Below are 56,428 nucleotides of genomic sequence, written 5' to 3'. Positions count from 1 at the left end.
CCCAGCAGTACTGGAAAGTGCCTGCCAGAACGCAGGCACTTTTTTTGTGCCGTGGTGCTTCGCAGCTGCGTCGGGCACCGGGTGATCAGCTCGGCGACCTGGGGTCTGCGCAGTGTTGACCCTGGCCAGCAGAATCAGGAGAAACAAGGAATGGCTACCGGTAAGGTCAAGTGGTTCAACGCGGAGAAGGGCTACGGGTTCATCACCCCCGATGGCGGTGGCGCTGACGTCTTCGCCCACTATTCCGCGATCCAATCCACCGGTTTCCGCACGCTGGAAGAAGAGCAGCGGGTGGAGTTCGAGATTGCTCAGGGGCCGAAGGGTCCGCAGGCCTCGGACATCCGCGTGATCTGAACCAGGTCGTGCCGGACAGGCATGACGACGCATCGGAGAAAGCTCTGATGCCGCCTCCGATGGGCGGCAGATTCGGGCCGCCTGCGGTGCCGGTCTGCCGCCGAGGAGGACAACCTTTTTCACCCATTAAGGGGTACGCCGCCGGGGTACTCTTCCAGCCCGCTGACGTTTACCCGGTGCGAGGTTGAGGTGCCCCTGCGTGTGGTTGTCGCCGGTGCGACCGGCGTGGTCGGGAGAACACTGCTTCCGCTGCTGCGGGACCGCGGTCATCACGTGACCGCGCTCGTCCGCCACGCGGACCGGCTGGATGGCGCGGCTGCGGCCGACGACGTCGCAGTCGCCGACCTGTTGGATTCGGCCGGATTGCGCCGGGAATTGCGCCGCGCCGAGCCGGACGTGGTCATCGACCAGACGTCCGGCTTCGGAAGAGCCGGCCAGGACGAGGGCCTGCGCCGCACCGCCCAGTTGCGCGAGTGCGGGTCCCGGAACCTGGTCGCGGCCGCCGTCGAGGTGGGCGCGCGGCGCATCATCGGTCAGAGCATGACCGCTGCCTACCGTCCACACGGGCATGACGTGCTCGACGAGGAAACGCCACTGTGGACAGACGCGCCGGGCTGCTGGGGCGACGCGGTCCGAGCCCTTGCGACGATGGAAGAAGCGGTGCTGACCTGTCCGGACATCGAGGGCGTCGCGGTGCGCTATGGCGCGCTGTACGGCCCGAACACCCACTACGCGCCGGGCGGGGCGATCCACGCGCGGGTCCGCGGCAGTGAGCTGCCGCTGGTGGACGACGGCATCGGCCTGACGTCGTTCACCCACGTCGACGACGCGGCCGGGGCGGTGCTCGCGTTGGTCACCGGTGGTGAGCCCGGCACCTACAACGTCGTGGACAACGAGCCGGCCGAATCGATGGAATGGCTACCGGCATACGCTCGGATGGCGGGTGGCCCGGCCCCGGTTTCGCTGACCATGGACCAGGCCAGGGCGCAGTTGGACTGGTTGACCGTGCACCAGTTGACCGAGCAGCGCGGTGCCACCAACTTCCGATTACGCGAAACGCTGGGCTGGCGGCCGATTTGGCCGAGCTGGCGCGAGGGGTTTGCCGCATTGTTCGGCCTTTGGTCCGGCTAGTCGCGGAGAACTTCGGCGTCGCTTGACAGATCCGTGATCGTTCCGGGGCGCGAGTAAGCGCACACTGCGGTCCAAGGGGTGGGATATCCGGGGCGGCACGGGTTAGGTTCAGAAATAAGACCTTGCCCCCAAGGCCGGAGACGAGAGCAGCCGATGACCGCCACTGATGTGCAACCGCTGCGGAAGCTGTTGCCGGAAGGCAGCGTGTTCGACGATGTCGACGTGCTGGAGGCCCACCGCAGGGACCGGGCCACCTTCTGCCCGGCCGGAAAACCATCGGTGCTGGTCCGCGCACGGTCCACTGAGGACGTAGCGACGACACTGACCTGGGCGCACGAGAACCGGGTTCCGGTGGTGCCGCAGGGCGCGCGTTCCGGGCTGTCCGGCGCGGCCAACGCCATCGACGGCTGCATCCTGCTCTCGCTAGAGAAGATGGACCAGATCGTCGAGATCGACACCGACGAGCAAATCGCCGTCGTGGAGCCCGGCGTGGTCAACGGCGTGTTCGCGGCGAAGGTCGCCGAGCACGGGCTGTTCTACCCGCCCGACCCGGGTTCCCGCAACATCTCGACCATCGGCGGCAACGTGGCCACCAACGCCGGGGGCATGTGCTGCGTGAAGTACGGCGTGACCGGCGACTTCGTGCGCGGCCTGGAGGTGGTGCTCGCCGACGGCCGGGTGATGCGCACCGGCCGCCGCACCGCCAAGGGCGTCGCCGGCTACGACTTGACACGGCTGATGGTTGGCTCTGAGGGAACCCTCGGCGTGGTCACCGAGGTCACTGTCGCGTTGCGGCCAGCCGCAGCGCAGCCGCTGACCGCCGTGGCGTTCTTCCCGACGATCGCCGACGCGGCCCGCACTGTCGCCGGATACCTGGGGGAGGGCTACCCGCCGTCGGTGCTGGAGTTCATGGACGCCCCGACGGTGCGTGCGGTGCAGCGCATCGCCGATCTCGGCTTCCCGGACGGCGTGGCGGGAATGCTCCTCGTGCAGTCCGACCGCGGCGAGGCCGCGCCAGCCGACCTGGCGGCCTTCGAGCGCGTGGCTCGTTCCTTCGCCGCCACCGAGGTGGTCGTCGCCGACGACCCGGCCGAGGGCGAGCTGCTGATGCAGGCCCGGCGGCTGGTCGGGGATGCCCACGAGAAGCTTGGCCTGTCGATGCTGGTCGACGACGTGTGCGTGCCCCGGCGGCGGCTGGTGGACCTGGTCGAGGGACTGGGGAGGATCGCGGAGCAGCACCGGGTTCAGGTGCTGTGCGCCGGGCATGCCGGCGACGGCAACATGCATCCGGTCGTCACCTTCGACGCCGACGCCCCGGGCGAGGCGGTTCGCGCGCAGCGCGCGTTCGACGCGATCATGAAACTGGGGTTGGAGCTCGGCGGCACCATCACCGGTGAGCATGGCGTCGGCCACCTCAAGCGGCGCTGGCTGGGCGAGGAGCTCGACGACGCGGGCCTTTGGACGCAGCGAACGATCAAGAACGCCCTCGACCCCCACGGCATCCTCAACCCCGGCCGAGTCCTCCCCGACCAGGCGTGAGGCAATCTCAAAGAAAGTCAGCGCGCCGATTTCCATGAGCCCATCCTGGCCGATCCGAAGCCGCGATGCTGGAAGCGTCGGTACGGGGCTGTCGCAAGCGGCGTGGCAGCCTTGCCCCACCTCGCAACTGGCAACGCCGCGGATTCTCAGCGGTCTTCTCGAGAGGACAGCCGGACGAGTGGTCATACGTGTGTCCGGGCTCACGCAGCCGAGAAGGCCGCTGATATCCGTCTACCGCTACGCAAGAAAAGGTTGGAGAGCGCTCATTGGAATCGCCGATGGGCCGGTCAGTCGTGGTCGTAGGAGTCGTCCACCGGGACCGGACGGTGCTGCTCGGCAAGGTCCGCGGGGTCGGCGTCGAGGGGGACCTCGATTGGTTCCGGCTCTTCCTCGCCGGGCACTTCCTCGGCTTGGCGCGCCTGTTCGGCGGCGTCGGCTTCCGGGGTTTCGGAGTCCATCGATTCCTCCAGTCGGTTGCTGGTCGGATCAACTGCAACGGTAACGAGCCCGGCCGCGCGGCGCGCGGCTCACGGCGACAACCGCGCGAACTGGTCGCCTAAGTCGTGCAGCCGGGGGAGGCCCTCCAAGCGGCGCAGCCATGACTGCGGCCAGCCAGCGGCGCCGCGCACGGCCCCGGCGAGCGCCGCCGCCATGCTGGCGATGGTGTCGGTGTCGCCGCCAGCCCGGATGCACTGTCGCACGACGTCGGCCGGCCTTTCGGCGTGGCCGAGGAACGCCCACAGCGCCAGCGGCACCGAATGCGTGGCCCGCACGTCGTTGCCGAGCTCCTCGGCGGCGCGGTGCGGGTCCCGGTGCCCGAGATGTGCGGCGACCGCTTGCAGCCGCCGCACCCACTCCGGTTCGTAGATGACGTGGGCCAGCTTGCCCAGGAAAGATTCCGGGTCGAGCGACCCGCAGGTGTGCAGGGCCAGGTACGCGCTGCAGGCCTGCACCGCCGCGCCTTCCTGCCCGTCGGGGTGGCCATGGGTCACAGATGCCGCCCGGCGGCCCAGTTCCGCGGCGTGGTGGGCGCTTTGCGCGGCCAACGCTACCGGCGCGCAGCGCATCGCGGCGCCGTTACCGAACGAACCCTGCCCGCGGAACACCGACACGGCCGCATCCCGCCACGGCACGCCCGAGTTGAGCCGCCCGAACAGGTCCGCCGCCGAGGTGGCGAATCCGCGCCACGGTTCTCGATTCCAGGCGCAGGTAAACGCCGCAGCGAGCTCGCCCTCGTCTAGCAGGTGCCCGCCGAGGCGGGCACGCTCCAGCAGGTGTTCGGCCAGAGCGATGGTCAGCGCCGTGTCGTCGGTGTAGCGCAGCTGGTGGTTGGAGTGCTCGAACTCCCGCAAGGTCAGCTCGCTGACCGGTGGCTTGCCTTCGAACGGGGCGCCCATGGCGTCGCCGAGTCCGACTCCTGTGAACAACCCGCGGGCGCGGTCACGCGCCAGCGTGGGACCGGTCGAGTTCACCCGCGACCTCCCGAGGACACCATCGGTGGTGTCAACGGTACGCCTTTCGCCGGATAGCCTCTGCCTCGAACCCGCTTCAGCCTGGAAGAAAATGATGTCGGTCGTCCTGGGCGCCCTGATCGTCTTGCCCGCAGTGGCGTCCTTGGTCGACTGGCGATGGTCCCGACCGCACGGCGCGAGGCGCACAAAGTCGTTTCGGCATCCGGGTTTCTGGCTGCTCGTGGTCTCGGAACGCGATCTACCTGAATCAGGTGTTGTGCACGATCTAGCTGATGCGGATGTGGCGCGGCGACTCATCGCGCGCTACGTGCCCACCGGCTGGTTCGACCTGGCCGACGACAACCCGATGATCAAGTGACTGGCCGAGACGTGGCCGCGTCCGGAACTGGCTGGGGTGGGGCCTGTTGCGCGTGCAGGCATTCTCGGAGCTGCCGTTCGTGATGTTGGCCTACCTGACGATCTGCCGGCGGTTCGGCTTCGAGGTGTGGCCGGTGGCGGCTTCCCACTGGCGACCTTCTGCTTGATCGAGTGGTCACTGGCCAACTCGTGCACACTCGGCATCCTGCTCCGCGTCGCGTCCGGGCTGGTGACGCCGTGATTCGTGGCGCGGCTTTCCGCGGGCCACCGGAAGCGGGCCGGTTCGGTGGCGCGACCTGGTGATCGCCGGTGCGTTGTTCGTCGTCGTCCCAGCGGTATGCGCGGCGCTCGACCGGGTTTTTGGCGTCAGGTGAGCGGGACCCAGGGATCCTGCTCCCCCGAGGCGTTCAGCCGATGGATCGGCCCGCGTAATCCGGCGCGGGCTCGGCCAAGTTGGCGAACCGCTCCGCCACAGCCGTCGGCAACGGCGTCGTGCCGCCCTTCTGGCCGTCCACGTGCAGCGCCATGATTTCCTCAGTCGCCACCAATGCACCGTCGACCGACATCTCGTGGCAGATGCGAACCTTCTTGGCGTCGGCGCCCGCGATGCGGCTGGTCACCACCAGATCCGAACCCGGCTTGACCTCCCGCAGGTATCGCACGTGGGTCTCCACCGTGTATAGCGAGCAGCCTGTGTCGGTGCGGTGGGACGTGTCCAGCCCCACGTGGTCCATCACCGCGTCGGTGGCGAATCCGAACACCAGCACGTAGTAGGCCTCGCTGAGGTGGCCGTTGTAGTCGATCCACTCCGGAAGGACCCGCTGCCGGTACTTCCGCAGCCCGGTCACGGCTTGCCGTTGCGCACACCGTTGATCGCGCGCATGACGGCGATCACCGCGCGGTCGCGGTCGGCGACCAATTCGGCGATGCTGCGGCCGTCGGCAGCCTCCTCGCAGCCCTTGACCATGGCGTCGCGCAGCTCGTTGGTGAGCTCCGGTGCCTCCAGCCGGGTCCACGGCGACTTCAGCGACGGGCCGAAGTGGTCAAGCATGTGCGCCATGCCGCCCTCGCCACCGGCGAGGTGGAAGGTCAGGCACGGCCCGAGTAGCGGCCAGCGCAGGCCGGGCCCTTCGGTGATCGACGCGTCGATCTGCGCCGGGGTGGCCTCGCCGTTGGCGACCATGTGCAGCGCCTCGCGCCAGATCGCCTCCTGCAGCCGGTTGGCGATGAAGCCCGGGACCTCGCGGTCCATGGTGATCACCGACTTGCCGGCGACCTCGAAGAACTCCGCTGCCCACCGCACCGCCCACGGCTCAGTCCGCTCGCCGCCGACGACCTCGACCAGCGGGATGAGGTACGGCGGGTTGAACGGGTGCCCGACCACGAGCCGCTGCGGCGTCGGGCAGTCCACCTGCATCTCGGTCATGCCGTAGCCGGAGGTCGAGGACGAGATCACGACGCCCGCCGGGGTTGCCGCGTCAAGTCGGGCCAGCAGATCCCGTTTGAGCGCAAGGTTTTCCGGCGCGCTCTCCTGCACGAAGTCGGCCTTGACGACTGCTTCTTCAAGCGTCGGGGCGATGACGAGGTTGTCGCGGCAGGCGTCGTCGGCCAACCCGAGTTCGATGAGGGCGGGCCACGCGGCGTCGACCAGCCGACGCAGCTTGGTCTCGAAGTCGGGGGCTGGGTCCCACGCGGTCACCTGGTAGCCGCGCGCCAGGAAGTGCGCGGCCCAACCGCCGCCGATGACACCGGCACCGATGCACGCGACCCGCCGCACCGCCGCGGGGGAGGAGGTTTTCTCGTTCAACTTGGGAATTCCTTTTCAAGCAAGGCTTTTACCTGCGTAGCTGCGTAGCCGCTTGCGGTGTGGGACTGAGCTCGCACCGCTGCGCGAACCGAGTTCCGGTCAACGCTTCTTGAGGCCGAGCCGCGCTCGGGCCTGGCCCGGGGTGGCGACCTTCACGCCCATGCCCTCGACGATCGTCACCGCGCGTTCGACGAGCTGTCCGTTGGTGGCCTTGACACCCCGGCTCAGGTAGAGGTTGTCCTCCAGGCCGACTCGGACGTTGCCGCCCAGCGCCGCAGTCAGGCCCACCCAGCGCAGCTGGTCGCGGCCGATGGCGAAGCTCGCCCAGTTCGCGTCGGCGGGCAGCATGTTCACCATCGCCTGCAGCAAGCCCGGGTCCGGCGGGGCGCCCCACGGGATACCCGCGCACAGCTGGAACAGCGGCGGGGCGTCGATCAGCCCCTCCTCGATCAGTTTGGTGGCGAACCACAGGTTGCCGGTGTCGAAGATCTCCAGCTCCGGCTTGACGCCCAGCTCCTGGATCCGCTTAGCACCGATGCGCAGCATGTCCGGGGTGGAGATGTAGAGCTGGCTGCCCTCCCCGAAGTTCAGCGAACCGCAGTCCAGCGTGCAGATGTCCGGCAGCAGCTCCTCGACGTGCGGCAGCCGGTCCAGGCCGTTGACCAGGTCGGTGCCGTCCACTGGCTTGAGCGGGTCGTCGACGTCGATGACCAGGTCGCCGCCCATCCCGGCGGTCAGGTTGATGACCACGTCGATGCCGGTCTCCTTGATCCGCTCCAGCACTTCGCGGTAGAGCGACACGTCGCGGGAGCCCTGCCCGGTCTCGATGTTGCGGACGTGGATGTGCACCACGGCCGCGCCGGCCGCGGCAGCCTCCACGGCGGACTTGGCGATCTGCTCCGGGGTGACCGGGACGAACTCGCTCTTGCCGGTGGTGTCACCGGCGCCGGTGAGCGCGGCGGTGATGATCACTTCGTTGCCCATCGGGCTCTCCCTTCCGTGGGTGCGGCTGATCGCCCGGGCGCAACGAAATCCGCGGCCCGGGGCGGTTTTTCGGGTCTGGAGGTTCCGTTTCATAAGCGGCGGTAGCCGCTTGCGGTGTGGAACTCAGCTTGCCCCGCCGTGGGTTCACGGTGCCCACCTTCTGGGGTTCTCCCGGCGAGGACAGTCCCAACGTGGTGGAGTGGCATGTCGGGGATCCCGCGGCGAGAAGGCCCTGAGGTTCCGCTACCCGCACCCCTACGCAAACCATTTTGGAATCAGTCCTTAGCGCCGGACGATCTCGCGCTCGACGAACTCGCGCAGCACCCGGCGCATCCGCTCCACCGACCGGCCGGGCCGCCCGGCGAGCACCTGGATGCCCAGCCCGTCGACGAGCGCGGTCAGGGTCACGGTGAGTTCTTCCGCGTCGGTGTCGTTGAACACGCCCTGCTGCTGGCCCTGCCGGATGGTGCGGGCGATCGTGTCGTGCCAGCGCGTGTAGGAATCGCTGTGCAGCACCTGGAGATCTGGGTTCAGGGCGCTCTCGGTCCACACCTGTAGCCAGATCGACCACTCCGCGCGCAGCAGGCCCGGCTTGGGCAGCTGGAGCTCCACCAGCCGCAGCAGGCGTTCGTGCGCATCCTCGATGTTGTGCAGCTCGGCAACCTGCCGGTCGAAGGCCAGCCGCACCGAGTACCGCAGCGTCTCGGTGAGTAGGTAGTTGCGGCCGGGGAAGTAGTAGTGGATGGTCGCGGCGCTGGTGCCGCAGGCCTTGGCGACGTCGGCGACCCGCACCGAGTGGAAACCGCGCTCGGCGATCAGCGTCCAGGCCGCGTCGAGGATCTGCTGGTACCGGCCCGCTTCGCGGAGGTCGCCGGGTTCGCGCTCGGGCCGTGCGGTGCGCTGGGGCGCGGCGGCAACCCTCTCGACGTCGTCGCCGCCGTAGATCAGCCAGTTCACCGTGACGCCGGTGAGCTCGGCGATCCGGGTGAGCTCGACCGGGGTGAACCGGCGGGTCCCGGTCAGCGACTTGGAGAGCTTCGTCGGGTCCAGCCCGATCCGCTCGGCGAAGGCACGCTGGCTCCCCGGATACTTGCGCAACACGTCGCGCACCCGCTGGCGCAACGCAGCCGTCGTGTCATGCACGGGACGCAACGCTAACAGTTCATTGCGAAAATCGCAATGAACTGTTAGCGTTGCGATCCAATCGGGTCGTCGCGGGCTGCCTCTACTTGGAGCAATATGCCTAGCCAATCGTGTTAATACTGCCCGTGGCGACGATCGAGCATTGATGTGGGTTGTGATTGACAAGTCAGTCGGCCGCAATGCCGGAGCGATTCTCGGATGGTGCGAGCGTAGAACGAACGTGCTGAGCTGAACTCGTGAACAGCACCAGGCCGGTGGCGAAGACCGCCGAGGAGCAGGAGAGTGCGCGGCGCTGGCGGGTGCTGGCAATCTGCTTGGTCGCCGGGTTCATGACCCTTCTCGACGTCAGCATCGTCAACGTCGCGCTGCCGTCGATTCAGCAGGGGTTGGACGCGCCAGCGGCGGCGCTGTCGTGGGTGGTCTCCGGCTACGCCCTGACCTTCGGGCTGGTCTTGGTGCCGGCCGGTCGGCTCGGCGACGACCGGGGCCGTAGCCGGATGTTTCTGCTGGCGCTGGCGGCTTTCACGGTAGCCAGCGCGCTGGCCGGATTCGCGTTGACCCCGCTGTGGCTGGTCATCGCCCGCCTGCTGCAGGGGGTGGCCGGCGGGTTGCTAAACCCACAGGTGCTTGGACTTATGCAGCAGTTGTTCCACGGCCGCGAGCGAGGCAAGGCCTTCGGTCTTTTCGGCGCGGTGGTCGGCATCTCGACGGCGATCGGCCCGCTGCTGGGCGGCTTGATCATCCAGGTGGCCGGGCAGGAGCACGGCTGGCGCTGGGTGTTCTTCGTGAACCTGCCCATCGGTATCGCGGCGGTGCTCTACGGGCTGCGGGTGCTGCCGCGCGACGGCGCGCGCGGACAGTCCCGCAGCCTCGACCTGGTCGGGGTCCTGCTGCTCGGCGGTGGCCTGCTGTGCCTGTTGTTGCCGCTGGTCGAGCAGGAGGGCGGGCGGGGAGCGCCGTGGTTCCTGCTGATCGTCGCCGCGGTGCTGCTGGTTCTGTTCGTGGCGTGGGAGTACTGGTATCGGGCGAGGGGGCGCGCGCCACTGGTGAACCTGCGGCTGCTTAAGATCCGCAGCTACTCGTTCGGCGCAACGCTGGGGCTGCTGTACTTCGCCGGGTTCACCAGCATCTTCTTCGTGCTGGCGGTGTACTTCCAGCGCGGCCTCGGTTATTCGGCGCTGCAGGCCGGGCTGGCGCTGACGCCGTTCGCGGTTGGCTCGGCGGTGGCGTCGGCCCTCGGTGGCCGGATCGTGCACCGGATGGGCAGACGTCTGGTGATCATCGGCCTGGCGGCGGCGCTGCTCGGCCTGCTGGCGACGGACCTGCTGCTGGCCACGCACCCGGGAGAGGCGGCCGGACTGGTGACGGCACTGCCGCTGCTGATCGCCGGAACGGGCAGCGGCCTGGTGATCTCACCGAACCAGACGGTGACTCTGAGCGAGATCGACGCCGCCCACGGCGGGACGGCGGCGGGAGTCCAACAGACAGGCCAGCGCATCGGCTCGGCGGTGGGCACGGCGGCGGCGTCGGGCCTGTTCTTCGGCACACTTATGACGAGCGGCTTCGACGCGGCGATCTCGGACGGTCTGATCGTCTCGGTCGGCTTCGTCTCGGCAGCCCTCGTCGTAGCCCTCGCGGAAGTCCTACTGGCTAAGCGCACCGTTTCGGCTGCTGAAGACCCATGAGTCCGTTGGGTAGCTGTATAGGCTGTTTTGGATGGCGGGTGCGGGCTCGTGGCAGACCGGCTGGTGCCTTCGCCAGCGGTGACGTCGCTGCCGCCCTTGCGGTTCGAGGCAAACAGGCGCTACAGCAGCCAAAAGTACTCACGGTGCGTGATCGGCGGAAACGCTATGCTTTTACGGAGTTCAGGAACTTCGGTCAGCTAATCGTGGGCGGTGTCCTGAGTGGGGGTGGCGAGGCGGGCGTGGCGGTAGCTGTAGCCGAAGTAGATCACCAGGCCCAGCACCAGCCAGGCCGCGAAGCGCAGCCACGTGATGATGTCCAGGTTGGACATCAGGTACAGGCATGCAAGGGCCGTGATGATCGGTAGCACCGGCGACAGCGACATCTTGAACGGGCGGTGCAGGTCCGGTTTGCGGCGGCGGAGTACCGGGACCGCGATGGCAACGATGACGAAGCCGGACAGCGCGCCGATGCTGACCATATCGGCCAGCTCCGAGATCGGGATGAACCCGGCCAGCAGTGCGATCACCACCGCGCCCCCGATGGTCATCCGGTGTGGCGTGCCCCACTTCGGGTGCACCTGGGAGAGCTTCGGCGGCAGCAGGCCGTCGCGGCTCATCGCGAAGCCGATGCGGCCGATGGTGACCAGCTCGACCATCATCACCGACGTCAGCCCGGTTACCGCGCCGAGCGCGATCAGCGCCGCCACCCACGGCTGGCCGACGGTCTGGAAGGCCGCCGCCAGCGGGGCCGCCTCGTCGATCTGCCGGTAGTCCACCATCGCGGTGAGCACGACCGCGACCGCTACGTACAGCAGGGTGCACACGATCAGGCTGCCGAGCAGCCCGATGGGCAGGTCGCGCTTCGGATGCTTGGTCTCCTCGCCGAGGTTGGCCAGCGCCTCAAAACCGGTGTAGGCGAAGAACACGACCGCCGCCGCAGTGAACATGCCGCCGATGCCGTACATGGACTGCTCCATGCCCAGCGCCGCCTGCAGCAGCGGCTGTTTCAGCACGCTCGCGGTGGTCGGTGCGGGCTGGGCCGGTGGGATGAACGGCAAGAGGTTGGCGCCCCTGACGAAGAATAGCCCGGCGACGATCACCAGCACGCACACCGCGACCTTGACCACGACCAGCACGTTGGTCACCCACGACGATTCGCGGATGCCGATCACTGCGATGACGGTCAGGATCGCGATGATCAGGGTCGCACCGACGTTGACAGCGGCGTCCTCGCCGAACCACTGCGAGGGCAGGCCGAGCAGGTTCGAAACGTAGCCCGACCAGCTGCGCGAGACCACCGCGGCGCCGAGCGCGAACTCCAGCAGCAGGTCCCAGCCGATGATCCAGGCGAACAGCTCGCCCAGCGTGGCGTAGCCGTAGGTGTAGGCGCTGCCCGCGGTCGGCACCGCGGAGGCGAGCTCGGCGTAGGCGAGCGCGGCCAGCGCCGCGACGATGCCGCCGACCACGAACGACAGCACCACCGAGGGGCCGGCGTGCTCCTTGGCCTCGATCCCGGCGAGCGTGAACACGCCGGTGCCGATGATGATGCCGATGCCGAAGCCGACCAGGTCGCGCCCGCTGAGCCGGCGGATCAGGCCGCTGCGCTCGCCGCGGGTCAGCACGTCCTCGACGGGCATTGTTCGAAAGACGCTCACAAGCTGGCACGGTAGAAGACACAAGCAACGGAGCCCAATCGGCATCGCGATGCGTAACCGCATCGGTGCGAACGGTGACACTGCGTGGTCGGCTCCGGGTTGCCGTGCGATCTGGTTGAAGCGGACGGACAGTGATGATGTGTGTAGTGACGCCGCTGGTGGGTCTGACCCTCGAACGGACTGACGGCTTGCCTGTCCTTGAACGGGTCTGTCGGCCTTACCGGGCGTTGCTACGCACGCGGCCGGACGGGCGTTTGTGACCTTATAGGAGCCTTATAGGAGCTTGGCTAAGAAGCCCCGTCACTGTCTTGTCCTCCCGCCCGACCGGCGCGTGCCGCCCAGGTAACCGACGCTAGGACGGACAGGATCAGCATGACGCAAGAAAGCCCGCGGGTCATCGGCGGAGTCGATTTCCATGGTCAGACCCATCACGGTGCGGTGATCGACCAGGTGGGCCGGCACCTGGCCGACAAGGAGTTCCCCACCACCACCACCAATGGCTACCGGCGGCTACCCGTTGCCTGAGAGGGAAATCAGACCCGATCGATGCCTATGCCGCAGCCACCGCCGAAGCCCTGCATCATCCGGTAACTGCGCGGACGCGCCGTCGGACATCAGCCATATGGCCATGTGCAAGGTTTCCGGCTGCAGTCCGACGAAGTCCCGGCCACCCTCGGTGTCGGCTGAACCGTCCCAACGGGTTTCCGGTCGCCCGGGCCGGTATGTCCCGGTTACGAGCCCAGCGCGGCGGGGAGCCAGTGCAGCAGTTCCGGCGCGCCGGCGACGATCAGGAAGTGCAGCGAGCGGCCGACGAGGCTCGCGACGAGGAAGCCGATCAGCGGAATGCCGGCCGTGCCGGAGAGGAAGCACATCAGGCTGTAGGGCGGGATGCCGGGGACGGCGCTGAGGCAGAGCACGCCCACTCCCAACCACGGGCGTTCCTGCGTCCGTTGGTGGAACTTCTCGAACCAGGCGGCCCACCGGCCGCGCCGCTTGGCCTCGACGCGCTTGCGTAACCGCTCGCCGAGCGCGAAGCCGCCCCTGCCGGTCAGGTAGAACAGCGTCTTTCCGGCGACCTGGCCGACGGCCGCGGCCAGCCCGAACGCCCACCAGCTGACGCCGTCCACGGTGGAGACTACGCCGAACAGGTAGAGCTCGATGTTGACCAGCGGGAACACGCTGCCGAGCGCGGCGGTGCCCGCGGTGGCCAGCAACCACCCGATCACCGGACCACCTGGCCGACGGCACGCCCGCGCTGCGAACCCGGATGGTGGATCAAGTCGAAAGCTCCGTAGCTGCTGGAACAGGCCCGCCAGAGCCTACCGACCCATCCCCGGTCGCCACCCATCCGGGCGGGGTTTCGAGGTCAAGGCGCCCGCGGCCCGGTTACCGGGTCACGGACGCCCTCACTCGCCACCGGACCGGCCGGATTCGACGTCGGGGTCCCAGGAAAGGAGGCGGACCCGGCTGACCGTTTGGAGGTGGCGGCGCATGGCGGTGACAGCCGCGCGCGGGGTGCCCGCCCGGATCGCCTCCGCGATACGTTCGTGCTGGGCCAGCGACTTGCTCGGCCGGTTGGGTTGGCGCAGCGACTCCTGGCGGCTCTCGGCGATCTCCGCGGCGATGGTGCGCATGAAGTCGCCCAGCAGCGAGCTGTGCGCGGCGGCGGTGATCGCGGCGTGGAACCGGCGGTCGCCCTCGCTGCCGAGCTCGCCTTCGGCGATCTCGTGGCGCATGGCCGCCAGCGCCGCGTCGATCTCGGCGAGGTCGGCCTCGGTACGCCGCTGCGCGGCGAGCTCCGCGAGCTTGGTCTCCAGCGCCTCCCGGGCCTCCAGGACTTCCGGCAGGCGGCGCTTGCGCGCCACGAGGTCGGCGACCGGTTCCGCGTCCAGCGACTCGCGGCGCAGGTAGGTGCCGCCGCCGTGGCGCACCTCGACGAGTCCCTGCACCTCGAGTACCACGATCGCCTGCTTGACCGACGCCCGGCTTACGCCGAGCCGCTTCGCGAGCTCCCGCTCCGGAGGCAGCCGGTCGCCGACGCGCAGGCCCGAATCCGCCACGTGCTGCCGCAGCCGCTGCACCACCTGCTCGTACAGGCGGGGGCGGGCGAGCGGGCGCAGGGCTTCGGACACCGCGTTCCTCCAGGCAGGAAACTCGAATGGTGAGTAGGCTAACACCGGCCATATGGTCGAGTGGATGAGCCAATTTTGCCACACGTCCTTGACGCGGTGCCGAGATCGGCGCAAAAGTGGTCGAGCCAGTGGACCACTGTTGCTTCCGGCTCGCCGGGCATCGCGGGTCCGCGGGCGGGACATTGAGGAGCGTGGAGGTGGTCATGGTTGGCGCGGCGCAGGTGCTGTTCCCCAAGTTGCGGAAGCCCGACGAGAAGGAGGCGCTGCGGTTCGGACCGCGCGCGCTGAACTACCGGGAGCTGTCGGAGGTGGCCGCCGCGATCGCCGACCGGATCGGAAAGGCGAAGCGGATCGCGGTTTGGGCGACCGCCACGCCGGAGACCTGCGCCGCCGTAATCGGCGGGCTGAGCGCGGGCGTCGCGGTGGTGCCGATCAACCCCAAGGTCGGGGAGTGGGAGCTTGCGCACATCCTCGACGACAGCAAGCCGGAACTCCTGCTGGCCCCGCCCGGTTTCCAGCGCCCGGAAGGGCTCGGCGGCGTGCCGGTGCACGAAATGGACCTCAGCGTCCGCGGTGGTGAGCTGCCGCCGGAGGCCGGCGAAGACGACCCCGCGCTGATCGTCTACACCTCGGGCACCACCGGGCCGCCGAAAGGCGTGGTGCTGCCGCGCCGCGCGATCCGCGCCAACCTCGACGCGCTGGCAGAGGCCTGGGAGTGGACCGAACGCGACGTGCTGGTGCACGCCCTGCCGCTGTTCCACGTGCACGGGCTGATCCTCGGCACGCTCGGCCCGGTGCGGCTCGGCGGGACGGTCCACCACCTGGGCAAGTTCTCGTCCGCCGCCGTGGCCGAAGAGCTCGCCGGGACCGCGACGATGATGTTCGGCGTGCCGACCATGTACCACCGGCTGGCCGAGGACGCCGAGCGCGACCGGCAGATCGGGCAGTCGGTCGGCAAGGCGCGGCTGCTGGTCTCCGGTTCCGCTGCACTGCCCGCGGTCGAGCACGAGCGCATCGAGCGCCTTACCGGGCAGCGGGTCGTGGAGCGCTACGGCATGAGCGAGACGATCATGAACTGCGGCGTCCGCGCCGACGGCGACCGCCGGCCCGGCTACGTGGGACGCCCGTTCGCCGGCGTCGAGCTCAAACTCGTCGACGAGCAGGGCGAGGAGATCACCGCCAGCGACGACGAGACCGTCGGCGAGATCCTGGTGCGCGGCTCGAACCTGTTCAGCGGCTACCTCAACCGTCCGGACGCCACCGACGCGGCGTTCGTCGACGGCTGGTTCCGCACCGGTGACGTAGCCACCCGCGCGCCGGACGGCTACATCCGGATCGTCGGCCGAAAGGCCACCGACATCATCAAGAGCGGCGGCTACAAGATTGGCGCGGGTGAGATCGAGAACTGCCTGCTGGAGCATCCGGCGGTCGCCGAGGTCGCGGTCACCGGCGAGCCCGACGCCGACCTGGGCGAGCGCATCATCGCCTGGATCGTGCGCGCGCCCGGCCAGCAGGTCCCCGAGCAGGAGTTGGTCGACCACGTGGCCCGCCTGCTCACCCCGCACAAGCGGCCGCGCGAGGTGCGGTTCCTGGACGTGTTGCCGCGCAACGAGATGGGCAAGGTGCAGAAGAAAGCGCTGCAGCATGGCTGAGTACTCCGCGTCTCGCGCGCTGGTCGAATCGATCAGCCGGGGGTTCGAGGAGTTCGAGACCCCGGCCGGGCCGTCGGCAGCGGACGGCCCGCTGGGCTGGCCCGGCTACGACGACCAGCGTGCCCGTGCGACCGCGCGGACCGGCGCGCAGGAGTCGGTCCTGTGCGGGCGGGGTTGGGTCGGGTCGCGCCAGGCGGTGCTCGTCGCCTTCGACTTCGCCTTCTTCGGTGGCTCGGTCGGGGAGGCGTCCGGGTCGCGCATCGTGGCGGCTTTCGAACAGGCCCGGGAGCTCCGGCTGCCGGTGATCTCGCTGGTGGCTTCGGGCGGCAGCCGCATGCAGGAGGGGATCTGCGCCTTGCGCCAGTTGCAGGAGATCGCGCGGGCTTGCCTGCTGACCCGCAAGGACCGGATCCCGCACGTCGCGGTGCTGCGCAACCCGACGACCGGTGGCATGTGGGTGGCGCTGGCGGCGGCGGCCGACGTCGTGCTGGCCACGTCCGGCGCAGCGGTCGCCTTCGGCGGCAGCCGGGTGCGCAGCGCGGCGGAGAACGGCGAAGCGTTCCATGCCGAGGGCAAGCTCGCCGACGGCCAGGTCGACCAGGTCCTAGACGATGCCGAACTGCCCGGCGTGCTGGCGGACCTGTTGTCGCTGCTGCACCCGAAGCAGCTGGTCCGGCTGGCCGAACCCGCCCCGGTCCCGGCCGCGCTGGCCGCAGGCGACCTGCCCGCGACAGGCTGGGACGCGGTGCAATGGGCGCGCTCGGCCGACCGGCCGCACGCCCGGGCATACCTGGACGCCTACTTCGCCTGGCGCTTCGAGATCAGCGGCGACCGGGCCGGTGGCCACGATGACGGGATGATCTGCGGATTCGGCGACCACGACGGGCGCACCATCGCCTTCGCCGCGCAGACGGGAACCGCGAACACCCCGGCCGGGTTCCGCACCGCGGCCCGGCTGATCCGGCTCGCCGACCAGCTCGGCATCCCCGTGCTGACGCTGGTCGACACCCCAGGCGCGGCCAATGACGCGGCGGCCGAGCGCGGCGCCATCGGGCCGGCCATCGCGGAGGTCTTCGCTGCGGTCGCCGATGCGCGGGTGCCGGTCACCACGCTGGTCGTCGGCGAGGGCGGCTCAGGCGGTGCTCTGGCGTTGGCCGCACCGGAGCGGACCTGGATCACCTCGGATGCGTACTTCACCGTGATAGCACCGGAATCCACCGCCGCGATCCTCAAGCGCGACCCGGCAGAAGTGCCGGAACTCGCCAGACTCCTGCGCCTGCGCCCGCAGGACCTCCAGGACCTGGGCTTCGTCCAGGGCATCGCGCGCTGACCCCGCCCGAGTCGAAGGGGCCGCGATTGCGCGCGAATCGGCCCTGTGGCCACGCACGAGAACCGTGCCGTGACAAGGCGTTGCCGGTGATCAATGCCACCTCGACGGAGACCCGATCTGGGCACGTGCGTGTTCTAGGCTCAGGCTTGTGACCACCGCGCTCGCGGAGATCGGTGCCAACGTCGTGGCCGTGGGCCGAAACGGCGAGCACGCCGAGGTCGCCGCCGAACTGACCGGCAATGGCCACGAGGTTCACGCCTACCGCGCCGACGTCGCGGATGCCTCCGCCGTCAACGATGTCGTGGAACACGTCGAGAGCTTCAGGTCGGCACTGTGCAGGAGCTCACCGACGAAGACTGGCACCGCACCTTCGCGGGCAACACCACCGGGGTTTTCAACCTGTCCCGCGCGGTGTCCAAGCACATGATCCGCCGCAAGCGCGGCGCAATCGTCGCGGTGAGCTCGAACGCCGCCGGCGTGCCGGCAGGGCATGTCCGCCTACGCCGCTTCCAAGGCCGCGGCGACGCTGTTGCCAAGTCCCTCGGGTTGGGGTTGGCGGAGTACGGCATCCGGTGCAACGTCGTCGCGCCCGGTTCGACCGACACCGAGATGCAGCGCGGCATGTGGGGGGACGAACGCGTCATCGCCGGGGCCCCGGAGGCGTTCAAGGCCGCCGGTTCGCCAGTTCAGCACCGTGCTGACCACGAGGATCAGCAGGGACTCCTGGCTGGCGTTGGCCGGCATCCCGCTGCGCAAGCTCGCCACCCCGAAGACATCGCCCAGCGCAGTCGTGTTCCTGGCCGCGGAGCAGGCCGGGCACATCACGATGCACGACCTGTACGTCGACGGCGGCGCAACCATGCGCGCCTGAACCACACGCCTGCCGCCAACCCGGAAAGGTTGCCATGACCACGATGGACACCGAGATCGACCGCGTCGACGTCGTTGCGGATGACGAAGCGGCCCGGTTGCTGGCGGCGTACGAGGTCGGTTCGTCGTTCCTCCTCTCCTCTCCGCACGGTGTCCTGTTGACCTGCGGGGTTTCCGCGACCGTTTCCAAGACGCTTTGCGCGCGCGAGGAATTACCTCGGAGGGTCGAGGATTTTCTCAACCGCGCAACGGAGTTCGGCCGCCGCAACCCGCTGGTGGTGGGAGCCGTGCCGTTCGGCGAGACCCTGCCCGCGCACTTGGTTCTGCCCGAAGAGGTCGTCCGGGCCGCCCCGCTGAACGTCGTGGTGCCGCAGGCACCGCGCAGCGGCACGCTGGACTGCGCCGCCCGCCCGGTGCCCGCGCCCGCCGAGTACGAGCGCGGCGTCAGCCGGGTGCTGCGGCGGATGGCCGATGGTGAGTTGAGCAAGGTGGTCCTCGCACGATCTCTGGAGCTGACCGCCGGCGAACCGATCGATGTCCGCAACGTGCTGCGCAACCTCGCACTGGCCGACCCCGCCAGCTACACCTTCGCGGTGGACCTGCCACGGCGCGGCGAGGACGGCACCCGCGACACCTTCGGCCCGCAGCCCCCGCTTCGGCGCACGCTCCTCGGCGCCAGCCCGGAACTGCTGGTTTCCCGCCGCGGCACGCGGGTGCGGTCCAACCCGATGGCCGGTTCGCGGCCGCGCAGCGCCGACCCGGTCGAGGACCAGCGGCGCGCCGCCGAACTATCCACTTCGGACAAAGATCGCCGGGAGCACGGCGCCGTCGTCGACGCGGTCGTGCAAGCTCTGCGGCCGTACTGCCGAGACCTGGAGGTGCCTGCGCCATCAGTGATCAGCACCGCCGCCATGTGGCACTTGGCCACCGAGATCACCGGCGAACTCCTCGACCCGACGACATCCGCGCTGGAACTGGCCGACGCGCTGCACCCCACCCCCGCGGTGTGCGGCACGCCGCTGCAGCGCGCCCGCGACGTCATCTCCGAGACCGAACCGTTCGAGCGGGGCTACTACGCGGGCATGGTCGGCTGGTGCGACGCCGCCGGTGACGGCGAGTGGGTGGTCGCCATCCGCTGCGCCGACATCGAGGACGAATCGATGCGGCTGTTCGCGGGCGCGGGCATCGTCGCGGGCTCCGACCCGGCCAACGAGCTCGCCGAGACCTCCGCGAAGTTCCGCACCGCCCTGTCCGCGATGGGCCTGAACCAGGATGTCTAAAGGCATCGTCCGGTGGCTTCGCCACGGCGAAGGCGAATCCGACTTCCAGCTCGGCCGCTGAGGGGAAGAGCATGACCGCATCGCTACCCGGCTGCCCTACGTGGCCGGAGGAGTTCGCGCAGCGCTACCGGGCCGCTGGTTACTGACGCGGCTACACCTTGGGGCAAATGCTGCGCGAACGCGCCGCCGAGCACCCCGAGCGCGTCGCCGTCGTCGACGGCGACCGGCACGTCTCCTACCAACGCCTTGGACGTCCGGGCCGACCGGCTAGCGAGGAGTCGGCGGAGCCGACCGACTAGGAGAACCTCATCGACTGCGGCCTGGATTCGGTGCGGATCATGTCGCTGGTGGTGAAGTGGCGCCGCTTGGGCCTCCAGATCACCTTCGCCAACCTTGCCGAGCGCCCCACCCCGGCGGAGTGGTGGGCGGTCCTCGAACCCAAGGCCGTCAATTGGGAGTGACGAGTGGAGGGCTCGATTGACCGGCGCAGTCCGGTCGAAGGTGTCCACCAGCTTCTCAACAACTCAGTCTTGCCAGGGGATTTGGGGGGATCGGTAGTAGCCGATGCCCGAGGCCGCCAGGCGCGGGCCGTGGGTGGCCAGGCGTTGGCTGAAAGACGCCCAGTTCTGTGCGGGCTTGGGGGACCAGCCGAGTTCGGCGATGGCCGGTAGCCGGGGGAAGACCATGAACTCGATGTGGTCCGAGTTCTTCAGCGTTTCCGACCACAGCGGTGCCTCCACGCCGAGGATCGACTCCTCCGGCACACCCTTCAGGTAGCTACCCAGATCCCAGCCGTAGGCGTCGGCGACCTCGATGTAACCGGCCCAGTGCAGGCCCAGTTCGGTGTTCTCGTCGTACTTTTGGTCCAAATAGGACTTGTTCGCCGGGGAGGCCAGGATCTTGTTGCCCCGGGCGACCGCGTCGGTGAGCAGCGGGTCGGCGTCGGTGGTGCCCCAGTACTGCAGCACCGCATCGCCCTCCGGCGCCGCTTTGCCGTACTCGTGCCAGCCCAGCGCGGTCTTGCCGTACTTGGCGGGCAGCGGGATCACCCGCTCGAAGAACTGCTTGTAGTCCTCGTCGGTGGTTGATTGCGCCTCGTCGCCGCCGATGTGCAGGTACGGCCCGGGCGTGATTGCCGCGATCTCCCGGACGACGTCTTCGACGAACTGGTAGGTGACCTCCTTGTCCACGCAGAACGAGCTGAAGCCGACCTCGATGCCGGTGTACAGCGGCGGTGCGACGCCGTCGCAGTTGAGCTCGGCGTAGGAGGCGAGCGCGGCGTTGGTGTGGCCGGGCATGTCGATCTCTGGCACGACGGTGATGTGCCGGAACGCGGCGTACTCGACGATCTCCGCGTAGTCCTCCTGCGTGTAGTAACCGCCCAGGCCGCCGCCGACCTCGGTGCTGCCGCCGTGCTCGGTCAGCCGCGGCCAGCTGTTGATCTGGATTCGCCAGCCCTGGTCGTCGGTGAGGTGCAGGTGCAACCAGTTGATCTTGTAGCGGGCGACCTGGTCGATGTAGAGCTTGACCTGGTCCACGGTGAAGAAGTGCCGCGCGACGTCGAGCATCGTGGCCCGGTGCTCGAACCTCGGCTTGTCGACGATCTCGCCGCCGGGCACGGTCCACGGCCCGGGCTGCTCCGTCGGGCTCTCGATCGCGGCGGGCAGCAGCTGGCGCAGCGTCTGCACGCCGTTGAACAGGCCCTCGGCGCTGGTCGCGTGTACGCCGATGTTGTCGTCGACCACCTGCAGGCGATACCCGGCCGGGCCGAGCTCAGGCGATCCGTCCAGCACCAGCGAGATGTCGCGGGAGCCGGGCACGCGCTGGTCGACCGGCACCGGGAATCCGGTGGCAGGGCGCAGGATTCCGGCCAGGTACTCACCGACATCGGTGGCTTCGCCGACGGCTTTGATCGAAGTCTGCCGGGTCAGTTCGAAGGTGGTGCCGGGGGCCGGTTGCACCGACTCAGGGGCGGGGATGATGTTTTCCATCACGCTGTTCTCCACGGCTGGTGCGCCGCCGGCGGGGGCTACGAGCCCATCGGTGAGTAGCGCACCCGCCACGACGGCGAGCGATGCCTTGTGAGCCGTCGGTAGGGGCGGTCTGGTCATGTGTCTCGTTCCATGATCGGGGACGGCCCCTCAAAGGTATAGACCAAGTTTGTAACCGGCAGCCTCTAACTGGGTGCGTCGGGCTTGCCGAGCGGTCGCCGGCCTCAACGAGCCCAGGTGGGCACCGCCCCGATCGATGCCGCGGTGACGCAACCGAACGCGACGACCTGGGAGGGAGTCGGTAGGCCCGCCGCCGCGCCGGTGTGTGGGCTCTAGGTTTTGCAGCACGCCGACGGCCCTCGGCCGAATCCGGCGCAGCGCGGCCAGTTCCAGCGAAAGGGCACGACCGCCGACAGCACGGTGACCCCAAGTCCGGCCAGCAGAACAGCAGGGGAGGGCAACGCCGATCCGGACTCGACGATGCCCAACGGCAGCACGATGACGGCGGCGCACGCGAGATGCCAGCGCCAGCGGAGAGCGGTAGCCGCACGCCCTGACATCGAGTGGCCCCGCGGCGGAGAACAGCTGCTTCCCGAAGGTCTGCCCGAACTGAATGCTGACCACAGCGCCCAGCGCGAGCAGGAACGACGCAACGCCGGAAGCGGCGCGCTGCGGTTGGGTCGAAGTCTTCACAGCTGAAGCCTGGAGCGGCCCGCCCGTTCAGGCCCAACGACCAGTTCCAGCTGATCGAGATCGCGTGCACGGCGGCCGACTTCGCCCTGCGGGTGGTGCACGAGGCGGCGGAGTTGCACTCCGTGCTCGCCCCGGTGTCGCACGGCCTCGGCATCTGCCTGCTGCCGAGGTTCGCCACCATCTCGCCGGACCACCACACGGTGCGAATCCCGTTGCGGGACAAGCCAGCACCGTCTCGCAGCGTCCTGACCTGCGTGCGCCGGGCAGCCGTGCGCAACCCACGATCACCGCCGTTGTCCAAGCGCTGGAGGAGATCGCGCGGGACCGGCGGGGCGGGTGAGGCTTCGCGCCTACCCCTCGCCGCGCAGCGCCGGCCGCAGCTTGTCCAGCACCCCCGGGTCCTCGATGGTGGAGGGCACCTTGGTGTCGCCGGTGTCGGCGATTTCGCGCATCGACTTGCGCAGGATCTTCCCGGAGCGGGTCTTGGGCAGTCCGTCCACCACCGCCACGTCCCGGAACGCCGCCACCGGCCCGATCTGCGCCCGAACCGCCGCGATGAGCTCGTCGCGCAGCGTCTCCTCGGCGATGTCCACACCGGACTTCAGCACCACGAACCCGCGCGGCACCTGGCCCTTCAGTGAGTCGTGCACCCCGATCACCGCGCACTCGGCGACTGCCGGATGCGCCGCGAGCACCGCCTCCATCGAGCCGGTCGACAACCGGTGCCCGGCGATGTTGATCACATCGTCGGTGCGGCCCATCACGAACATGTAGCCGTCGGCGTCGATGTAGCCGTTGTCGCCGGTGAGGTAGTAGCCGGGGTAGCGCGACAGGTAAGACTCGCGGAACCGCTCGTCGGCACCCCACAGCGTCGGCAGGGTGCCCGGCGGCAGCGGCAACTTGATGCAGATCGCACCGTCGGTCTGCGGAGGCAGCGGCTGCCCGGACTGGTCCAGCACCACGACGTCGTAGCCGGGCACGGGCACGGTCGGCGAGCCCGCCTTGACCGGCATCGGGTCCAGCCCGCGCAGGTTCGCGCAGATCGGCCAGCCCGTCTCGGTCTGCCACCAATGGTCGATGACCGGCACGCCGAGCTGCTTCGACGCCCAGTGGTAGGTCTCCGGGTCCAGCCGCTCGCCAGCCAGGAACAGCGTCTGCAAGCTCGTGATGTCGTGGGCGGCCAGCAGCTCCGCGTTCGGATCCACCCGCTTGATCGCCCGGAACGCGGTCGGCGCGGTGAACAGCGCCTTGACGCGGTGGTCGGCGATGACCCGCCAGAACGCCCCGGCGTCCGGCGTGCCCACCGGCTTACCCTCGTAGACCACCGTCGTCGCCCCGGTCAGCAGCGGTGCGTAGACGATGTAGGAGTGCCCGACCACCCAGCCGACGTCCGAGGCGGTCCAGAAAACGTCACCCGGCCCGATGTCGTAGATGTTGGCCATCGACCAGCGTAGAGCGACCGCGTGCCCGCCGTTGTCGCGCACTACGCCCTTCGGGCGCCCGGTGGTGCCAGAGGTGTAGAGCACGTACAGCGGATCGGTTGCCTTCACCGGCACGCAATCGGCCGGTTCGGCCTGCGCCAGCGCGTCCTGCCAGTCCACGTCGCGCTCGCCGAGCTCAGCGCGGGCCTGCTCGCGCTGGAACACGATCACCCGCTTCGGCTGGTGCTCGGTCATTCGCAGCGCTTCGTCGACGATCGGCTTGTACTCGACGATCCGGTTCGGCTCCAGGCCGCACGACGCCGCGACGATCAACGTCGGGCGGGCGTCGTCGATGCGCGCTGCCAACTCCTTCGGCGCGAAGCCGCCGAAGACCACCGAATGCACCGCCCCGATGCGCGCGCAGGCCAGCATCGCCACGACGGCCTCGGAGATCATCGGCATGTAGATCACGACGCGATCGCCCGGCTCGGCGCCCTGCGCCCGCAACGCCCCGGCGAACAGGGCCACCCGGTCCAGCAGCTCCCGGTAGGTCCAGCGGCGCACCTCGCCGGTCATCGCCGAATCCCAGATCAGTGCCGTCTGCGCGCCGCGGCCGTCGCGGACGTGCCGGTCCAGCGCGTTGAAGCAGGTGTTGAGGACGCCGTCGGGGAACCACTGGAAGAACGGGTCCCCGGCGGCGTCCAAGGCTCGCGAGGGTGCCTGCTCCCACTCGACCGCAGCCGCCGCGTCGAGCCAGAAGCCCTCCGGGTCGGCGAGACTCCGCCGGTAGGCCTCGGCATACGCACCCATGACCACAGTCCTCCCGCCGCTTGCACCGCGATGTTGCCTGTGGTCCTACCGCACAACGTGGAGTTGCGCCAGGGTCCCTGCAGCGATGTGCGAAACGCTTTTTGTCACAACCGAAACACTGCCGACCAGACGAGCGGTGACCGGACTTCGGCCGCGCTGAGCGCCGCTCGGATATCCGGATGCACTTCGGCGACACAACGTGTCCGTTTGGCGCTGGGTCGGCGGATCGACGCGACAGAGCGTGCTCGGCCGAACACAATCAATCCAAAGTCGATGATCGGGCTAACACCACGGCGCATCGCGCCGACAACCGAATCGGAGGTGCTACAACGATGAGCACGGAACCGGCCCTGTCTTCACAGGCATCCGCCGCCCAGTTCGCCGACTACGCTGCCGCCGGGGTTGAACCCGCACGCAGCTCGTCCACCGAACTGCCCACCGCGCCGTGCAGCGTGGTGTGGAGCGGCGGCCATTCCTATGTTCGTGAAGGGGCCACCGGGGCCCGCTGGGCGGGCGTCGACGACCGAGGTCGGGCCCGGTTCCTCACGGATGCTGACCTCCGCCGCCGCGGCTGGAGCCATAGGCAGGCCTAGCCCGCGCCGGTGGCCGACGGCTCCCGCCGCGCGGAGCAGCCCGATCGACCGGCTTCGCGGGAGCCCGGCCGCCAAGTGTGTTGTGCGAGGAATGTGAGACCCTGATCTGGTCGGGATGCACAAGTTGCGTCCGAAGTGGGGTCAGGACGCACAACCATTCAGGGGAGGCTCGTGGTGCAGGATGCTGAGCGCACCACGGAGAACACCACGAGTGGAGACGGCGGGATGAACGCCGGTCCGGAAGGCCAGGAACCCGCAGCAGGACGACCTGATCCCGGCATAGCCCGGATCCGGGAGGCGGCCGCTGGCGTGTGGGCCGACCCATGGTGGACGCTGCCGAATCTGCTCAGCGTGATCCGGCTGGCCGGCGTGCCAGTGTTCCTCTGGCTGCTACTAGGCCCCAAGGCTGACCTGCTCGCTCTCTTGGTGCTGGTGATCAGCGGCATCACCGACTGGCTCGACGGCAAGCTCGCCCGCTGGCTCAACCAGTACAGCCGGATCGGCGAACTGCTCGACCCGGCCGCCGACCGCCTCTACATAGTCGCCACCCTGGTCGCCTTCGTGTTGCGCGACGTAGTGCCCTGGTGGGTCGCCGCCGCGCTCGTCATCCGTGACGTGGTGCTCACGCTGTGCCTGCCGGTGTTGCGATGGCACGGTTACGAGCCGCCTGACGTGCACTACCTCGGCAAGGCCGCGACCTTCTGCCTGATGTACGCGTTCCCGCTGTTGCTGCTGGTGCAGGAGGATTTCGCGCTGTCCGATGTGGTGCGCCCGATTGCCTACGCCTTCACCTGCTGGGGCGGCGCGCTCTACCTGTGGGCCGGCGTCCTCTACCTCGGGCAGGTGGTGGCGGCGGTCCACCAAGCCCGCGCCAAACCGGTCTGAGCACCGTCGGTCGTCCCGCGCGAAGGGCATCTCCCGCTGAGTAAATCGGCAAGAGGTGCCCTTGGTGCGTCATGCGCTCCAGGGTCGCCTTGCGGCCTGTGTCGCGTGGTGAATACGCTCGCCGAGCCGATCACGTGAACCTCGTGGCCGGTGATCCACAGCACCAACGGACCAGGAAGGCGGGACCACGTGGCGGCCCCGGACGAGATCAAGTACACCGAAGAGCACGAGTGGATCCAGCGCACCGCCGACGACACGGTGCGCATCGGGATCACCGAATACGCCCAGCAGCAACTGGGCGATGTGGTGTTCGTGCAGCTGCCGGAACTCGGCCAGCAGGTCACCTCCGGCGAGTCGATGGGCGAGGTCGAGTCGACCAAGAGCGTCTCCGAGATCTACGCCCCGGTGACCGGCGAGGTGGTGGCCCGCAACGACCAGCTGGAGGACGAACCGGAGCTGGTCAATTCGGCACCGCTGGCGGGCGGCTGGATGGTCGAGCTCAAGCTCGCCGACCCGGCCCAGCTGGACGCCCTGCTCGACGCACAGGCCTACCAGAAGCTGACCGAATCCTGATCCGACCAGGCAAGATCGTCGGACTGTCGGGGTCCGGGAGGAACATGTCGGGAGTCCCGCGTTCCGCGCCTGTACCTGCACGGTACGTTGGGCACATACTTGGCACGATCTATCCGCGTAGAGGAGAGCTCAGGTGAGCCAATTCCCCGGCCACGGCGACGTTCCGCCGGAGCAGTCACCGGAGACCACCTCGGTCTTCAGGCCCTTCCTCTCGGAGCCGGAAAGCACCGAGAGTGCGTCCCGGGAGCCCGCCGCCGCATCCGGGGTCGATGCGCTGCCCGCAGGGTCCGCCCTGCTGGTGGTGAAGCGCGGCCCCAACGCGGGGTCGCGATTCCTGCTGGACCGGGAGACCACCAGCGCGGGACGGCACCCGGACAGTGACATCTTCCTCGACGATGTCACGGTTTCCCGCCGGCACGCCGAGTTCCGGCGCGAGGGCAACGACTTCGTGGTCGTAGACGTCGGCAGCCTCAACGGCACCTACGTCAACCGTGAACCGGTGGACACCTCGGTGCTCGCCAACGGTGACGAGGTGCAGATCGGGAAGTTCCGGCTGGTGTTTCTTACTGGTCCAATCGATGGGGGCCCGGGCGCCCGCTGAGGACGCCCCGGCAACGACTTGTCGACCCGCCAGCGGGGCGGCGCCGAAGTGGCGTCGCCCCGCTGGCGCGTCAAGGTACTGCGCAGCCGAGAGCAACTGCATCCTCGCGCGGGGAATTTCCCGACGTCGCAACCGGTTTCCGCGTTGTAGCGGTCTTCATTCCACCGACCCAGCGGGGCGGTGGGCGGTGTATCGTGCTGGTAATGCTCGATGAGGAGTTCAGCCAGCGGTTCGGGCCAGATGCACCGGCAGGAAGGCCGCGAATTCGGTGGTCGACCAGACCGCTAAAGGGATGGGCGTGTCCGCCGCAACGCGGGTAGCGTCGGAGGCGTCGGTGCGCGATCCTCGACGGGGATGTCACGCTTCGGCGCGCTGGAGGAGGCGATGTGACGATGAGCAGCGAGATGCGCGTCGTCGGCGTGCGAGTTGAACTACCAGCAAACCAGCCGATTCTGCTGTTGCGCGAGGAGCACGGCGAGCGTTACTTGCCGATCTGGATCGGCTCGGTCGAGGCGACCGCCATCGCACTCGAGCAGCAGGGTGTGCGGCCGCAGAGACCCCTGACCCACGACCTGCTAAAGGACGTCATCGGGGCCTTGGGGCGCGACCTCGAACAGGTTCGGATCACCGATCTCCAGGACGGCACCTTCTTCGCCGAGCTGGTGTTCGACGGGGATGTGCGGGTCTCGGCGCGGCCGAGCGACTCGGTGGCGCTGGCGCTGCGCATCGGGGTGCCGATCCACGCCGACGAATCGGTGCTGGACGAGGCCGGGCTGATCATCCCGGACGAGCAGGAGGACGAGGTCGAGAAGTTCCGCGAGTTCCTCGACTCCGTGTCGCCGGAGGACTTCCGCGGCGCGGACACCTGAGCCTGCTGATCGACCCGACGAGACATCCCGGCCCCCGCCCGTGCGCTGCCAGGCGGGGGCCGGGTGGTCTAGGGGCCCGCGCGTCGCGTTGACCTCCCCGCAGGGCAGGCATACCGTCGAACTTACGCGAATTGCCCCGGTGTGATTCGGCCGCTGGGCGGTGTTCGCGGCCCCGGATCGGGACGGTCCGGGAGCTGGTGATCGTCGTCGGCTTCGTGCCGGACGAGGGGAGGCAGGCGTGGTCGAGGAAGCGTCCAACCGGGATGCTGCCGCGGAGCAGGGCGAGCTGTTCCCCGACGCCGCACTGCCGGACGAGCTGGTCGGCTACCGGGGTCCGGCCGCCTGCCAGATCGCCGGCATCACCTACCGCCAGTTGGACTACTGGGCTCGCACCAAGCTGGTCGGCCCGTCCATCCGCAGCGCCGCCGGCTCCGGCTCGCAGCGGCTCTACTCGTTCAAGGACATCCTGGTGCTCAAGGTGGTCAAGCGACTGCTGGACACCGGGGTGTCGCTGCACAACATTCGGGTCGCGGTGGAGCACCTGCGCAACCGAGGAGTGCAGGACCTGGCCCGGCTCACGCTGTTCAGCGACGGGACGACGGTCTACGAGTGCACCTCTGCCGAGGAGGTGGTCGACCTGCTGCAGGGTGGCCAAGGGGTGTTCGGCATCGCCGTCAGCGGTGCGATGCGCGAGATCAGCGGCACAATTCACGACTTCCCGGCCGAGCGGGCCGACGGCGGCGAGCTGGTGCCGCTGGTCGACGACGAATTGTCCCGCCGCCGGCGCGACCGGCAGGTCGAGACGGGCTGATCGCGGCCGACCTCGGTCGGGTGGTGTGCGACCGGTGACATCGCGGGTCCGTTCGGGGCCCTGATCGGGTAAACTGCGAGACATCGCCGACCCCGTGCGGGAGAGTCCGGCCCGGTTTTGGCCGTGGTCGGCGCCGAAGGAGCAAACCTCCCCAACAACCTCTCAGGCCACCTGGACCGCACGGGCGAGATGCCTCTGGAAAGAGGGCGCACCACGGCTGTGGTGCACCCCGCCGACGGTGCAAGCCTGGTTCACGGGTGAAGCTCTCAGGCGTTCGCTTCGCGGACAGCGACAGAGGGGGAGAGCAGGGCAGTTGCGGCTGTTCTGCCGCCCTTTGCCCGCCGCGACGATTGAGGTTTGGCGATGACCGACGTGACCCAAGATCGCATTCCACTGGCCGCCCTGGAGCACGGAACGCCGTTCGCCGACCGCCACGTCGGGCCGATGCCAGCCGAGCTTGCCCGCATGCTCGATGTGATCGGCGTCGGCTCGTTGGAGGAGCTGGGGCAGAACGCCGTGCCGGACACCATCCGGGAAGGCGACCTGCAGCTGGCGCTGCCCGGGCCGGCCACCGAATCCGAGGCACTGGCCGAGCTGCGCGAGCTCGCGCGCCGCTGCCGCCCGCACGCCGAGATGATCGGGTTGGGCTACTACGGCACGGTCACGCCGCCGGTCATCCTACGCAACGTGCTGGAGAGCCCGGCCTGGTACACCGCCTACACCCCGTACCAGCCGGAGATCTCGCAGGGTCGGCTCGAAGCGCTGCTGAACTTCCAGACGATGGTGGCCGATCTGGCCGGGGTGCCGGTGGCCAACGCGTCGATGCTCGACGAGTCAACCGCGGCGTCCGAGGGCATGACGCTGGTGCGCCGCGCGGGCCGGTCGAAGTCGCCGCGGTTCGTGGTGGACGCCGACACGCTGCCGCAGACCATCGCGGTGATCGAGACCCGCGCGGAGCCGCTGGGCATCGAGGTCATCGTCGCCGACCTGTCCGCCGGCGCGCAGGCGCTGCCGGCGGGCGAGTTCTTCGGCGCGCTGCTGTCCTACCCGGGTGCCTCCGGTGCGGTGCGCGACCAGGAGCAGATCATCGCCGAGGTGCACCGGCGCGGCGCCAAGGTCGTCGTCGCGGCCGACCTGCTGGCGTTGACGCTGCTGCGCTCGCCGGGCGAGATCGGCGCGGACGTCGTCGTTGGCACCACCCAGCGATTCGGGGTGCCGATGGGCTTCGGCGGCCCGCACGCCGGATTCATCGCCGTGGCCAAGGGACTCGAACGGCAGCTTCCTGGCCGGTTGGTCGGCGTGAGCGTCGACGCCGACGGCAACCAGGCCTACCGGCTGGCGCTGCAGACCCGAGAACAGCACATCCGCCGCGAGAAGGCCACCAGCAACATCTGCACCGCGCAGGTCTTGCTGGCCGTCGTGGCGTCGATGTACGCCGTGTACCACGGCCCCACCGGGCTGCGGTCCATCGCGACCCGCGCGCACCGGATGGCGGCCGTGTTCGCTGAGCAGCTGCGCCGCGGCGGGATCGAGGTGCTGCACCGGGAGTTCTTCGACACCGTCGTTGCGAGGGTGCCGGGAAAGGCCGACGTCGTCGTCGCCGCGGCCCGCCGGGGCGGCATCAATTTGCGCCGGGTGGACGCCGACCACGTCGGCATAAGTTGCGACGAAACCACCACGCGGGCGCACCTGGCGGCGGTGTGGCAGGCCTTCGGCGTCACCGGCGGCGACGCCGACGAACTAGACATCGAGACGCCGGACGCGCTGCCCGCGGCACTGGAGCGCACCTCGGAGTACCTGACGCACCCGGTGTTCCACACCCACCGCTCCGAGACTTCGCTGCTGCGGTACCTGCGGCAGCTCTCGGACAAGGACATCGCGCTGGACCGCAGCATGATCCCGCTGGGCTCGTGCACCATGAAGCTCAACGCGACGGCCGAGATGGAGCCGATCACCTGGTCGGAGTTCGGCTCGCTGCATCCGTTCGCGCCCGCGCAGGACGCCGAGGGGCTGCTGTCGATCGTCAAGGACCTGGAGACCTGGCTGGCCGAGGTCACCGGCTACGACGCGGTGAGCCTGCAGCCAAACGCCGGTAGTCAGGGCGAGTTCGCCGGGCTGCTGGCGATTCGCGCCTACCACCGCAGCCGTGGTGCCGCCGACCGGGACTTGTGCCTGATCCCGGCGAGCGCGCACGGCACCAACGCCGCCAGCGCCGTGATGGCCGGGATGCGGGTGATCGTGGTCCGCTGCGACGATGCCGGCAACATCGAGCTGGATCACCTGCGCGGGCTGGTCGCCGAGCACGCCGACGACCTCGCCGCGATCATGATCACCTACCCGTCCACGCACGGCGTGTACGAGGACACCGTGCGCGAGGTGTGCGGCCTGGTGCACGACGCGGGCGGCCAGGTGTACGTCGACGGGGCGAACCTCAACGCCCTGATCGGCCTGGCGCGGATGGGCAAGTTCGGTTCCGACGTCTCGCACCTGAACCTGCACAAGACGTTCTGCATCCCGCACGGCGGTGGCGGGCCGGGCGTCGGCCCGATCGGCGTGCGCGAGCACCTGGCGCCGTTCCTGCCGAACCACCCGATGCAGCCCGCAGCCGGACCCGTCACCGGCGTCGGCCCGATCAGCGCCGCGCCGTGGGGCAGCGCCTCGATCCTGCCGATCTCCTGGGCGTACGTGCGGATGATGGGTGCCGACGGTCTTCGCCGCGCGACGCTGACCGCGGTGGCCACCGCCAACTACGTCGCCCGTCGCCTGAACAACTACTTTCCGGTGCTCTACACCGGCAAGGGCGGCTTCGTGGCGCATGAGTGCATCCTCGACCTGCGGCAGATCAGCAAGACCAGCGGAATTACCGTCGACGACGTCGCCAAGCGGCTGGCCGACTACGGTATCCACGCGCCGACGATGTCATTCCCGGTGGCCGGGACGCTGATGGTCGAGCCGACCGAGAGCGAGAACCTGGCGGAGCTCGACCGCTTCTGCGAGGCGATGATCGCCATCCGCGCGGAGATCGACAAAGTCGTCGCCGGGCAGTGGCCGGCCGATGACAACCCGCTGGTGGGCGCTCCGCACACCGCGGCCTCGCTGGCGAAGGACTGGGACCACGCGTACTCCCGCGAGGAAGCGGCCTACCCGTTGGGCACCGATGTGGTGAAGGTGTGGCCGCCGGTGCGTCGCATCGACGGGGCACGCGGCGACCGCAACCTGGTCTGCTCCTGCCCGCCCCTGGACGCCTACCAGGCTTGAGGGACGTCCTTCGGTGGAAGCGCCTCCGGCCTGCTCTTGCGATGGGGCGCTTCCGCGTTCGGGGTGGGTGCTACACGCCCGGTCGAGTTCGGTTTGCGTGCGGTGCGGGCGGGGTGACACGGTGGCCCCTTCACCTGACCGGCTCCGAGAGGAAGTGGAGCAATGCTCACCATCAGTGAGAGCGCGGCGGAGGTCATCAAGCTCGTCCTCGTCGGCGGCGACTCTCCGGAAGGTTCCGGCCTGCGCATCGCGCCGGCCGAGCAGGGCCTGCAGGCGTCGATTGCCGACGAACCGCAGGACGGCGACGAGGTGATCGAGGAATCCGGCGTGCGGGTGTTCCTCGAATCGCAGGTCGCGACGTTGCTCGGCGACAAGGTTTTGGACGCCGAGCGGGACGCCAACGGAGAACTGGCGCTGGCCGTTCGCGACTGACCGAAGGGACTTGAACCGTCGGCCCGGGTGTTTTGCCTGGGCCGACGGTTTTTTCGCGCCGAACTGCGATCTAAGACTCCTGCCAGGTACTGGTGATAGCGGCATTGGGGCAACTACTCTCGATACGCAACTGCTCAGGTTTGGAGGAATGCGTCGTGCAGACCACCACGCTCGCCATGCACATGAGTGACGGGCTGCTAAACGCGCACACGGCGCTGCTGTTCGCGGTCGTGGCGATCGCCGGGCTGGCGGTCGCGTTGGCCAAGGCGCGGGCCGACCTGGACGACCGGACGGCGCCGATGGCCGGGCTGGTGGCCGCGTTCGTCTTCGCCGCGCAAATGATCAACTTCCCGGTACTGCCCGGCGTCAGCGGGCACCTGCTCGGCGGGGCGCTGGCGGCGATCCTTGCCGGGCCGTGGGTCGGCGCGCTGTGCGTGGCGATCGTGCTCGTGGTGCAGGCGCTGCTGTTCGCCGACGGCGGGCTGACCATGCTGGGCGCGAACATCACCAATATGGCGCTGATCGGGACCGCCGTCGGCTGCCTCGTCGCGCTCGCGCTCCGCCGCCTCGCGCTGCGCAGCCGCACCGGGTTGCTGGTGACTGCTTTCGTCGCGGCCTGGGTGAACACCGTCGCCGCCGCCGGTGGCTTCGTCATCGAATATGCGCTCGGCGGCGCCGCTGGTTACGGCACGGGCACCGCTGCGCTCGCGGTGGTCGGGGTGCACTGCCTCATCGGCATCGGCGAGGGCGTGATCACGGCTGCCACGGTGGGTGCGGTGGCAGCCGCCAGACCGGACCTGGTCCACCTGTTGCGCATCGGGAAGCGGACGAAGGAGAACGTGCGATGAGCGCGCCGAATCGGCATTTCCTGTTGGTTTTCGGCCTGTTCATCCTCGTCATCGCGGGCGGGGTCGCCTACTTCGCTGATTCCGACCCGGACGGCCTGGACGCGGTCACCCAGCGCGGCTGCATAGTGGTCGAGACCGGCCAGGGCGAGCGGTTGGACGGCCAGTGCATCGCGCAGCACGCCCAGGACCACGCGCTGTCCGGTGGTCCGCTGGCGGATTACACCATCGGTGGCGATGACCGCTGGACCGGCTTGGCCGGCGTGATCGGCGCGGTGCTCACGCTCGGTGCGGCGGGTGCTTTGTTCTGGGGCCTGCGCCGCCGGACCGGAGGCGAATAGCGGTGGGTGCCGGCCACGCCAGCGCGCTGCACCTGCCCGGCGATTCGGCGCTGCACCGCCTGCCGCCCGAGGTCAAGATCGTGGCGGCTTTCCTGGTGGTGCTGTGCGTGGTGGCGACGCCGCGCGAGGTGTTCTGGGCTTTCGGCGGGTATGCCGTGCTGTTGTTCGGGCTGGCGCTGGCGGCCCGGGTTCCGCCGCGCTGGCTGGCCAGTCGCCTGCTGATCGAGGTGCCGTTCGTGGTGCTCGCGTTGGTGCTGCCGTTCACCGCGGGCGGCGCGACGACCGAGGTGGCGGGTATCGCGTTGTCCACCGAGGGGCTGCTGGCGGGCTGGAACATCTTGGTGAAGGGCACGCTCGGGCTGGCCACGTCGCTGCTGCTGGCCGCCACGACCGCGCCCCGGGAGCTGGTGGTCGGCCTGCAGCGACTGGGCGCGCCCAGGCTGCTGATCACCATCATCACGCTGATGCTGCGCTACGCCGACGTGATCGTCGCCGAGGCCAAGCGGATGCGGGTCGCGCGGATCTGCCGCGGTCACGATCCGCGGTTGCTGTGGCAGATCGGCGCGACCGCACGCGGGATCGGTAGCCTGTTCATCCGGTCCTACGAGCGCGGCGAGCGCGTGCACCTGGCGATGGTGTCGCGGGGTTGGCAGGGTGCGATGCCCGAGCTGGGAGAATCGCGCCGGACATCATCGGCGGCGTGGTGGCTGGGCATGGCGCCACCGGCCGTCGCCGCAGTCGTACTGGGAGTCGCCTTGTGGACCACCTGACCGAATCCCTGCCGGAGCGCACCGCCGAGTCGGATCCCGCCCCGGCGCTGCAGGTTTCCGGGCTGGCATTCCGGTACCCGGACGGCCACCGCGCGCTGACCGGCGTGGACCTGCGCGTCGAACCGGGGGAGCGGGTCGCGGTGCTCGGTCCCAACGGCGCGGGCAAGACGACCATGACGCTGCACCTCAACGGCGTGCTGCGGGCCGAGTCGGGCAACATCCACGTCGGTGGCCTGCCGGTGGATTCCCAGAACTTGAAGGAGATCCGCCGCCGCGTCGGGCTGGTGTTCCAGGACCCCGACGACCAGTTGTTCATGCCGACCGTGCGGGAGGACGTCGCGTTCGGCCCGGCGAACTTCGGGCTGCGCGGTGAGGCGTTGGCGGAACGCGTCCGGTCGGCGCTCGGCGCGGTGGGCATGGCCGCGCACGCGGACCGCTCGCCACTGCACCTCTCCGGTGGTCAACGCAAGCGGGTCGCGCTGGCCGCGGTGCTCGCGTGCCAGCCGGAGCTGCTGGTGCTGGACGAGCCGTCGTCGAACCTCGAACCGGTGGCCCGGCGCGAACTGGCCGAGGTGCTGCTGGCATGGGGCGGCACCATGCTCATGGTCACCCACGACCTGCCGTACGCCTTGCAGCTGTGCCCGCGCAGCGTGCTGATCGACGGCGGCCTGGTGGTCGCGGACGGTCCCACCGCGGAACTGCTGGCCGACGCCGGACTGCTGGCCGCGCACCGCCTCGAACTGCCTTACGGCTTCCGGATTCCTTGACCTCGCCGCCCGTTGCTGGTTTCCGCATTCTGCGGTGACCGGGTACGAATCGTGAGCACTTTTCGGTGCTGTAGCGCCGAAAAGTGCTCACGGGTGTTTCATGCCGGCCAGGCAGGGGCGCGGCCGGTGAGGCTGATGAGCTTGTTCAGTGGCGTGGCGTCCGGGGAGACCTCGACGGGCGGGCCGAAGGGGCTGTCCTGGCCGCGGTCCTGCGCGGCCACCATGGACACGAACTCCAGGGACGCCGTCAGCGAGTCGGCGTCGCACCGGAACTGCTCTCCGGTGGCCTTCGCGATGTCCCAGCCGTGCACCACCAGCTCGTTCATCGCGACGTTGCCCGCGACCGGGCCGGGCAGCTGGACACCGCCGGCCTGCGTCATGCCCTCCCACGCCGTCGGCTCCCGCCACGCCTCGGCGAGCGCGGCCAGCTGCTCGGGGATGCGGGTGCGCCAGTCGTCGGGAAGTCGGGCGGCATCCCCGGACGGTCCCCCACCGGTCAGTGAGAAGTCCTTCGCGGCTGCCGCGGTGAACGCCAGCGACAGCCCGCCGACGTGGTCGATCAGGTCGCCGAGGGTGTACTCGGTGCACGGCGTGGCTGCGGCGAGCTGTTCGTCGGCAACGTTCTCCAGCAGGCTCGCCAGCTGCTGGGCTGCTGGCCTCAGGTCGGGTAGGTCGGTCATTCGCGGCTCCTTCGCGGGGTGTGCTGTTCCAGTGGAACAGAGTCCTCCGTCGGCCTATTTTCATCACCCTCCCCGCCCGCTGCCCGCGCCGGAGTTACGGTAGCCGGTCGGCATCGAGCACAACGGGGGGCGGACAGATGGTGGACCAACAGCGCAGGGTGAAGTACGTGCTGGTCTTGGGCGCGTTGTCCGCGTTCGGTCCGCTGTCGATCGACATGTACCTGCCCGCCTTCCCCGCGATAGCCTCCGAGCTGAACGCCGGGGCCTCGCAGGTGCAGCTGTCGTTGACGGCTTGCACGGTCGGCCTGGCATTCGGGCAGCTCGTCGCCGGGCCGCTGTCGGACACCTTCGGGCGCCGTCGGCCGCTGTTGATCGGTCTGGCGGTTTTTACCCTGACGTCGCTGCTGTGCGCGGTCGCGACGTCGGCTTATGCGCTGGCTGGGCTGCGGCTGGTGCAGGGGCTTGGTGGTGCGGCCGGTATCGTCGTCGCCCGCGCCGTGGTGCGAGACCTGTGCTCGGGCGTGGCGATAGTCCGCTTCTTCTCGTTGCTCATGCTGGTCGGCGGGTTGGCGCCGATCCTCGCGCCGCTGATCGGCGGGCAGATGCTGCGGGTGACGTCGTGGCGCGGCGTGTTTCTGGTACTCGGCGTGATCGGCGTGGTGTTGCTGGTGGCGACCGCGTTCGGCGTGCGCGAGACGCTGCCCACCGAGTCGCGGCGGCCCGGCAGCCTGGGCAGCACGCTGCGGACCTTCGCAGGGCTGCTCGGCGACCGGGCGTTCGTCGGGTACTCGCTGTCCGCAGCGTTGGCGTTCGCTGCGATGTTCGCCTACATCTCGGGTTCGTCGTTCGTGCTGCAAGACGTCTACGGCATGTCGCCTCAGCTGTTCAGCGTGGTGTTCGGGGTCAACTCGCTGGGCATCGTGCTAGTCGGGCAGCTCAACGGCCGCCTGGTGGCCCGGGTCGCCCCGAGCCGGCTGCTGGCGATCGGGCTCGGCATCAACGCCGTTGGCGGCGTCGCGGTGGCGGTGTCCGCCGCCTTCGGGTTGGGCCTGCCGGGGCTGCTGCCAGCGTTTTTCCTGGTGGCTTCGAGCGTCGGCATGGTGTTTCCCAACGCCACGGCCCTGGCGCTGTCCGGGCATCCGGAAACGGCCGGAAGCGCATCGGCGCTGCTGGGCGTCATGCAGTTCTTGGCCGGTGGCGTCGCCGCGCCGCTCGTGGGATCGGCGGGTACGGGCACCGCACTGCCGATGGGCGTGGTCATGGGAGCCCTGTCGCTGTCCGCGGTCGTGGTGTTCCTCGCACTCACCCGTCGCACCCGTCCCGAAGTGCGGGCGGGCGACCGCACGGCGACGAAGACCAACCAGCGTTGACCAGCTGGACTGGACGAGGGACCAGCGGGGTCGGTTCGGTTGTAGAGCGCGTAGCGCCCCTCCCAACGTAGGGAAGCGAGCCTGGCGTCGCGGAGGGCACCCAGGTGCTACGAGGCGTTCCCGGCGGACGTTTGGGTGCTGCGGTGGCTGCAGACGCGCGATGCCGCAGCTGTACGCGGTCGCGCCGTTCGGCGGGAACGCGACCGTGTTCTGCGAGGTGGCCGCCCAGAGCGCTTCCTGCGGTGCCCGCGGAGCAGCGGGTCCCGGCCTTGAAGTAACCAATTGTAACCGACTGCTCGAACGTGTTATAGGTACCGCATGGTTACCAGCGACGACAGCATCCTCAAGCGCGGCAATCTGACGGATCCGAACTGCCCGACCCGTCTGGTGCTGGACCGCATCGGGGACAAGTGGACGGTGCTGGTGGTGACGCGGCTGTCTGACGGCCCGATGCGCTTCACGCAGCTGCGCAACGGCATCGGTGGGGTGGCGCCGAAGGTGCTGACGCAGACGTTGCGCGCGCTGGAACGCGACGGCTTGGTGATCCGGACTGTGTACGCGGAGGTGCCGCCGAAGGTGACCTACGAGCTGACCGACCTCGGGCATTCGCTGCGCGGACCGGTGGAAGCGATCGCCGACTGGTCCGAACGCAACGTCAACCGAATCCTCGCCGCTCGCGTCGCCGCCGACGAAGGGTGATCATATCGGCTGGGCGGCCCAGTCGAGGATCTCGCGACAGGTGTCGATCAGGCGTTGCCGCAGGACGGCGGCCTCGGTGGCGAAGTCGCGCTGCCGTCTGACGTAGTCGACGCGGCCGTCGGGGGTTTCGATCGGTACCGGCTCGTAGCCGAGGTCGCGCAGGTCGTACGGGCTGGCCCGCATGTCGAGCTCCCGGATCCGTACCGCGAGCTCGAAGCAGTCCGCGACCAGCTCCGCGGCGACGAACGGGTCCAGCTTGTAGGCCCATTTGAAGATGTCCATGTTCGCGTGCAGGCAGCCCGGCTGCTCCAGGCGCACCTGGTCGGCGCGTTCGGGCTGCAGGGCGTTGAGCGGTCGAGCCTGCGGGGTGAAGAACCGGAACGCGTCGTGGTGCGTGCAGTTGATCGGCATCGATTCGACGACCTCGTCGGTGCCGTGGTGGCCGAGCCGCAACGGCCACCTGGCGTGTCGGATTTCCTCCGGTTGCGTCCGGTAGACCATGGCCCACTCGTGCAGACCGAAACAGCCGAGCTGGGCTTGGCGGGACGCCGTGGCGGTAAGCAGGCCGAGCACGAATTCGGTGCTGCCGCGGCGTTTCTCGGTCAGCGCGGCTGGATCTAGCGCGACGCCTTCCGGGGTCTCGACGAACCCCTTGCGGGCCAGGAACTCCTGGCCGCCCGCCAACGCGACGCCGACGCTAGGCTGCCAGCGCTCCAGCCGAGCCGGGCGGAAGGAGTAGTACTGGAAGAGGAAGTCCAGCACCGGGTGCTTCTCGTGCTGGTGCTGGCGCTGGCGGTGCGGCCGCGTCCAGCGCGCGACACGTTCACGGTGGGCGGCCTGCTGGACCCGCCATTCCTGCTCGGACAGCACAATCATCGCCGGTCAGGGTAGTCGAGGCCGGTACGGCGGCGGTCAGCGGTGGAACGGGAACCAGTCGAGGTCCAGAAAGTCCCCGGACTGGTCCGTGGCGAAGGTCAGGTAGACGTCGTGCTCGCCGGTCACCGGCCGCTGCAGGTAGACCGGCTAATGGGTGGCCCCGGCCGTCAGTGCACGTGGGTGGCGTCGCGGACGGTACCGACGTATTCCTCGACGAGGTCTTCGAGGGCGACGATGCCGATGGGTTGGCCGGTGGTGTCGGTTGCGGTGGCGAGGTGGCTGCCCGCGCGGCGTAGGGAGGTCATGGCGTGGTCGAGGCGGGCGTGGGCTGGCACGGTGGGTAGTCGCCGGATGCGGGCGGGGGCGATGGGGGTTGCGGGGTCGAGCCCGGCTTGGTCGAGGACGTCTTTGATGTGGAGGTAGCCGGCGAGTGTTCCGTCGTCGCGGCGGAGGGGGAACCGGGAGAATCCGGTGTGGGCGACGGCTTGTTCGACGTCGCCGAGGGTGGGGTGTTGCGGGAGTGTGGTGAGGTCGGGCAGGGGGACGAGGACGTCTGCGACAGTGTGTTCCACTGAGGACAGTGTTTGGGCGAGTCGGCGGTGTTCGGATTGGTCGAGGAGACCTTCACGGCGGGATTCGACGAGGAGTTCGGCGAGTTCGGCGGAGGTGTAGGCGGTGTCGAGTTCGTCTTTGGGCTCTACGCGTAGTAGGCGGAGCACGGTGTTGGCCATCATGTTGAACAGGGCGATGAGTGGTCGGGCGAGTTTGACGAAGCCGACCAGGGGCGGGACCAGCCAGAGGGCGAGTCGTTCGGGTTCGGCGATGGCGAGGTTTTTGGGGACCATTTCGCCGACGAGGACGTGGAGTACGACCACGATCGCTAGTGCGATGGTGAACGCCACGGCGTGGGTGATGGTGTCGGGGATGCCGAGGGTGGTGAACGGTGTTTGGAGTTGGTGGGCGACGGCGGGTTCGCCGAGGCGGCCCAGGCCCAGGGAGCAGAGGGTGATGCCGAGTTGGGCGCTGGTGAGCATCAGCGAGCCTTCCTGGCTGGCTTTGATCACCACCCGGGCGCGGGTTTTGCCTTGGGCCAGCAGTGCTTCCAGCCGGTCCCGGCGAGAGGACAGCAGGGAGAACTCCGCGCCCACGAAGAACGCGTTGAGCAGCAACAGGACAACACCCAGCACGATCGCGAAACCGTCGCTCATCGAACTTCCTCCACGGCCTCGGCGTGCGTCGGCTGGTGGGTGAGGCGCAGTTCTGCGATGCGTCGGCGGTTCATCCGGGTAACGGCCAGCCGCCATCCGTCCGGGGTGAGGTGGTCGCCAACCTCGGGAATGCGTCCCAGTCGAGCCAGCACGAAGCCGGCGACGGTCTCGTAGTCCCCGTCGGGCATGGCGAATCCGGTTGACTCGGCCAGCTCGTCCGGGCGCAGTCGCCCGGAGACGATCCAGGTGTTGTCGCCGATTTGCCGAACAGCGGCGATTTCGCGGCGGTCGTGTTCGTCGCGGACATCGCCGATGATCTCCTCGACGACGTCTTCCAGGGTCACGATGCCCGCGCTACCGCCGTACTCGTCGACCACCACGGCCAACTGCAACCCCGATCCGCGCAGCCGGTTCAGCAGCGCATCGCCGTCCAATGTCTCCGGCACGGTCGGCACCGGACGGGCCAGCGACCTCACTGGGGTCGTTTCGCGGAGTTCGGCGGGGACGCTGAACGCTTGCTTGACGTGGACGACGCCGTGGATCTCGTCGAGGTCGGCGCCGTGCACCGGGAAGCGGGAGAACCCGGTGCGGCGGGCGATGTCGAGCAGATCCATCACGCTGTCGTCGGCGGTCAGGGATTCCACCCGGACGCGTGGGGTCATCAACTCCTCGGCGGTGCGGTCGCCGAAACGCAGCGACCGGTCCATTAGTTGCGCGGTCGAGGAGTCCAGCGTTCCGTGTTCGGCGCTGGAACGCACGATCGAGCCGAGTTCTTCGGGGGAGCGGGCGGATCGGAGTTCTTCCTGGGGTTCGATGCCGAAACGGCGCACGACCCAGTTGGCGCTGTTGTTCATCGCGTCGATCAGCCACCGGAAGGCCCGCGAGAACCGGGCGTGGTAGCCCGACACGGCACGGGCGGTGGGCAGCGGGCGGGCGATGGCGAGGTTCTTGGGCACCATCTCCCCGAAGACCATCGACAGGGTCGTGGCCAGCAGGATTGCCGCCGTCAGCGACACCGCCCCGGCCGCCTCACCGGGCAGGCCCAGCGCGGTCAGCGCCGGGCGGATCAGGTCACCGATCAACGGCTCCGCCACGTACCCGGTGACCAGCGTGGTCAACGTGATCGCGACCTGGGCGCCGGAGAGCTGGAACGACAGCGTCCGGTGCGCCTTCCGCACCGCCCTCGCACGCCGGTCACCGACCTGACGCACATGCGCGTCCACCGTGCTGCGTTCCAGGGACGTCAGCGAGAACTCCGCGGCAACCGCCAACCCGGTGCCCAACGTCAACACGCCAACGAAAACGAGGCCGAGAACGGCCAACAGGATGTCCATCACCGACCACCCCAGAACGGGGTATCGGCCACCAGTTGCGGAAAGCCGGGACTACGTCCCGGCTCGGTACTGCCCTCTGGAGATTGTGCCGCAGGCACTGAAGACGTCACTCCTAGACGAAAATCCGGAAAAATACGACGCCAGTATACGTGTCCTTCGCAGATTCGGCGACAACATCATCACGACCTCCCGAGCAGTGCCAGCAGCTTCGTCTGCTCGTCGGCATCTGCCGCCATCGGTCGCGGCGGGCCGAAGATCCCCATGCCTTCCCAAGCTGGGATCTGCGGGGCGAAGACCGTGTGCACGGCAGCCACCAGCGCCGGATCCAGCCGGTCGTCGTCGCCGATGCCGCGGGCAAGGTCCCAGGCGTGCACGGCAAGGTCCAGCGTCATCTGCCAGCCGTAGTCCTCAGCCGGGATCACGCCGCCGGTGACGTTGACCTCACCGCTGGTCGCCCCCGGTTCGTCCCACGCGCGCCGGGCCGCCGCGGCCGCCTCCCGCCACGCGCCGACCGGGTCGGTGCCCAGCACATCGCCGTCGAACCGGTCGCCGACCTCGTCCAGGGTGGCGCCGTCGAGCAGCCACGGCGCCCACAGCTGCTCGAACACCAGATGGTTGAGCAGATCCCGGACGCACCATTGCGCGCAGGGCGTAGGGGAGCCCCACTGGTCGTCGCCGATGTGCCCCACCCGGTTGTCGAACTCCGCCATGGCCCTGCGGTGCGCGTTCAACAGCTGCATGATTCCTCCTGTGAATTCGGTCATGGGACGCCCGGTGGTGGCGGCGGAATCCCTGGTCAGGCGTCCAGTGTCGCCGGATCGGGGTGTGCGTGGCATCCGCGCCGTGGCGGGTTTACGCCCTGGTGATCTGAACCACTTCGGGAAGTCGTAGCCTGCCGCGGGTTCGTCGGGCGGCTACCGCCGCCAGGTCACACGAGGGAGGACGTGATCGTGAGCACACCCACGGTTGCGGACGCACCGCAGCGGGGCTTCTTCGGGCACCCGCGCGGCTTGTCGACGCTGTTCTTCACCGAGATGTGGGAGCGGTTCTCCTACTACGGCATGCGAGCGATCCTCGGGTACTACCTGTACTTCGCGGTCGCTGAGGGCGGCTTGGGCATCCCCGAGTCCACGGCGCTGTCGGTGGTCGGCGTCTACGGCGCCTCGGTCTACATGACCGGTGTGCTCGGTGGCTGGCTGGCGGACCGGGTGGTCGGCGCCCAGCGGGCGGTGTTCTACGGCGGCTGCGTCATCATGCTCGGCCACATCAGCCTGGCCCTGCCCGGCGGCGTCGCCACGATGGTGCTCGGGCTGGTGCTGCTGGTGATCGGCACCGGCCTGCTGAAACCGAACATCTCGGGCCTCGTCGGCGGCCTCTATGGCGAGAACGACATGCGCCGCGACGCCGGGTTCTCGATCTACTACATGGGCATCAACCTCGGTGGGTTCCTGGCCCCGTTCGTCGTCGGCACCCTGGGCGAGAAGGTCAACTGGCACGCCGGGTTCGGTGCGGCGGCCGTCGGCATGGCACTGGGTCTGGTCCAGTACATGCTCGGGCGCAAGAACCTGGGTTCGGCCGGACGAGCACCGGTCAACCCGCTGCCCGCCGGGCACAAGGGCCGGGTACTGGCCCGCGCGGCCGGTCTCGCCGCGGTGTTCGTCGTATTCCTGGTGGGCCTGTCGGTCAGCGGCGTGATGGGCCTGGACGGCCTGGTCAACCTGATCAGCCTGATCTCGGCTGTGCTGCCGATCGTCTACTTCGCGGTAATGCTCTCCAGCAAGCAGATCACCAAGATCGAGCGGGACCGGCTGATCGCCTACATCCCGCTGTTCCTGGCGGCCGCGCTGTTCTTCCTCCTGTTCGAGCAGCAGCCGAACACGCTGGCCAATCTCGCCGAGGCGGACACCGACCTGAACGTCATCGGCTTCGTGATCCCGGCTTCCTGGTTCCAGTCCATCAACTCGCTGGCGATCATCCTGCTGGCGCCGGTGATGGCGTGGCTGTGGACGAAGCTCGGCGAACGGCAGCCGTCCACCCCGCAGAAGTTCGTCGGCGGGCTGTTCTTCGTCGGCGTCTCGTTCCTGTGGGTGGTGCTGTCGAAGTTCGTCGTCGGCGACGAGAAGCACCTGCCGATCATGCTCGCGCTGGTATTCGTGATCATGACAGTCGGCGAGCTGATGCTCTCGCCGGTCGGCCTGTCGGTGAGCACCAAGCTGGCGCCGAAGGTCTTCGCCTCCCAGACCATGGGCCTGTACTTCCTGGCCCCGGCGATGGGGCAGGGCCTGGGTGCGCAGGTCGTGAAGCTGTACTCGGTGGACAACCAGCAGGTCTACTTCGGCATCGTCGGCGTGGCCACGATCGGTTGCGCGGTCCTGCTGCTGCTCGCCTCGAAGACCGTCAAGCGCTACATGCACGGCGTGAACTAGGGAATTTCCAGGCTCGGCGGTGCTGGTTGCGAGAGTGGGCCAAGCGCCTGCGGCGCTTCAACGGCGGACCACCAGGGCAAGCGGGCGAAGGCCGGTCCCGACGCTCTCGGGACCGGCCTTCTTGAGGCGATGGACTCAGCGCAGGTCGAAGGTCCGGGCGGCCGCCGGGTTCTTCGGGTCCGGGTCCGGGTGGCCCGGCACGCTGACGTTCCCGCTCGGCACCACGCCCCTGACCAGGTAGTCGGTGCCGATCCGGTCGGCGTCGGCGTTGCCGGCCAGCGCCCACACCCCGTGCTTGCCCGCGTCCTTCTCGGTGACCAGCACCGAGGACGGCAGCGATCGGTGCATCTCCACGGCGCCCGCGTAGGGGGTGGCCACGTCGTACTGCGAATTGAACATCAGCAGCGGCGGCAGCCCCGCACCGGTGATCTTCACCGGCTGCAGCCGGGGACCGTGCCACACCCGGCACGGGGCGACGCTCCAGCTGTTGTACCAAGCCCCGAGCGGGTGATTGGTGGCGAGCTCGGCGGAGTCGCGCTCCCATTCGCGGCGGCTGCTCGGCCACGGGGCGTCCGCGCATTCGACGGCGTTGTAGATGGCGTTCTCGTTCTCCGCGGCCGCATCCTTGGTGGACACCAGCGCGACGAGCTTGCGGCCGTCGTTGCGGAGGTGAAAGTCGGCGATCGCCTCGGCCAGCGCGGTCCAATTGCTCTCGCCGTAGAGCGCCATGAATGTGATGTCGATGAACTCCGACGGCCCCAGCTTGCCGCGCGCGGCCTTGCGTAGCTCGGCCTGGATACCGTCCCAGGTGGCCTGCACCCGGGCGCGGTCGGTGCCGAGGTGGAACACCTGGTCGTGCCGGGAGATCCAGTCGAAGTAGCGGCCCAGCCGCAGCTGCGCGGCGATGTTCTGGTTGAGGTTGTTGCGGTACCACACCTCGGAGGTGTCCGGGTTCACCGCGCTGTCCAGGATCATCCGGTCCAAGTGCTCCGGGAACAACTGGCCGTACACGGCGCCGAGGTAGGTGCCGTAGGAGTAGCCGAGATAGCTGATCTTCTGCTCGCCGAGCGCTTCCCGGATCCGATCCAGGTCCCGGGCGTTGGTCGGGGTGTTCAAGTGCGGCAGGTACTTGCCGGCGTGCTGCTGGCAGCCGTCCGCGTACTCCTGGGCGCGCCGCCAGTTCTGCTCCCGGGTCTGCGGGGAATCCGGGTCGGGCAGCGGGTTCTTCCAGAAGGTCGCCGGGTCCACGCAGGTGATCGGGTTGTTGTGCGCGGTGTTGCGGGTGTCGAATCCGATCAGGTCGTAGGAGTCGAGCACCTCGGCGGGCAGCCTGCCGGACAGTGAACCGGCGAAGGCGACGCCTGGGCCGCCCGGGCCACCGGGGTTGACCAGCAGCGAGCCGCGCCGGGTCTCGGGCTTGCGCGCGGGCACCTTCGAGACCAGCAGCTGCAGCTTCTCGCCGTCGGGCGCGTCGTAGTCCAGCGGCACTTCGACGTTGGCGCATTGCATCTGCGGTTGGGGCTGGCTGATGTCTTCCGGGCACGCACCGAACTGCAGGACGGGCGCGGCCTGGGCGATCACCCCGGTGACGGCGGTGCCGGTGAGCACCGCCGTCACGGCTAGACCGAGTGCGATCGAACGCTTCACATGCGTCTCCTCACGGAATGGGACCGGGCTCGAACGGAGCGTAGTCGTTGATCCGATTCCGTACCCGGCAGCGAAAGTCCGTGTCGCCCGGCCGATTCCGGGTCACGCCGCCCGCAGGACATCCGCGACGCGAACGACGTCCGCGTCTGTGGTGCGCCAGTTGCTGAAAGCCGCCCGCAGGCCGGGCCTTCCCTTGTAGACGGTCGGGGCGAGGAATGCGACGCCGGATCCGGCGGCGGTCCGGGCCAGCGCGGTAACGCGTTCCGCGGTCGGCGTCTCGGTGGGGGTGACGCAGACGGCGTTGAAGCGCACCGGTGCCAGCAGCCGAAGGTGCGGCATCTCGGCGATGCCGTCGCCGAGGTCGTATGCCGGTGCGACGTCGCGCTCGACCACCTCGCGGTGGCCTGCCGTCCGTAGGCGGCGAGCGTGAACCAGGCCGGCAGGGCACGCAGGCGGCGTGAGCTCTCCGGGGTGAGGTGCACGAAATCCGGATCGTCGGTCGGCATGCCCAGGTATGCGGCCGAGTTCTGGAAGATGCGCAGCTGCAGGTCCCGGCGGCGGGGGAACTGATCGCGCTGTCATAGGGCACGTTCAGCCAGGTCCGAGTGCTGCGGGGACAGCGCCGCGACCCCCCGAAGGCCGCGTCGACGTGCAGCCAGAAACGGATGCTGCCGGCGCAGCCCCGAGATCGCCCGCAGGGCGTCGAAGTCCACGGTGTTCACGGTGCCCGCATTGGCCACCACGACGGACGTAGCGACCCGGGTGCGCGATGCGCGGTCCCATCCGGATCGACTGGACTGGCCCCGGCATCGCGAACCCCGAATGGTGAACGCGCGTGATCGCCTTTCAACCCACCGGTGATTGCCGGTTCGAGTGGGAGCTCAGCCGACCTGTTGTTTCTCCAAGGTTGCCGCGCCGAGCTCACGGGCCAGGTCTTCGACGACCTGCGCGGTGCGGTCCAGCCAGCGGATGCTGCGGTGCAGGGAAGTGGGGCCGTCGGTCAGCGATTCGGCGATGTCGTGCAGCGCGTCGGCCGTGCGGTGCGCCGAGGCCATCGCAGCTTCGAAGCTGACCTGGGCCTCGTCGCTCATCGACTCCACCGCGTCGGCCAGCGCCCAAAGCAGTTCGGAAAGCCTGTTGCGCGTGTCGTCGTCGACCATGTCCACAGTGGTCGACAGGGCCACCGCCAGGTTGCGCACGTAGTATGCGCAGCCGCTTAGCATCGCCACCGACCGCTGGACCTGGCTTCGCCGAGAGCGCAGCCGGTAGCTGGTCAGCGGCTTCGCGCTGTTGTTCACCCGTTGCAGCCCGTCGTCGAGCTCCCGCATCGACTCCTGCAGCCCGTTGGCCGTGCCCTGCTCGCTGATCTCGGTGCCCGTGCCGCGCAAGAAGTCGCGCAGCGACAGCAGGAAGTTTTGGATGTTGTCGCGGACCAGGGAGCGGGTGCGGGTGGGCAGCACGAACACCGCCGCCAGCACACCCGCCGCCGCGCCGACCGCGGTCTCCCACAGGCGCGCCTCCAGGACGGCCACGTTGAAGGTGCCGAGCATCCCGTAGAGCGCGCCGAGCAAGATGGTGATGAAGAACGTCATCAGCGCGTAGGAGTAGCCGGCGAAGTAGAAGCCGAGGAACACGCAGACCAGGATCATCGCGATCTCGGCCAGGGTGTTGCCGGTGATCTGCGCGGCGACCAGGATGCCCGCCACCACCCCGAGCATGGTGCCTGCGGTGCGCTGCCACGCCCGGACCAGCAGCTCGCCGCGGCTGTTGGTGCTGATGAAAACGACGAACGCGGTGATCACCGCCCAGTACCACCGGTTCGGGGAGACGAGCTGGCCGAACATGATCGCCAGCGCCGTCGCGCAGGTCACCTGGATCGCCATCCGCAGCTCCGGCCGCTGCAGCCCGGTTTCGCCTTCGTCGTCGGACGGTTCCGGTTCCTCGGCCGATGCCGGTGCTTCCTCGACCTGGCGCTCCCCGCCGAGCTCGCCGGTCGCGTCGGCCAGTTCCGCGAGCCCGGCGCCGAGCCGCCGAACCGCCATCGCGACTTCCACCGAAGCCTGCTGCTCGATGCGCTCGGCGACCAGCCGGGTGGCATCCCGGATCTCCTCCGGCTCGCTGCGCAGCACCGCAAGCAGCACGCCGATCGCGTGCGGCACGATGTCGCCGCCGCTGGGGTGGTCGACCAGCCGCATCAGCGGGGTGAGCAGGTTCTCGGCCGCGAGCTCGACGTCCAGGATGCGCTGCCGCAGCAGTTCGCGGCCCGCGTCGTCGAGGGTGTCGAGCTGGCCGACGGTGTTCTCCAGCATCAGCGAGGTCTCGTTGAGCCGGACCGAGCGGTTGTGCAGTTCGCGACGGCGCTTCGTCGAATCCGGGTGCTCGGCGACGTCACGCACCGCGTGCAGCAGGCCGTGCACCTGCGCGAGCAGCGTGCGGCGGCCGCGTTCGAGCACGCCTTCGGGATCGTCGCGCAGCACCACGAACCGCATCACGAACGCGGACAGCGCCCCGGCGACTGCAGCCGTGATCAGCGCGGGCAGCTGCGGCAGCTGCGGGCTCAGGAACATCGCGAAGAAGTAGCCCATGAAGGCGACCATGCCCAGCGGGAAGAACCGTGGGCCGAACCGCCGGATGTAAGTGGCCGCGAAGATCACCATTAGGAACAGCAGGCTGTGCGGCAGCGGCCACGGTGCGGTGACGATCGACAGCAGCAGCGCGGACGCCGCGGGCAGCGGCATCAGCAGGTTGGTGATCTGCTGCTGCCGCCGGTCCCGGTCGTTGACGCCGAGCGAGGAATTGATCGCCACCACCGCGCCGATCATCGCCAGCGGCGCCGGCTGCCCCCACCAGGCGAGCAGGGGCAGCATGATCGCGATCGCGAGCGCTACCGACAACGTCACCCGAGCCGAGGTGCGCAGTCGGCGTAGGGACGGGTCGGAAGCAAGGAAGCGGTTCCACCACTCACTCCACATGCGCCGCACCGCTCCTTAGTCGTCTGGCGAACTCAATTCTGCACGGCGGTACGAGTAGCGGAACCTCGGACGCCGCATGGACGCCGGGAAGTCCGAGCGGCCGTGCTCGCAGGACGACCTCTGGAGAACCCGCGGCGGTGGGAGCTGGAGCGCCGCTTCGAAGGCACCGTCCCGGGCCCTCAGCCGCCGCGGTGGCGACGGACGCTCTCCTCGACCAGGTCGAGCACTGAGCCGAGGTGCGCGGCGGGCAGGCCCATCGCCAGGTGCGACAGGAGACCTTCCAGCACCAGTTCCAGGTAGGCGGTCAGCACGTCCACGTCGACGTCGTCGCGGAGGTTCCCGGCCTCGCGCTGCCACTGCAGGCGGGCACGGGTGGCCGCGGTCAACTGCTCGGAGCGCTGCGCCCAGCGCGCCCGGAACTCCTCGTCGGTGCGCAACCGGCGGGACACCTCCAGGCGGGCGCCGAGCCAGTCCACGCCGGGGGCGTCACCGCCGTCGGCGGGATCGTCAAGCAGGTTGCGCATCACCTGTACCAACCCCTGCTCGGCGACGACGTCGGCCATCCGGGTCGCGTCGTCCTCGGCCAGCGCGAGGAACAGCGATTCCTTGTCCTTAAAGTGGTGGAAGATCGCGCCGCGGGACAGGCCGGTCGCTTCTTCTAGCCGTCGCACGGTGGCGCCTTCGTAGCCGAAGCGCGCGAAGCACGACCGGGAGCCGTCGAGGATCTGACGGCGCCGGGCGTCGAGGTGGTCCTGGCTGACCCGAGGCATGTTCTGATCGTCCCAGGTCCAGCCGCCACATTGCAATCCGTACGTACGTTTTGCTGCGCTTTCCCACCCCCTGGTGGGAACTCCCGAGTCATGTGGTCGCCGCAGCCAGCGGAGTCGGTACTCGTGCACCGCGTCGCGATGCGGGAAGGTCGCGATTCGGGAAAAGTGGGTGGGAAACGACATTCCTCGTTCTTGTAGCAGTTCTCGGGATCAAGAACAAGGGTCGCGGACGTCAGGGGGGAGCGGTAGCGTCGGTAACCGGCCAATTACAGGCGGTGATCATATTGCCCGTTTCGACCGATCCTGCAGCCGCTGACTTCCCGGCCTCCCAGGTCCGCACCCGGGCCGAGGCGGAGGCCTACGTGGCGTCGGTGTGCTTCAAGCACGGCCCACCGCGGCTGCTCGGTGTCGAACTCGAATGGACCGTGCACCACTCCGACGACCCGACCCGAACACTCGACCCGGCGACGCTGATCGCCGCACTCGGCCCGCACGCCCCGCACTCCCTGGTCCCGGACAGCCCGCAGCGGAAGTTGCCCAACGGCTCCGCGCTTACCGTCGAACCCGGTGGCCAGGTCGAGGTCTCCAGCCTTCCCGCCACGTCGATGCGCTCGCTGTTCGAGGTCGTCGCAGCCGACGCCGAGTACGTCGAGCGCCGGTTTCGCGCCGCCGGGCTGGTGCTCGGCGACCAGGGCACCGACCCGTGGCGGTACCCGAACCGGGTCCTGCAAGTCCCGCGCTACGCCGCGATGGAAACCGCATTCGACCGCATCGGCCTGGACGGCCGGTTGATGATGTGCAGCACCGCTGGGGTGCAGGTCTGCCTCGACGCCGGCGAACCGGACCGGGTGGCCGCTCGCTGGGCTGCGCTGCACGCGCTGGGGCCGGTGATGATGGCGATGTTCGCGAACTCGCCGATGCTGTTCGGCGAACGCACCGGCTGGGTGTCCACCCGCACCCGCGCGCTGCTGCGCACCGATCCGCCTCGCACCCGGCCCGGCCCGATCACAGTCGACCCGGCCGCCGGTTGGGCCAAGCGGGTGCTCGACACCGCTATCGTGTGCCTGCGCCGCGACAACGACGACTGGACGGCGCCCAGCGGCATCAGCTTCGCCGAGTGGATCCACGGCGCGCTGCCGGATCCGCCCACCCGCGACGATCTCGACTACCACCTGTCCACGGTGTTCCCACCGGTGCGGCCGCGCGGCTACTTCGAGGTCCGCTACCTCGACGCGCAGCCCGGCCAGGACTGGATGCTGCCCACCGGGGCGCTGATCGCGCTGTTCCGCGAGGAATCCACGGTGGACAAGGTGCTCTCGATGGCGTCACCGGCGGTCGGCCGCTGGGTGCATGCCGCACGGCACGGTCTGCGGGACCGGGCGTTGGCGCGCACCGCCCGCGATGTCTTCGAGCTGGCGTGCCGGCACTTGGAGGTTCCGGACAGCCCGCCGGGACTGCCCGACCGGCTGGCAGATTTCGTGGCGAAGCGGCTCGCCGCGGCCGACGAACGCTGAAGAACCGGAGGTAACCGGTGGGAAGCACGCAAGCTCTGGCCGATCTTGGGATATCGAACTTGCGCTCGCACGTGGCCGCCGAACTGGCGCGCACCCGTCAACGCAGCGCGGTGCTGACCGACGCCGTCGACGACGAGGACCTCGTCAAACAGCATTCGACGTTGATGTCGCCGCTGGTCTGGGACCTGGCGCACATCGGCAGCCAGGAGGAGTTGTGGCTGGTGCGCGATGTCGGCGGCGCACCGGCGATCCGCCCGGACATCGACGATCTCTACGACGCCTTCCAGCACCGCCGCTCCGACCGCCCGCAGCTGCCGCTGCTGGGGCCGGCCGAGGCGCGCGACTATGCCGGGACGGTGCGCACGAAGGTCTTCGATCTGATCGACCGAGTTCCGCTCGAGGGGCGGCCACTGGTCGAGCATGCCTTCGCATTCGGCATGATCGTGCAGCACGAGCAGCAGCACGATGAAACGATGCTGGCCACCCACCAGTTGCGGGACGGGCCGCCTGCCCTCACCGCGGACCCGCCGCCGCCCGGTGCGGCAGCGCTCCCGGCCGAAGTGTTCGTGCCCGGCGGGCCGTTCACGATGGGCACTTCGGCGGAACCCTGGGCACTGGACAACGAGCGACCGGCGCACCAAGTGCACGTCGACGACTTCTACCTCGACAGCACGCCGGTCACCAACGGCGCGTACTTGGCTTTCATCGACGCCGGTGGTTACGACGATCCGCGCTGGTGGAGCGACGCGGGCTGGGCGTACCGGCAGCGCGCCGACCTGCGGGCGCCGCGGTTCTGGCACCTCGACGGTGACCGGTGGCTGCGGCGCAGGTTCGGCCATGTCGAACCGGTACCGCCGGACGAGCCGGTGGTGCACGTCAGCTACCACGAGGCCGGGGCGTACGCGGCATGGGCGGGCAAGCGGCTGCCCACCGAAGCCGAGTGGGAGAAGGCCGCGCGGTTCGATCCCGCCAGTGGCCGATCCCGCCGGTACCCGTGGGGCGATGACGATCCGGGGCCCGAACACGCCAACCTGGGCCAACGGCATCTGCAACCGGCACCCGCCGGGGCGTACCCGGACGGGGCCGCACCGTGCGGCGCGCGGCAGCTCATCGGCGACGTGTGGGAATGGACGGCGACGGATTTCCTGCCTTATCCTGGCTTTTCGGCATTCCCGTACCGCGAGTACTCCGAGGTGTTCTTCGGGTCCGACTACAAGGTACTGCGCGGCGGTTCCTTCGGCACCGACGCCGCCGCCTGCCGCGGCACCTTCCGGAACTGGGACTACCCGATCCGGCGGCAGATCTTCGCCGGATTCCGATGCGCCCGGACACCACGACGCGGGGAGCGCGGCTGACCGATGTGCCGACACCTGGGGTATCTGGGGCCAGCCGTGTCGCTGGCGGAACTGCTGCTCGAACCGGCCCATTCGCTGCTGGAGCAGGCGTGGGCGCCCGAGGACATGCGCGGCGGCGGCACGATCAACGCCGACGGCTTCGGCGTCGGCTGGTACCGGCCGGACGGCACCACCGCCCGCTACCGCGCCGCGATTCCGATGTGGACGGACAAACCCTTCCGGCAGGTCGCCGCGGACGTGCGCAGCGGCGCGGTTGTCGCGGCGGTCCGCTCGGCGACCGTCGGGATGCCGGTGGTGCCTGGCGCGTGCGCCCCGTTCACCGACGACACCTGGCTGTTCAGCCACAACGGCCGGGTCACCGGCTGGCCCGATTCGCTGGCGAAACTGGCCGCCCGACTGGAAGTCGTGGACCTGCTGACCATTGAGGCGTCGACCGACTCGGCACTGTTGTGGGCGTTGCTGCGGCAACGGTTGGTCGAGACGGCGGAGCCAGACCAGGCGGTGCAGGAGCTCGTCAGCGAGGTCCTCGCCACCGCGCCGGATTCGCGGCTGAACCTGCTGCTCTCCGACGGTACCCGGCTCATCGCTACCACCTGGACGCATTCTTTGTGGGTACGTCGCACCGAGACGGCGGTGGCGGTGGCCTCTGAGCCGTTCGGCGCGGACACCGGCTGGGCGGAGGTCCCGGACCGGTGCCTGCTCGTCGCGGACACCGAGAACGTGCAGGTGTCGTCGTTGTCGGAAGGGGAGCGATGAGCGAGCCGGAACTGGTCGTCCGATTCACCGAGGAAGACGCGGCCTGGGAGCTGCGCACCGAGGTCCGCGCGGGCTTGACCGACAGCCCGAAGTGGTTGTCGCCCAAGTGGTTCTACGACGCGGTCGGCAGCGACCTCTTCGAACAGATCACGGTCTTGCCGGAGTACTACCAGACCCGGGCCGAGCAGCAGATCATGCAGCAGCGAGCATTGGAGGTCGCCGAGATCACCGGCGCGGCCACCCTGGTCGAGCTCGGGTCCGGTTCGTCGGAGAAGACCCGGCTGCTGCTGGACGCGTTGCGCAAGAACGAAACCCTGGAGCGATTCGTGCCGCTGGACGTATCGGTCTCCGCGCTGCGCGCCGCGGTGGAGTCCATCGCGCTGGACTACCCGGAAATTCAAGTGCGCGGCGTCGTCGACGACTTCACCAACGGTCTCTCCGCGTTGAACGCGGGCGCCGGGCGGCTGGTCGCGTTCCTCGGCGGCACGATCGGGAATCTGCTTCCCGCCGAGCGCGGCCAGTTCTTCGCGGCCGTGCGCGCGGCGCTGCGGCCGGGGGAGTGGCTGCTGTTGGGCACCGACCTGGTGAAGGACCCCGATCGGCTGGTCCGCGCCTACGACGACGCGCGGGGCGTGACCGCGGAGTTCAATCGCAACGTGCTGCGGGTCCTCAACCGGGAACTCGGCGCCGATTTCGAGCCTGAGAACTTCCGGCACGTGGCGTTGTGGAACGCCGAGCAGGAGTGGATCGAGATGCGGCTGCGGGCGCAGCGGCCGATGCGGGTCGGGCTGCCGGAACTGGGGTTGACGGCGGATTTCGCCGAGGGCGAGGAGATCCACACCGAGGTTTCGGCGAAGTTCCGGCACGAGCGCGTCCGCGACGAGCTCGCGGTGGCAGGCTTCGAGCTGCACCGCTGGTGGCTGGACGACGCGGCGGACTTCGCGCTCTCCCTAGCCGCGGCGCGGTAGGGCCGATCGGTGAATCCGCCACTTTGATCACCCCACCGGCGGGTGAGCGCAGTGGCGCGGGCTGCCGGGCGCACGACTATTGCGGCGTAGGGAACCGAGGGGCCGTTGCGCGAATCAAGTGATCGCGGAAGAAAGCAAATGACGTTGGGCTCTTCTTCGCGGTGATCTCGCCGGAGGCCGACCGCGCACCGACAGCCACTGGGGGGAGGTGCCGTCGGTACGCGGCCAGCGGCCTCAGGCTACACCCGCCTCCACGGCACCTTTCTCGGGATGAGCGTGGTGGCGGCGAGTGCATTGGTTGGTGCGGTTGCTTCACAACGCCTGCGTGCGGCTCGGGCTTGGCGAACTCGCTTCGGAAGCTGGGAAACCGGCTGTCGCGCCGGATTCGAGGTAGGTACACCAGGGCGGCAAGCCCGGCCAGCAGTGCGCCGACCGCGGCGACAAGGACGCCCAGTTGCAGCCCTTCGACGAGCTGATCGCCACCGCTGATGGACTGCCTCAACGGCGAACTCGATCTCCACCTTCGGCGGCAACCCGATCTCCACCGTCGGCGCCGCGGCGGCCTTGGCCTACCTGCTCGACCATGACCTGCAGGGCAACGCCGCCAAGCGCGGCACCCTCCTGCTGGAGGGCTTGCGGGGCCACGCAGAGCAGTGCCCGCTTATCGGTGACGTGCGGGGCAAGGGCCTGATGGTCGGCGTCGAGCTCGTCGAGCCGGGCACTCGCACACCCGCTGCCGCGTCGGCCACGCGGGTGGTGGAACTGGCGAAGCAGCGCGGAATGTTGGTAGGCAAGGGCGGGCTGCACGGGAACGTCCTGGCGCCTGGCGCCTCCGATGACGCTGACCGAGGCGGAAGCGGCGCAGGCGTTGCAGATCCTCACCGAAACCACCTCGCTGGCCGAGCAGGAGCTCCGCCGATGACGGAACTGATCAGGCACTGGATCGAGGGCAAGTTCGACGTCGCGATCCCGCAGCGCACCGGCGAGGTGTTCGACCCCGCCACCGGGTAGGTGGCCAAGCGGGTCGCGTTCGCCGCAGAGTCCGATGTGGACAACGCGGTGGCGAGCGCCGCCGAGGCGCTCAAGACCTGGCGGCACACGCGCCCTGGACGAACCGGCGCTGCCGGACGCCGACCTCGACCTGGCCGCCGACGCCGCGGTGTCCGCCGGGTTCGGCTCGGCGGGGGAACGGTGCATGGCGATCTCCGAGGTCGTCGCCGTCGATCCGGTCGGCGACTTCTACCGCGGCGACGGCCCGCGCTCGGTACCTGCTCTCGAATACCCAGGTCCACCGCGTGCAGGCCGGTACCGAGCTCGACAACACCGCCGAGCAGCGCGCCCTGGAGAAGACCGGGTTCACCCGCGAATGGGTGCTGCGCGGGTACGCCTTCCGGGGCGGCCGGTGGCGGGATTGAGTGCTCTACAGCATCCTGCGCGCCGAAATCGATCTGGACGGGCGATCGCGCAGCGCTGGGATCGCCGATAACAGGCTCTGGGTTGGCCAAGAGCGAGGTCCTCGGGGCAGAACCGGAGGTCATCTCCTACGCTCGCGGGCATGCCCGCACTCAGTCCTCGGTCCGTCCTGGACGGCCGCAGCTCCAACCGCGCGCCGATACCGCTGATCATCGGCCTGGTGGTGTCCGGTTTCTGCCTGCTGCTGGCGCTCACCTTCTACCTGCTGCAAGGCGGGCCGGTGAACGTCGTGATCGGCACCGCACTGGCGCTGCCGACCGCGGTCGTGCTCATCGCGCTGATCTTGCTCATCGACCGGTTGGAGCCGGAGCCGCAGCTCAACCTGTGGCTGGCCTTCGGCTGGGGTGCCGGGGTCGCCATCATCGGCGCGCTGATCGTGAACACCGGCAGCGAGCTCCTGATGGCTCCGGCGCTGGGTGCCGAGGTCGCCTCGGTGATCACGGTGTCGGTCGTGGCGCCGGTGGTCGAGGAGAGCTTCAAGGGTGCGCTGCTGCTGTACTTGCTGTGGGTGCGGCGGCACGAGATCGACGGGCCGACCGACGGCATCGTGTACGCCGGGATGTGCGGGCTGGGCTTCGCATTGGTCGAGAACGTCCTCTACTACATGCAGGGATTGGGCGCGGAGACCGGGGAGATCTGGGGGACGGTGCTGATCCGCGGCGTGATTGCGCCGCTCGGGCATCCGCTTTACACCGCGATGACCGGGCTCGGCGTCGCCTACGCCGCGACTCACCGCGGCCCAGGCCGGTTCTTCGCGGTGGTCGGCGGTTGGTGCGGCGCGGTCTTCCTGCACGCGTTGTGGAACGGCAGCCTTACGTTCGCCGGTTTCCTGGGCATGGTGGTGGCGTACCTGGTTGATTTCCTGGTGCTGGTCGCGTTGGTCGTGGTCGTCGTGCTGGACCGCAAGCGGCTGGTGCACCTGATCCGCAAGTACCTGCCCGCCTACATTCCGAGCGGATTGGTGCAGCCCAGCGACGTGCAGATGCTCGGCAGCCTTTCCGGACGGCGGAAAGCCCGGCACTGGGCGCGCGCGCAGGCGGGCGCGACCGGGGCGCGGGCGATGGGTGACTACCAGTTGGCGGCAACCGAACTGGCACTCTTGCACGCGCACGCGGAGAAGGAGACGGTCCCGCCGGACAAGTTCTTCGCCAGGCGGGAGGCCATCTTGGGGTTGATGCGGACTGCGCGGGACGCGTTCTTCCGGCGGATGCCGCAGGCGCCCCCGCCGCCGTGGTGACGCTGTGGCCGGCCGCTGCTGACTACGCGACGGGAGTTTCGTGATGATCCACGCTACCGAACCGACGTCAGTGAGCCGGACAGTGCTGGCCG

Annotated in this window: 53 protein-coding genes, 3 pseudogenes and 1 riboswitch; of the genes and pseudogenes, 36 read left to right on the top strand and 20 right to left on the bottom strand. The window is 69.1% G+C overall.

The window, feature by feature from the left end:
• Positions 1-150: 150 nt before the first annotated feature.
• The 3 genes from ACWDKQ_RS07815 to ACWDKQ_RS07805 all read left to right on the top strand — a co-directional run bounded on the left by ACWDKQ_RS07815 (position 151) and on the right by ACWDKQ_RS07805 (position 3,024).
• Positions 151-354, top strand: a complete 204-nt coding sequence (locus ACWDKQ_RS07815; RefSeq protein WP_450137978.1) for a cold-shock protein — start codon at positions 151-153, stop codon at positions 352-354.
• Between the two features lie 189 nt (positions 355-543).
• Entirely contained in the window at positions 544-1,485 is a 942-nt protein-coding gene (locus ACWDKQ_RS07810; protein ID WP_450137977.1) for an NAD-dependent epimerase/dehydratase family protein, read from the top strand.
• Between the two features lie 153 nt (positions 1,486-1,638).
• Positions 1,639-3,024, top strand: coding sequence for an FAD-binding oxidoreductase (locus tag ACWDKQ_RS07805; protein ID WP_450137976.1), 1,386 nt, complete (start codon positions 1,639-1,641; stop codon positions 3,022-3,024).
• Between the two features lie 287 nt (positions 3,025-3,311).
• Here ACWDKQ_RS07805 and ACWDKQ_RS07800 read toward each other — a convergent pair whose 3' ends face one another.
• Both ACWDKQ_RS07800 and ACWDKQ_RS07795 read right to left on the bottom strand, forming a co-directional pair.
• Entirely contained in the window at positions 3,312-3,482 is a 171-nt protein-coding gene (locus tag ACWDKQ_RS07800; RefSeq protein WP_450137975.1) for a hypothetical protein, read from the bottom strand.
• Between the two features lie 69 nt (positions 3,483-3,551).
• Positions 3,552-4,496, bottom strand: coding sequence for an ADP-ribosylglycohydrolase family protein (locus ACWDKQ_RS07795; RefSeq protein ID WP_450137974.1), 945 nt, complete (start codon positions 4,494-4,496; stop codon positions 3,552-3,554).
• 94 nt (positions 4,497-4,590) lie between these two features.
• Between ACWDKQ_RS07795 and ACWDKQ_RS07790 the strand changes: the two genes are divergently transcribed.
• Positions 4,591-4,854, top strand: a complete 264-nt coding sequence (locus ACWDKQ_RS07790; RefSeq protein WP_450137973.1) for a hypothetical protein — start codon at positions 4,591-4,593, stop codon at positions 4,852-4,854.
• Positions 4,855-5,260: 406 nt separating this feature from the next.
• On the opposite strand, the gene ACWDKQ_RS07785 is transcribed toward ACWDKQ_RS07790, so the two are convergent.
• The 4 genes from ACWDKQ_RS07785 to ACWDKQ_RS07770 all read right to left on the bottom strand — a co-directional run bounded on the left by ACWDKQ_RS07785 (position 5,261) and on the right by ACWDKQ_RS07770 (position 8,787).
• Positions 5,261-5,701, bottom strand: coding sequence for a thioesterase family protein (locus ACWDKQ_RS07785; RefSeq protein ID WP_450137972.1), 441 nt, complete (start codon positions 5,699-5,701; stop codon positions 5,261-5,263).
• On the bottom strand, positions 5,698-6,660 hold the full coding sequence (locus ACWDKQ_RS07780; RefSeq protein ID WP_450137971.1) for a 3-hydroxyacyl-CoA dehydrogenase NAD-binding domain-containing protein: 963 nt from the start codon (positions 6,658-6,660) through the stop codon (positions 5,698-5,700). Before ACWDKQ_RS07780 ends, ACWDKQ_RS07785 begins: the two co-directional genes overlap by 4 nt.
• Before the next feature lie 99 nt (positions 6,661-6,759).
• Positions 6,760-7,644: a 3-keto-5-aminohexanoate cleavage protein gene (locus tag ACWDKQ_RS07775; RefSeq protein WP_450137970.1), complete on the bottom strand. Its 885-nt coding sequence runs from the start codon at positions 7,642-7,644 to the stop codon at positions 6,760-6,762.
• Positions 7,645-7,926: 282 nt separating this feature from the next.
• Positions 7,927-8,787, bottom strand: a complete 861-nt coding sequence (locus ACWDKQ_RS07770) for a TetR family transcriptional regulator C-terminal domain-containing protein (RefSeq protein WP_450137969.1) — start codon at positions 8,785-8,787, stop codon at positions 7,927-7,929.
• A gap of 236 nt (positions 8,788-9,023) precedes the next feature.
• On the opposite strand from ACWDKQ_RS07770, the gene ACWDKQ_RS07765 reads away from it, so the two are divergent.
• Entirely contained in the window at positions 9,024-10,472 is a 1,449-nt protein-coding gene (locus tag ACWDKQ_RS07765) for an MFS transporter (protein WP_450137968.1), read from the top strand.
• Positions 10,473-10,669: 197 nt separating this feature from the next.
• Here ACWDKQ_RS07765 and ACWDKQ_RS07760 read toward each other — a convergent pair whose 3' ends face one another.
• Complete coding sequence (locus ACWDKQ_RS07760) at positions 10,670-12,109, bottom strand: amino acid permease (RefSeq protein WP_450137998.1); 1,440 nt, start codon at positions 12,107-12,109, stop codon at positions 10,670-10,672.
• A gap of 390 nt (positions 12,110-12,499) precedes the next feature.
• Between ACWDKQ_RS07760 and ACWDKQ_RS07755 the strand changes: the two genes are divergently transcribed.
• Positions 12,500-12,652 (top strand): hypothetical protein, encoded by a 153-nt coding sequence (locus ACWDKQ_RS07755; RefSeq protein WP_450137967.1) that lies wholly within the window; start codon positions 12,500-12,502, stop codon positions 12,650-12,652.
• A 206-nt stretch (positions 12,653-12,858) separates the two neighbouring features.
• Here the strand turns inward: ACWDKQ_RS07755 and ACWDKQ_RS07750 are convergent, their stop codons facing one another.
• Both ACWDKQ_RS07750 and ACWDKQ_RS07745 read right to left on the bottom strand, forming a co-directional pair.
• The gene (locus ACWDKQ_RS07750) at positions 12,859-13,353 is read right to left on the bottom strand and encodes a VTT domain-containing protein (RefSeq protein ID WP_450137966.1); all 495 of its coding nucleotides are present in this window, start codon (positions 13,351-13,353) and stop codon (positions 12,859-12,861) included.
• Positions 13,354-13,533: 180 nt separating this feature from the next.
• A complete protein-coding gene (locus ACWDKQ_RS07745; protein ID WP_450137965.1) occupies positions 13,534-14,259 on the bottom strand; it encodes a FadR/GntR family transcriptional regulator in 726 nt (241 codons plus the stop codon).
• Positions 14,260-14,462: 203 nt separating this feature from the next.
• Here ACWDKQ_RS07745 and ACWDKQ_RS07740 point away from each other — a divergent pair, with 203 nt between their 5' ends.
• The 7 genes from ACWDKQ_RS07740 (at position 14,463) to ACWDKQ_RS07710 (ending at position 19,852) form a co-directional block, all read left to right on the top strand.
• Positions 14,463-15,911 carry an acyl-CoA synthetase gene (locus ACWDKQ_RS07740; RefSeq protein WP_450137997.1) on the top strand — a complete coding sequence of 483 codons (1,449 nt, stop codon included), beginning with the start codon at positions 14,463-14,465 and terminating at the stop codon, positions 15,909-15,911.
• The gene (locus ACWDKQ_RS07735; RefSeq protein WP_450137964.1) at positions 15,904-17,241 is read left to right on the top strand and encodes a carboxyl transferase domain-containing protein; all 1,338 of its coding nucleotides are present in this window, start codon (positions 15,904-15,906) and stop codon (positions 17,239-17,241) included. The genes ACWDKQ_RS07740 and ACWDKQ_RS07735 overlap by 8 nt, the downstream gene beginning before the upstream one ends.
• A 148-nt stretch (positions 17,242-17,389) precedes the next feature.
• Positions 17,390-17,668 (top strand): SDR family NAD(P)-dependent oxidoreductase, encoded by a 279-nt coding sequence (locus ACWDKQ_RS07730; RefSeq protein ID WP_450137963.1) that lies wholly within the window; start codon positions 17,390-17,392, stop codon positions 17,666-17,668.
• Positions 17,575-18,150, top strand: coding sequence for an SDR family NAD(P)-dependent oxidoreductase (locus tag ACWDKQ_RS07725; RefSeq protein ID WP_450137962.1), 576 nt, complete (start codon positions 17,575-17,577; stop codon positions 18,148-18,150). Before ACWDKQ_RS07730 ends, ACWDKQ_RS07725 begins: the two co-directional genes overlap by 94 nt.
• Positions 18,147-19,391, top strand: a complete 1,245-nt coding sequence (gene dhbC / locus ACWDKQ_RS07720) for an isochorismate synthase DhbC (RefSeq protein WP_450137961.1) — start codon at positions 18,147-18,149, stop codon at positions 19,389-19,391. The genes ACWDKQ_RS07725 and dhbC overlap by 4 nt, the downstream gene beginning before the upstream one ends.
• 167 nt (positions 19,392-19,558) lie before the next feature.
• On the top strand, positions 19,559-19,690 hold the full coding sequence (locus ACWDKQ_RS07715) for a hypothetical protein (protein WP_450137960.1): 132 nt from the start codon (positions 19,559-19,561) through the stop codon (positions 19,688-19,690).
• Between the two features lie 9 nt (positions 19,691-19,699).
• Entirely contained in the window at positions 19,700-19,852 is a 153-nt protein-coding gene (locus tag ACWDKQ_RS07710; protein ID WP_450137996.1) for a hypothetical protein, read from the top strand.
• Between the two features lie 63 nt (positions 19,853-19,915).
• On the opposite strand, the gene ACWDKQ_RS07705 is transcribed toward ACWDKQ_RS07710, so the two are convergent.
• Positions 19,916-21,502, bottom strand: a complete 1,587-nt coding sequence (locus tag ACWDKQ_RS07705) for a beta-N-acetylhexosaminidase (RefSeq protein ID WP_450137959.1) — start codon at positions 21,500-21,502, stop codon at positions 19,916-19,918.
• Positions 21,503-22,077: 575 nt separating this feature from the next.
• Here ACWDKQ_RS07705 and ACWDKQ_RS07700 point away from each other — a divergent pair.
• Positions 22,078-22,347: pseudogene (locus tag ACWDKQ_RS07700) on the top strand (LysR substrate-binding domain-containing protein); the annotation flags it as partial.
• 78 nt (positions 22,348-22,425) lie between these two features.
• Here the strand turns inward: ACWDKQ_RS07700 and ACWDKQ_RS07695 are convergent.
• Positions 22,426-24,306 carry a propionyl-CoA synthetase gene (locus ACWDKQ_RS07695; protein ID WP_450137958.1) on the bottom strand — a complete coding sequence of 627 codons (1,881 nt, stop codon included), beginning with the start codon at positions 24,304-24,306 and terminating at the stop codon, positions 22,426-22,428.
• Between the two features lie 332 nt (positions 24,307-24,638).
• Between ACWDKQ_RS07695 and ACWDKQ_RS07690 the strand changes: the two genes are divergently transcribed.
• From ACWDKQ_RS07690 to ACWDKQ_RS07635, 12 genes are all read left to right on the top strand, one after another.
• On the top strand, positions 24,639-24,899 hold the full coding sequence (locus tag ACWDKQ_RS07690) for a hypothetical protein (RefSeq protein WP_450137957.1): 261 nt from the start codon (positions 24,639-24,641) through the stop codon (positions 24,897-24,899).
• Positions 24,900-25,070: 171 nt separating this feature from the next.
• Complete coding sequence (locus tag ACWDKQ_RS07685; RefSeq protein ID WP_450137956.1) at positions 25,071-25,784, top strand: CDP-alcohol phosphatidyltransferase family protein; 714 nt, start codon at positions 25,071-25,073, stop codon at positions 25,782-25,784.
• Positions 25,785-25,973: 189 nt separating this feature from the next.
• A complete protein-coding gene (gene gcvH / locus ACWDKQ_RS07680; RefSeq protein WP_450137955.1) occupies positions 25,974-26,357 on the top strand; it encodes a glycine cleavage system protein GcvH in 384 nt (127 codons plus the stop codon).
• 133 nt (positions 26,358-26,490) lie between these two features.
• On the top strand, positions 26,491-26,958 hold the full coding sequence (gene garA / locus ACWDKQ_RS07675; RefSeq protein WP_450137954.1) for a glycogen accumulation regulator GarA: 468 nt from the start codon (positions 26,491-26,493) through the stop codon (positions 26,956-26,958).
• A gap of 392 nt (positions 26,959-27,350) precedes the next feature.
• A complete protein-coding gene (locus tag ACWDKQ_RS07670; RefSeq protein ID WP_450137953.1) occupies positions 27,351-27,827 on the top strand; it encodes a bifunctional nuclease family protein in 477 nt (158 codons plus the stop codon).
• Between the two features lie 238 nt (positions 27,828-28,065).
• The gene (locus tag ACWDKQ_RS07665; protein WP_450137952.1) at positions 28,066-28,638 is read left to right on the top strand and encodes a MerR family transcriptional regulator; all 573 of its coding nucleotides are present in this window, start codon (positions 28,066-28,068) and stop codon (positions 28,636-28,638) included.
• An 87-nt stretch (positions 28,639-28,725) separates the two neighbouring features.
• Positions 28,726-28,827, top strand: a riboswitch (glycine riboswitch).
• Positions 28,828-29,001: 174 nt separating this feature from the next.
• Positions 29,002-31,896 (top strand): aminomethyl-transferring glycine dehydrogenase, encoded by a 2,895-nt coding sequence (gcvP, locus tag ACWDKQ_RS07660; RefSeq protein WP_450137951.1) that lies wholly within the window; start codon positions 29,002-29,004, stop codon positions 31,894-31,896.
• A gap of 162 nt (positions 31,897-32,058) precedes the next feature.
• Positions 32,059-32,328, top strand: a complete 270-nt coding sequence (locus ACWDKQ_RS07655) for a HesB/YadR/YfhF-family protein (RefSeq protein ID WP_450137950.1) — start codon at positions 32,059-32,061, stop codon at positions 32,326-32,328.
• 176 nt (positions 32,329-32,504) lie between these two features.
• Positions 32,505-33,176 (top strand): energy-coupling factor ABC transporter permease, encoded by a 672-nt coding sequence (locus ACWDKQ_RS07650; RefSeq protein WP_450137995.1) that lies wholly within the window; start codon positions 32,505-32,507, stop codon positions 33,174-33,176.
• Positions 33,173-33,514, top strand: coding sequence for a PDGLE domain-containing protein (locus tag ACWDKQ_RS07645; RefSeq protein ID WP_450137949.1), 342 nt, complete (start codon positions 33,173-33,175; stop codon positions 33,512-33,514). Before ACWDKQ_RS07650 ends, ACWDKQ_RS07645 begins: the two co-directional genes overlap by 4 nt.
• Before the next feature lie 2 nt (positions 33,515-33,516).
• On the top strand, positions 33,517-34,284 hold the full coding sequence (gene cbiQ, locus ACWDKQ_RS07640) for a cobalt ECF transporter T component CbiQ (protein WP_450137948.1): 768 nt from the start codon (positions 33,517-33,519) through the stop codon (positions 34,282-34,284).
• Positions 34,272-35,051, top strand: coding sequence for an energy-coupling factor ABC transporter ATP-binding protein (locus tag ACWDKQ_RS07635; protein WP_450137947.1), 780 nt, complete (start codon positions 34,272-34,274; stop codon positions 35,049-35,051). The genes cbiQ and ACWDKQ_RS07635 overlap by 13 nt, the downstream gene beginning before the upstream one ends.
• A gap of 98 nt (positions 35,052-35,149) precedes the next feature.
• On the opposite strand, the gene ACWDKQ_RS07630 is transcribed toward ACWDKQ_RS07635, so the two are convergent.
• Positions 35,150-35,731, bottom strand: coding sequence for a TIGR03086 family metal-binding protein (locus tag ACWDKQ_RS07630; RefSeq protein WP_450137946.1), 582 nt, complete (start codon positions 35,729-35,731; stop codon positions 35,150-35,152).
• 137 nt (positions 35,732-35,868) lie between these two features.
• Here ACWDKQ_RS07630 and ACWDKQ_RS07625 point away from each other — a divergent pair, with 137 nt between their 5' ends.
• Positions 35,869-37,101 (top strand): Bcr/CflA family multidrug efflux MFS transporter, encoded by a 1,233-nt coding sequence (locus tag ACWDKQ_RS07625; protein ID WP_450137945.1) that lies wholly within the window; start codon positions 35,869-35,871, stop codon positions 37,099-37,101.
• A 318-nt stretch (positions 37,102-37,419) separates the two neighbouring features.
• The gene (locus ACWDKQ_RS07620) at positions 37,420-37,800 is read left to right on the top strand and encodes a winged helix-turn-helix transcriptional regulator (RefSeq protein ID WP_450137944.1); all 381 of its coding nucleotides are present in this window, start codon (positions 37,420-37,422) and stop codon (positions 37,798-37,800) included.
• Here ACWDKQ_RS07620 and ACWDKQ_RS07615 read toward each other — a convergent pair whose 3' ends face one another.
• The 4 genes from ACWDKQ_RS07615 to ACWDKQ_RS07600 form a co-directional block, all read right to left on the bottom strand.
• Positions 37,801-38,676 (bottom strand): 3-methyladenine DNA glycosylase, encoded by an 876-nt coding sequence (locus tag ACWDKQ_RS07615; protein ID WP_450137943.1) that lies wholly within the window; start codon positions 38,674-38,676, stop codon positions 37,801-37,803.
• A gap of 167 nt (positions 38,677-38,843) precedes the next feature.
• Entirely contained in the window at positions 38,844-39,884 is a 1,041-nt protein-coding gene (locus tag ACWDKQ_RS07610; protein ID WP_450137942.1) for a hemolysin family protein, read from the bottom strand.
• Entirely contained in the window at positions 39,881-41,218 is a 1,338-nt protein-coding gene (locus ACWDKQ_RS07605; protein ID WP_450137941.1) for a hemolysin family protein, read from the bottom strand. The genes ACWDKQ_RS07610 and ACWDKQ_RS07605 overlap by 4 nt, the downstream gene beginning before the upstream one ends.
• A gap of 179 nt (positions 41,219-41,397) precedes the next feature.
• Positions 41,398-41,958: a TIGR03086 family metal-binding protein gene (locus tag ACWDKQ_RS07600; protein WP_450137940.1), complete on the bottom strand. Its 561-nt coding sequence runs from the start codon at positions 41,956-41,958 to the stop codon at positions 41,398-41,400.
• A gap of 210 nt (positions 41,959-42,168) precedes the next feature.
• On the opposite strand from ACWDKQ_RS07600, the gene ACWDKQ_RS07595 reads away from it, so the two are divergent.
• Entirely contained in the window at positions 42,169-43,644 is a 1,476-nt protein-coding gene (locus ACWDKQ_RS07595) for a peptide MFS transporter (RefSeq protein WP_450137939.1), read from the top strand.
• 135 nt (positions 43,645-43,779) lie between these two features.
• Here the strand turns inward: ACWDKQ_RS07595 and ACWDKQ_RS07590 are convergent, their stop codons facing one another.
• The 4 genes from ACWDKQ_RS07590 to ACWDKQ_RS07575 form a co-directional block, all read right to left on the bottom strand.
• Complete coding sequence (locus ACWDKQ_RS07590) at positions 43,780-45,291, bottom strand: alpha/beta hydrolase (RefSeq protein ID WP_450137938.1); 1,512 nt, start codon at positions 45,289-45,291, stop codon at positions 43,780-43,782.
• Between the two features lie 102 nt (positions 45,292-45,393).
• A complete protein-coding gene (locus ACWDKQ_RS07585) occupies positions 45,394-45,684 on the bottom strand; it encodes a hypothetical protein (protein ID WP_450137937.1) in 291 nt (96 codons plus the stop codon).
• A 488-nt stretch (positions 45,685-46,172) separates the two neighbouring features.
• A complete protein-coding gene (locus ACWDKQ_RS07580) occupies positions 46,173-48,263 on the bottom strand; it encodes an FUSC family protein (protein ID WP_450137936.1) in 2,091 nt (696 codons plus the stop codon).
• A 179-nt stretch (positions 48,264-48,442) separates the two neighbouring features.
• Positions 48,443-49,033 carry a TetR/AcrR family transcriptional regulator gene (locus ACWDKQ_RS07575; RefSeq protein WP_450137935.1) on the bottom strand — a complete coding sequence of 197 codons (591 nt, stop codon included), beginning with the start codon at positions 49,031-49,033 and terminating at the stop codon, positions 48,443-48,445.
• A gap of 284 nt (positions 49,034-49,317) precedes the next feature.
• Between ACWDKQ_RS07575 and egtA the strand changes: the two genes are divergently transcribed.
• The 7 genes and pseudogenes from egtA to ACWDKQ_RS07540 all read left to right on the top strand — a co-directional run bounded on the left by egtA (position 49,318) and on the right by ACWDKQ_RS07540 (position 56,336).
• Positions 49,318-50,547, top strand: a complete 1,230-nt coding sequence (gene egtA / locus ACWDKQ_RS07570) for an ergothioneine biosynthesis glutamate--cysteine ligase EgtA (protein ID WP_450137934.1) — start codon at positions 49,318-49,320, stop codon at positions 50,545-50,547.
• 17 nt (positions 50,548-50,564) lie between these two features.
• A complete protein-coding gene (egtB, locus tag ACWDKQ_RS07565; RefSeq protein WP_450137933.1) occupies positions 50,565-51,902 on the top strand; it encodes an ergothioneine biosynthesis protein EgtB in 1,338 nt (445 codons plus the stop codon).
• Between the two features lie 3 nt (positions 51,903-51,905).
• The gene (gene egtC, locus ACWDKQ_RS07560; RefSeq protein WP_450137932.1) at positions 51,906-52,658 is read left to right on the top strand and encodes an ergothioneine biosynthesis protein EgtC; all 753 of its coding nucleotides are present in this window, start codon (positions 51,906-51,908) and stop codon (positions 52,656-52,658) included.
• A complete protein-coding gene (egtD, locus tag ACWDKQ_RS07555) occupies positions 52,655-53,626 on the top strand; it encodes an L-histidine N(alpha)-methyltransferase (RefSeq protein ID WP_450137931.1) in 972 nt (323 codons plus the stop codon). The genes egtC and egtD overlap by 4 nt, the downstream gene beginning before the upstream one ends.
• Positions 53,627-54,111: 485 nt before the next feature.
• Positions 54,112-54,548 (top strand): annotated as a pseudogene (locus ACWDKQ_RS07550) (aminotransferase class III-fold pyridoxal phosphate-dependent enzyme); the annotation flags it as partial.
• Positions 54,549-54,746: 198 nt separating this feature from the next.
• Positions 54,747-54,863: pseudogene (locus ACWDKQ_RS07545) on the top strand (aldehyde dehydrogenase family protein); the annotation flags it as partial.
• Positions 54,864-55,181: 318 nt separating this feature from the next.
• On the top strand, positions 55,182-56,336 hold the full coding sequence (locus tag ACWDKQ_RS07540) for a PrsW family intramembrane metalloprotease (protein ID WP_450137930.1): 1,155 nt from the start codon (positions 55,182-55,184) through the stop codon (positions 56,334-56,336).
• Positions 56,337-56,428: the final 92 nt, after the last annotated feature.

The sequence above is a fragment of the Saccharopolyspora sp. NPDC000995 genome (assembly GCF_053599315.1).
Note: the sequence above shows the minus strand (reverse complement) of the source record. Positions and strands in the feature narration are given on the sequence as shown.

Coding starts and splice junctions, on each gene's coding strand:
- ACWDKQ_RS07815 (WP_450137978.1), top strand. CDS start 151: ATGGCTACCGGTAAGGTCAAGTGGTTCAACGCGGAGAAGGGCTACGGG.
- ACWDKQ_RS07805 (WP_450137976.1), top strand. CDS start 1,639: ATGACCGCCACTGATGTGCAACCGCTGCGGAAGCTGTTGCCGGAAGGC.
- ACWDKQ_RS07800 (WP_450137975.1), bottom strand. CDS start 3,482: ATGGACTCCGAAACCCCGGAAGCCGACGCCGCCGAACAGGCGCGCCAA.
- ACWDKQ_RS07790 (WP_450137973.1), top strand. CDS start 4,591: ATGTCGGTCGTCCTGGGCGCCCTGATCGTCTTGCCCGCAGTGGCGTCC.
- ACWDKQ_RS07775 (WP_450137970.1), bottom strand. CDS start 7,644: ATGGGCAACGAAGTGATCATCACCGCCGCGCTCACCGGCGCCGGTGAC.
- ACWDKQ_RS07760 (WP_450137998.1), bottom strand. CDS start 12,109: ATGCCCGTCGAGGACGTGCTGACCCGCGGCGAGCGCAGCGGCCTGATC.
- ACWDKQ_RS07755 (WP_450137967.1), top strand. CDS start 12,500: ATGACGCAAGAAAGCCCGCGGGTCATCGGCGGAGTCGATTTCCATGGT.
- ACWDKQ_RS07740 (WP_450137997.1), top strand. CDS start 14,463: ATGGTTGGCGCGGCGCAGGTGCTGTTCCCCAAGTTGCGGAAGCCCGAC.
- ACWDKQ_RS07735 (WP_450137964.1), top strand. CDS start 15,904: ATGGCTGAGTACTCCGCGTCTCGCGCGCTGGTCGAATCGATCAGCCGG.
- dhbC (WP_450137961.1), top strand. CDS start 18,147: ATGACCACGATGGACACCGAGATCGACCGCGTCGACGTCGTTGCGGAT.
- ACWDKQ_RS07715 (WP_450137960.1), top strand. CDS start 19,559: ATGCTGCGCGAACGCGCCGCCGAGCACCCCGAGCGCGTCGCCGTCGTC.
- ACWDKQ_RS07705 (WP_450137959.1), bottom strand. CDS start 21,502: ATGACCAGACCGCCCCTACCGACGGCTCACAAGGCATCGCTCGCCGTC.
- ACWDKQ_RS07695 (WP_450137958.1), bottom strand. CDS start 24,306: ATGGGTGCGTATGCCGAGGCCTACCGGCGGAGTCTCGCCGACCCGGAG.
- ACWDKQ_RS07690 (WP_450137957.1), top strand. CDS start 24,639: ATGAGCACGGAACCGGCCCTGTCTTCACAGGCATCCGCCGCCCAGTTC.
- ACWDKQ_RS07670 (WP_450137953.1), top strand. CDS start 27,351: ATGAGCAGCGAGATGCGCGTCGTCGGCGTGCGAGTTGAACTACCAGCA.
- gcvP (WP_450137951.1), top strand. CDS start 29,002: ATGACCGACGTGACCCAAGATCGCATTCCACTGGCCGCCCTGGAGCAC.
- ACWDKQ_RS07655 (WP_450137950.1), top strand. CDS start 32,059: ATGCTCACCATCAGTGAGAGCGCGGCGGAGGTCATCAAGCTCGTCCTC.
- ACWDKQ_RS07650 (WP_450137995.1), top strand. CDS start 32,505: ATGCACATGAGTGACGGGCTGCTAAACGCGCACACGGCGCTGCTGTTC.
- ACWDKQ_RS07645 (WP_450137949.1), top strand. CDS start 33,173: ATGAGCGCGCCGAATCGGCATTTCCTGTTGGTTTTCGGCCTGTTCATC.
- ACWDKQ_RS07630 (WP_450137946.1), bottom strand. CDS start 35,731: ATGACCGACCTACCCGACCTGAGGCCAGCAGCCCAGCAGCTGGCGAGC.
- ACWDKQ_RS07625 (WP_450137945.1), top strand. CDS start 35,869: ATGGTGGACCAACAGCGCAGGGTGAAGTACGTGCTGGTCTTGGGCGCG.
- ACWDKQ_RS07620 (WP_450137944.1), top strand. CDS start 37,420: ATGGTTACCAGCGACGACAGCATCCTCAAGCGCGGCAATCTGACGGAT.
- ACWDKQ_RS07615 (WP_450137943.1), bottom strand. CDS start 38,676: ATGATTGTGCTGTCCGAGCAGGAATGGCGGGTCCAGCAGGCCGCCCAC.
- ACWDKQ_RS07610 (WP_450137942.1), bottom strand. CDS start 39,884: ATGAGCGACGGTTTCGCGATCGTGCTGGGTGTTGTCCTGTTGCTGCTC.
- ACWDKQ_RS07605 (WP_450137941.1), bottom strand. CDS start 41,218: ATGGACATCCTGTTGGCCGTTCTCGGCCTCGTTTTCGTTGGCGTGTTG.
- ACWDKQ_RS07600 (WP_450137940.1), bottom strand. CDS start 41,958: ATGCAGCTGTTGAACGCGCACCGCAGGGCCATGGCGGAGTTCGACAAC.
- ACWDKQ_RS07580 (WP_450137936.1), bottom strand. CDS start 48,263: ATGTGGAGTGAGTGGTGGAACCGCTTCCTTGCTTCCGACCCGTCCCTA.
- ACWDKQ_RS07575 (WP_450137935.1), bottom strand. CDS start 49,033: ATGCCTCGGGTCAGCCAGGACCACCTCGACGCCCGGCGCCGTCAGATC.
- egtC (WP_450137932.1), top strand. CDS start 51,906: ATGTGCCGACACCTGGGGTATCTGGGGCCAGCCGTGTCGCTGGCGGAA.
- egtD (WP_450137931.1), top strand. CDS start 52,655: ATGAGCGAGCCGGAACTGGTCGTCCGATTCACCGAGGAAGACGCGGCC.
- ACWDKQ_RS07540 (WP_450137930.1), top strand. CDS start 55,182: ATGCCCGCACTCAGTCCTCGGTCCGTCCTGGACGGCCGCAGCTCCAAC.